This window comes from Haloimpatiens lingqiaonensis, assembly GCF_901447495.1.
Lineage (GTDB): Bacteria > Bacillota > Clostridia > Clostridiales > Clostridiaceae > Haloimpatiens > Haloimpatiens lingqiaonensis.
In genome coordinates this window covers 57,672-115,342 of the sequence record NZ_CABDWS010000001.1, presented here as the reverse complement: position 1 = coordinate 115,342, position 57,671 = coordinate 57,672, and the positions used below count along the sequence as shown (strand labels likewise).

The 57,671-nt window shown below is 30.9% G+C and carries 54 protein-coding genes (2 of these 54 cut by a window edge); 47 read left to right on the top strand and 7 right to left on the bottom strand.

The window, feature by feature from the left end:
• From FGK85_RS00530 to FGK85_RS00470, 13 genes are all read left to right on the top strand, one after another.
• Window positions 1–852, top strand: partial view of a type II secretion system F family protein gene (locus FGK85_RS00530; RefSeq protein WP_138202772.1) — the 3' portion only. Its footprint begins 360 nt before the window's first position; the window shows 852 of its 1,212 coding nt (coding positions 361–1,212); the start codon falls outside the window, past its left edge; it ends in the stop codon at window positions 850–852.
• Window positions 853–996: 144 nt separating this feature from the next.
• Entirely contained in the window at window positions 997–1,413 is a 417-nt protein-coding gene (locus FGK85_RS15680; protein WP_138202770.1) for a prepilin-type N-terminal cleavage/methylation domain-containing protein, read from the top strand.
• Window positions 1,414–1,837: 424 nt separating this feature from the next.
• Window positions 1,838–2,902 carry an O-antigen ligase family protein gene (locus FGK85_RS00520; RefSeq protein ID WP_171011285.1) on the top strand — a complete coding sequence of 355 codons (1,065 nt, stop codon included), beginning with the start codon at window positions 1,838–1,840 and terminating at the stop codon, window positions 2,900–2,902.
• 17 nt (window positions 2,903–2,919) lie between these two features.
• A complete protein-coding gene (gene pilM, locus FGK85_RS00515; protein ID WP_138202766.1) occupies window positions 2,920–3,984 on the top strand; it encodes a type IV pilus assembly protein PilM in 1,065 nt (354 codons plus the stop codon).
• A 13-nt stretch (window positions 3,985–3,997) separates the two neighbouring features.
• A complete protein-coding gene (locus FGK85_RS00510) occupies window positions 3,998–4,564 on the top strand; it encodes a PilN domain-containing protein (protein WP_171011284.1) in 567 nt (188 codons plus the stop codon).
• The gene (locus FGK85_RS00505; protein WP_138202762.1) at window positions 4,551–5,762 is read left to right on the top strand and encodes a hypothetical protein; all 1,212 of its coding nucleotides are present in this window, start codon (window positions 4,551–4,553) and stop codon (window positions 5,760–5,762) included. The genes FGK85_RS00510 and FGK85_RS00505 overlap by 14 nt, the downstream gene beginning before the upstream one ends.
• Before the next feature lie 32 nt (window positions 5,763–5,794).
• The gene (locus FGK85_RS00500; RefSeq protein WP_138202760.1) at window positions 5,795–6,640 is read left to right on the top strand and encodes a type IV pilus modification PilV family protein; all 846 of its coding nucleotides are present in this window, start codon (window positions 5,795–5,797) and stop codon (window positions 6,638–6,640) included.
• 13 nt (window positions 6,641–6,653) lie between these two features.
• Window positions 6,654–8,762, top strand: coding sequence for a DUF2572 family protein (locus FGK85_RS00495; RefSeq protein WP_138202758.1), 2,109 nt, complete (start codon window positions 6,654–6,656; stop codon window positions 8,760–8,762).
• Window positions 8,763–8,777: 15 nt separating this feature from the next.
• Entirely contained in the window at window positions 8,778–9,326 is a 549-nt protein-coding gene (locus FGK85_RS00490; protein WP_138202756.1) for a PilW family protein, read from the top strand.
• A gap of 25 nt (window positions 9,327–9,351) precedes the next feature.
• The gene (locus FGK85_RS00485) at window positions 9,352–11,973 is read left to right on the top strand and encodes a vWA domain-containing protein (RefSeq protein ID WP_138202754.1); all 2,622 of its coding nucleotides are present in this window, start codon (window positions 9,352–9,354) and stop codon (window positions 11,971–11,973) included.
• A gap of 342 nt (window positions 11,974–12,315) precedes the next feature.
• Complete coding sequence (locus tag FGK85_RS00480) at window positions 12,316–13,083, top strand: prepilin peptidase (protein ID WP_138202752.1); 768 nt, start codon at window positions 12,316–12,318, stop codon at window positions 13,081–13,083.
• 184 nt (window positions 13,084–13,267) lie between these two features.
• The gene (locus FGK85_RS00475; protein ID WP_138202750.1) at window positions 13,268–13,690 is read left to right on the top strand and encodes a YbjN domain-containing protein; all 423 of its coding nucleotides are present in this window, start codon (window positions 13,268–13,270) and stop codon (window positions 13,688–13,690) included.
• 202 nt (window positions 13,691–13,892) lie between these two features.
• A complete protein-coding gene (locus tag FGK85_RS00470) occupies window positions 13,893–14,513 on the top strand; it encodes a DUF2284 domain-containing protein (protein ID WP_138202748.1) in 621 nt (206 codons plus the stop codon).
• A 409-nt stretch (window positions 14,514–14,922) separates the two neighbouring features.
• Here FGK85_RS00470 and FGK85_RS00465 read toward each other — a convergent pair whose 3' ends face one another.
• The 3 genes from FGK85_RS00465 to FGK85_RS00455 form a co-directional block, all read right to left on the bottom strand.
• On the bottom strand, window positions 14,923–16,947 hold the full coding sequence (locus FGK85_RS00465; RefSeq protein ID WP_138202746.1) for a urocanate hydratase: 2,025 nt from the start codon (window positions 16,945–16,947) through the stop codon (window positions 14,923–14,925).
• A gap of 300 nt (window positions 16,948–17,247) precedes the next feature.
• Window positions 17,248–18,084: a YjjW family glycine radical enzyme activase gene (locus FGK85_RS00460; protein WP_138202744.1), complete on the bottom strand. Its 837-nt coding sequence runs from the start codon at window positions 18,082–18,084 to the stop codon at window positions 17,248–17,250.
• Window positions 18,077–19,570, bottom strand: coding sequence for a YjjI family glycine radical enzyme (locus tag FGK85_RS00455; protein WP_138202742.1), 1,494 nt, complete (start codon window positions 19,568–19,570; stop codon window positions 18,077–18,079). The genes FGK85_RS00460 and FGK85_RS00455 overlap by 8 nt, the downstream gene beginning before the upstream one ends.
• Before the next feature lie 809 nt (window positions 19,571–20,379).
• Between FGK85_RS00455 and FGK85_RS00450 the strand changes: the two genes are divergently transcribed.
• A complete protein-coding gene (locus FGK85_RS00450; protein WP_138202740.1) occupies window positions 20,380–20,964 on the top strand; it encodes a GerMN domain-containing protein in 585 nt (194 codons plus the stop codon).
• A gap of 130 nt (window positions 20,965–21,094) precedes the next feature.
• Here FGK85_RS00450 and FGK85_RS00445 read toward each other — a convergent pair whose 3' ends face one another.
• A complete protein-coding gene (locus FGK85_RS00445) occupies window positions 21,095–22,429 on the bottom strand; it encodes an aminotransferase class V-fold PLP-dependent enzyme (RefSeq protein WP_138202738.1) in 1,335 nt (444 codons plus the stop codon).
• Between the two features lie 352 nt (window positions 22,430–22,781).
• Between FGK85_RS00445 and FGK85_RS15675 the strand changes: the two genes are divergently transcribed.
• Window positions 22,782–22,904, top strand: coding sequence for a hypothetical protein (locus tag FGK85_RS15675; protein ID WP_279232893.1), 123 nt, complete (start codon window positions 22,782–22,784; stop codon window positions 22,902–22,904).
• A 205-nt stretch (window positions 22,905–23,109) separates the two neighbouring features.
• Here the strand turns inward: FGK85_RS15675 and FGK85_RS00440 are convergent, their stop codons facing one another.
• Window positions 23,110–23,925: a TIM barrel protein gene (locus tag FGK85_RS00440; protein ID WP_138202736.1), complete on the bottom strand. Its 816-nt coding sequence runs from the start codon at window positions 23,923–23,925 to the stop codon at window positions 23,110–23,112.
• Between the two features lie 791 nt (window positions 23,926–24,716).
• Between FGK85_RS00440 and recJ the strand changes: the two genes are divergently transcribed.
• The gene (gene recJ / locus FGK85_RS00435) at window positions 24,717–26,477 is read left to right on the top strand and encodes a single-stranded-DNA-specific exonuclease RecJ (protein WP_138202734.1); all 1,761 of its coding nucleotides are present in this window, start codon (window positions 24,717–24,719) and stop codon (window positions 26,475–26,477) included.
• A 98-nt stretch (window positions 26,478–26,575) separates the two neighbouring features.
• Here the strand turns inward: recJ and FGK85_RS00430 are convergent, their stop codons facing one another.
• Window positions 26,576–26,752, bottom strand: a complete 177-nt coding sequence (locus FGK85_RS00430) for an alpha/beta-type small acid-soluble spore protein (RefSeq protein ID WP_035289760.1) — start codon at window positions 26,750–26,752, stop codon at window positions 26,576–26,578.
• A gap of 389 nt (window positions 26,753–27,141) precedes the next feature.
• Between FGK85_RS00430 and FGK85_RS00425 the strand changes: the two genes are divergently transcribed.
• The 21 genes from FGK85_RS00425 to flgK all read left to right on the top strand — a co-directional run bounded on the left by FGK85_RS00425 (window position 27,142) and on the right by flgK (window position 50,171).
• Complete coding sequence (locus FGK85_RS00425) at window positions 27,142–28,215, top strand: undecaprenyldiphospho-muramoylpentapeptide beta-N-acetylglucosaminyltransferase (protein ID WP_138202732.1); 1,074 nt, start codon at window positions 27,142–27,144, stop codon at window positions 28,213–28,215.
• Window positions 28,216–28,235: 20 nt separating this feature from the next.
• Entirely contained in the window at window positions 28,236–29,756 is a 1,521-nt protein-coding gene (locus FGK85_RS00420; RefSeq protein ID WP_138202730.1) for an MBL fold metallo-hydrolase RNA specificity domain-containing protein, read from the top strand.
• Between the two features lie 190 nt (window positions 29,757–29,946).
• A complete protein-coding gene (locus FGK85_RS00415) occupies window positions 29,947–30,375 on the top strand; it encodes a flavodoxin (RefSeq protein WP_138202728.1) in 429 nt (142 codons plus the stop codon).
• Between the two features lie 79 nt (window positions 30,376–30,454).
• Complete coding sequence (nifJ, locus tag FGK85_RS00410) at window positions 30,455–33,982, top strand: pyruvate:ferredoxin (flavodoxin) oxidoreductase (RefSeq protein ID WP_138202726.1); 3,528 nt, start codon at window positions 30,455–30,457, stop codon at window positions 33,980–33,982.
• Window positions 33,983–34,714: 732 nt separating this feature from the next.
• On the top strand, window positions 34,715–35,086 hold the full coding sequence (locus FGK85_RS00405) for a DUF1292 domain-containing protein (protein ID WP_138202724.1): 372 nt from the start codon (window positions 34,715–34,717) through the stop codon (window positions 35,084–35,086).
• 125 nt (window positions 35,087–35,211) lie between these two features.
• Window positions 35,212–35,853 (top strand): HAD-IB family hydrolase, encoded by a 642-nt coding sequence (locus FGK85_RS00400; RefSeq protein WP_138202722.1) that lies wholly within the window; start codon window positions 35,212–35,214, stop codon window positions 35,851–35,853.
• Between the two features lie 24 nt (window positions 35,854–35,877).
• The gene (locus FGK85_RS00395; protein WP_138202720.1) at window positions 35,878–36,699 is read left to right on the top strand and encodes an aminotransferase class IV; all 822 of its coding nucleotides are present in this window, start codon (window positions 35,878–35,880) and stop codon (window positions 36,697–36,699) included.
• Window positions 36,700–36,796: 97 nt separating this feature from the next.
• Entirely contained in the window at window positions 36,797–38,749 is a 1,953-nt protein-coding gene (locus FGK85_RS00390; RefSeq protein WP_171011283.1) for a flagellar assembly protein A, read from the top strand.
• 26 nt (window positions 38,750–38,775) lie between these two features.
• The gene (locus FGK85_RS00385; protein ID WP_396276650.1) at window positions 38,776–39,213 is read left to right on the top strand and encodes a chemotaxis protein CheW; all 438 of its coding nucleotides are present in this window, start codon (window positions 38,776–38,778) and stop codon (window positions 39,211–39,213) included.
• A gap of 26 nt (window positions 39,214–39,239) precedes the next feature.
• The gene (locus tag FGK85_RS00380; RefSeq protein WP_138202714.1) at window positions 39,240–39,728 is read left to right on the top strand and encodes a chemotaxis protein CheD; all 489 of its coding nucleotides are present in this window, start codon (window positions 39,240–39,242) and stop codon (window positions 39,726–39,728) included.
• A 17-nt stretch (window positions 39,729–39,745) separates the two neighbouring features.
• Complete coding sequence (locus tag FGK85_RS00375; protein ID WP_138202713.1) at window positions 39,746–40,807, top strand: protein-glutamate methylesterase/protein-glutamine glutaminase; 1,062 nt, start codon at window positions 39,746–39,748, stop codon at window positions 40,805–40,807.
• A gap of 2 nt (window positions 40,808–40,809) precedes the next feature.
• Window positions 40,810–41,577 carry a CheR family methyltransferase gene (locus tag FGK85_RS00370; protein WP_138202711.1) on the top strand — a complete coding sequence of 256 codons (768 nt, stop codon included), beginning with the start codon at window positions 40,810–40,812 and terminating at the stop codon, window positions 41,575–41,577.
• 12 nt (window positions 41,578–41,589) lie between these two features.
• A complete protein-coding gene (locus FGK85_RS00365; RefSeq protein WP_138202709.1) occupies window positions 41,590–43,599 on the top strand; it encodes a chemotaxis protein CheA in 2,010 nt (669 codons plus the stop codon).
• A gap of 12 nt (window positions 43,600–43,611) precedes the next feature.
• Entirely contained in the window at window positions 43,612–44,211 is a 600-nt protein-coding gene (locus tag FGK85_RS00360) for a chemotaxis protein CheC (RefSeq protein WP_138202707.1), read from the top strand.
• 14 nt (window positions 44,212–44,225) lie between these two features.
• On the top strand, window positions 44,226–44,588 hold the full coding sequence (locus FGK85_RS00355; protein WP_138202705.1) for a response regulator: 363 nt from the start codon (window positions 44,226–44,228) through the stop codon (window positions 44,586–44,588).
• Window positions 44,589–44,599: 11 nt separating this feature from the next.
• Window positions 44,600–45,001, top strand: a complete 402-nt coding sequence (locus tag FGK85_RS00350; protein WP_138202703.1) for a chemotaxis protein CheW — start codon at window positions 44,600–44,602, stop codon at window positions 44,999–45,001.
• 19 nt (window positions 45,002–45,020) lie between these two features.
• Window positions 45,021–46,016: a flagellar motor switch protein FliM gene (gene fliM, locus FGK85_RS00345; protein ID WP_138202701.1), complete on the top strand. Its 996-nt coding sequence runs from the start codon at window positions 45,021–45,023 to the stop codon at window positions 46,014–46,016.
• Complete coding sequence (fliY, locus tag FGK85_RS00340; RefSeq protein WP_138202699.1) at window positions 46,009–47,175, top strand: flagellar motor switch phosphatase FliY; 1,167 nt, start codon at window positions 46,009–46,011, stop codon at window positions 47,173–47,175. The genes fliM and fliY overlap by 8 nt, the downstream gene beginning before the upstream one ends.
• Window positions 47,176–47,434: 259 nt before the next feature.
• Window positions 47,435–47,713 (top strand): flagellar biosynthesis anti-sigma factor FlgM, encoded by a 279-nt coding sequence (locus tag FGK85_RS00335; protein ID WP_138202697.1) that lies wholly within the window; start codon window positions 47,435–47,437, stop codon window positions 47,711–47,713.
• A 1-nt stretch (window position 47,714) separates the two neighbouring features.
• Window positions 47,715–48,128 carry a flagellar protein FlgN gene (locus FGK85_RS00330; RefSeq protein WP_138202695.1) on the top strand — a complete coding sequence of 138 codons (414 nt, stop codon included), beginning with the start codon at window positions 47,715–47,717 and terminating at the stop codon, window positions 48,126–48,128.
• Window positions 48,129–48,362: 234 nt separating this feature from the next.
• Entirely contained in the window at window positions 48,363–50,171 is a 1,809-nt protein-coding gene (gene flgK / locus FGK85_RS00325) for a flagellar hook-associated protein FlgK (protein WP_138202693.1), read from the top strand.
• A 36-nt stretch (window positions 50,172–50,207) separates the two neighbouring features.
• Here the strand turns inward: flgK and FGK85_RS00320 are convergent, their stop codons facing one another.
• Window positions 50,208–50,594, bottom strand: coding sequence for a four helix bundle protein (locus tag FGK85_RS00320; protein WP_138202692.1), 387 nt, complete (start codon window positions 50,592–50,594; stop codon window positions 50,208–50,210).
• Window positions 50,595–50,774: 180 nt separating this feature from the next.
• Here FGK85_RS00320 and flgL point away from each other — a divergent pair, with 180 nt between their 5' ends.
• The 10 genes from flgL to FGK85_RS00270 form a co-directional block, all read left to right on the top strand.
• Window positions 50,775–51,767 carry a flagellar hook-associated protein FlgL gene (gene flgL, locus FGK85_RS00315; RefSeq protein ID WP_138202690.1) on the top strand — a complete coding sequence of 331 codons (993 nt, stop codon included), beginning with the start codon at window positions 50,775–50,777 and terminating at the stop codon, window positions 51,765–51,767.
• Between the two features lie 46 nt (window positions 51,768–51,813).
• Window positions 51,814–52,251 carry a flagellar assembly protein FliW gene (gene fliW, locus FGK85_RS00310; RefSeq protein WP_138202688.1) on the top strand — a complete coding sequence of 146 codons (438 nt, stop codon included), beginning with the start codon at window positions 51,814–51,816 and terminating at the stop codon, window positions 52,249–52,251.
• Window positions 52,245–52,460 (top strand): carbon storage regulator CsrA, encoded by a 216-nt coding sequence (gene csrA / locus FGK85_RS00305; protein ID WP_138202686.1) that lies wholly within the window; start codon window positions 52,245–52,247, stop codon window positions 52,458–52,460. The genes fliW and csrA overlap by 7 nt, the downstream gene beginning before the upstream one ends.
• Before the next feature lie 86 nt (window positions 52,461–52,546).
• A complete protein-coding gene (gene flaG / locus FGK85_RS00300) occupies window positions 52,547–52,924 on the top strand; it encodes a flagellar protein FlaG (protein ID WP_207670506.1) in 378 nt (125 codons plus the stop codon).
• Between the two features lie 85 nt (window positions 52,925–53,009).
• A complete protein-coding gene (locus tag FGK85_RS00295; protein WP_138202684.1) occupies window positions 53,010–53,297 on the top strand; it encodes a hypothetical protein in 288 nt (95 codons plus the stop codon).
• An 11-nt stretch (window positions 53,298–53,308) separates the two neighbouring features.
• Entirely contained in the window at window positions 53,309–53,701 is a 393-nt protein-coding gene (gene fliS, locus FGK85_RS00290) for a flagellar export chaperone FliS (protein ID WP_138202682.1), read from the top strand.
• Window positions 53,702–53,832: 131 nt separating this feature from the next.
• Window positions 53,833–54,186, top strand: coding sequence for a flagellar protein FliT (gene fliT, locus FGK85_RS00285; RefSeq protein ID WP_138202680.1), 354 nt, complete (start codon window positions 53,833–53,835; stop codon window positions 54,184–54,186).
• A 13-nt stretch (window positions 54,187–54,199) separates the two neighbouring features.
• Entirely contained in the window at window positions 54,200–55,783 is a 1,584-nt protein-coding gene (gene fliD / locus FGK85_RS00280; RefSeq protein ID WP_138202678.1) for a flagellar filament capping protein FliD, read from the top strand.
• Between the two features lie 211 nt (window positions 55,784–55,994).
• Window positions 55,995–56,357, top strand: a complete 363-nt coding sequence (locus tag FGK85_RS00275) for a four helix bundle protein (protein ID WP_138202676.1) — start codon at window positions 55,995–55,997, stop codon at window positions 56,355–56,357.
• Window positions 56,358–56,576: 219 nt separating this feature from the next.
• Window positions 56,577–57,671, top strand: the 5' portion of a protein-coding gene (locus FGK85_RS00270) for a flagellin N-terminal helical domain-containing protein (protein WP_138202674.1). The gene runs 393 nt beyond the window's last position; the window shows 1,095 of its 1,488 coding nt (coding positions 1–1,095); it begins with the start codon at window positions 56,577–56,579; its stop codon lies beyond the right edge, outside the window.

Below are 57,671 nucleotides of genomic sequence, written 5' to 3'. Positions count from 1 at the left end.
AAAAAGGAAGATATATTTCCTGAGCTTTTGATAAATATGGTGGAAACAGGGGAGGCCAGTGGTAAGTTAGATCTAATAATGGAAAGAATGGCAGCTCATTATGAGAGAGAAAACAAAATAAATAATAAAATTAAAAATGCCATGATATATCCTATAATATTATGCGTTTTATCCATAGGCATAGTAACTTTTTTAGTAACTTTTATAATGCCCATATTTATAGACATGTTTCAGGGGAGTGGAGTGCCACTGCCTCTCCCAACTAGAATTTCTTTAGCCATAAGTTCAGGTATAAGAAAAAATTGGTATATAATAATAGCGGTAATTGCTATGATAGTTTTCATAGTAAAGACTTATTCAAAAAGTGAAAATGGAAAGTTGTTTTTTCATAATTTAAAATTAAAGAACTTTCTAACTAAGGACATGAATACCAAGATAATAACTGCTAGATTTACAAGAACATTGTCCACATTGCTATACAGTGGTATACCTTTAATTCAATCAATAGAAATCACTGCTAAAGTTTTAGGAAATAAAGTGGTGGAAAATAGGATGGAAGAGGTTAAAAACAGAGTTGTAAAAGGGGAAAACTTATCCGATTCCTTAAAGGAAGTTAAACTATTTCCCCCAATGCTTATGTCCATGATAAAAATAGGTGAAGAGTCTGGAGCATTAGATGATATATTGGATAAAACCGCCAACTTTTATGATGAGGAACTAGATGCAGCTCTAAAGAGAATGACAGCTATGATGGAACCTTTAATGATTTTAATAATGGGCGTAATAATTGGATTTATAGTTATATCCATGATGATGCCAATGTTCGATGTATTTAACACTATACCAACTTAAAAAGTAGTAAAGTTAATAAAAAGAGTTATCTCTTGTCTAATAGCTAAAACTCATATCTCTTATAGGGTTAGGGGGAAGAGCAGTAAGACTTTGGATAATTTCTTATAAGAATAATAAAAATAATAAATTAAGGAGGTATCTCATATGGAGATAACAACAAATTTAAAAAAATCAAAAAAGAAAGGTTTTACATTAATTGAACTTATAATAGTAATTGCTATTATAGGAATAATAGCTTTAATTGCTATACCTAAGTTTGGAAATGCTCAAAAGGATGCAAAAATAAAGGCGGATATAGCTAGTGCTAAAACTATAGCAGATGTTACATCTGTATTAGTTACAAAAGGAGATATTACAGTACCTACTACTACAGATTTAGAAATCAGTAAAACAGCTACTGATGATGCAGAGAAAATAGTAAAAGAACTTCAAAGTGTACCAGAACTTAAAGTCGCTAAAGACAAAAAATTTAAAGTGAAAATAGATAAAGATGGAAACGTAACTGTATTTGCAGATACTGTAGAATTGTATCCAAATCCTGCTACAAGTTATGGTAAATAATCCATAAACATTTTAACCATGCAATTTTGATTTAAGCTTTTACTTAAATCAAAATTGCACTTTTTAAAAATATTATGAGACTTTAGGAGAAAAAATGAAAGAAAAATATAAATGGCTAAGAGATGAGATTTTAATAATCAATTTTTTGATGCCATTACTAATTATTGAAACCAGGCTGAAGTACATAAATATACTGTTTGTATTTATATATTTGGTAAGCCTCATTCTTTTATTTAAACTAAATTACTGTTATATAAAATTACAAAACTATATATTGTTGAATATTGTATGTTTTATGCCATTTATTATAGTTTATATCAATTATGATGTTTTTTCACAGGGTAAATTTGAATACATGTTGTTTATGATATTTTCTTTATTACTCATATACTTTTTTAGGCTAAAAAAAGTTAAACCTAAAAGGGTGGAAAAATTAATTTTTGTTTTTGCAATAATAATAGTATTATCCACTATATTTTCTGTATCACCAAGCAGAGCTATAACTGGACATCACAGAAGATTTGAAGGAATGATATCACTAATTAGTTATTTAATATTATTTTATTTTTCTTTTAATTATGGAGAATTTAAAGATCATTATATTAAGTTATTTGCTCTAAGCTCCAGCATTATGGGTTTGTATGGCATATTTCAATATTTTAACTTAAAAGAATTAATCCTTCATGGAGTTTTTCAGTGGGGGTATGGAGCTTATGCAACCATTGGCAATAGAAACTTTTTAGGCAGTTACATAACTTTATTTTTACCCATAAATATATTTTTGTATATTAAATACCAAAAAAAGATGTACTTAGCTTGGAGTTGCATTTTATTTTTATGTATGCTTTGTACTTTTACTAGAAGCGCATGGTTAGCTTTTGTTGTATATTCTATAGTACTTATAAAGTTTATAAAAAACAATAAAAAGCATTTAAAAAAGTGTATTAAAATTTATGTAGTTTTTATAATTATAAGTTTAAGTTTTAATGGAATTACCCAAGGGGCATTATTTAATAGGCAATTATCCATAATTAAGGATGCCAACAATGTAATAATGGAAGAAAATGCTGATAGATCAGGTTCAGGAAGAATATTTATATGGAAGAGGGCTGTGAAGCTAATACCAGATAGACCTTTACTTGGTAGTGGACCTGATACTTTTGATTTAGTTTTTATGAAGAGATTTGGTAAAGAGTGCGGAATGAATCATCATTATGATAAAGCCCATAATGAATACTTACAGATAGCTGTAACGGAAGGGATTCCAGCTTTGGTATTATATTTAATAATAGTTATAAGTATAGTTAAGGGGGCTTATAGCAGAGCAAAAATAGAAGAAGAAATGATTCCTATAGTGCTTTCACTTATTGGATATCTAACACAAGCTTTTTTCAATATAAGTGTTGTAGCAGTAGCACCAATTTATTGGATATTATTGGGATATGCGGCAGGAATAATATTTAAAAACAAAAAAATTATATATGACTAAATATCGGAGGTGATACCTTGCTTAAAGATATGTTCACAAGCAATATTTTATCCATAGATGTAGGAGCAAAAAATATAAAAATATTGGATTTGAAAATAAATAAAAAAAATATTTGTGTAAGTAATGCTTTTTCTATAAACACACCAGAAAATTCTTATAATGATGGTGAAATAACTGATATCGGAAGAGTTAAAGAGGTATTAGAAAAGAATTTGGAACTTAGAAATATTAAAACTAAAAAGGCAGTATTTACATCAAAAGGTACTTCCATTATAACAAGAGAAATTTTGGTGCCTGCTGCCAATGAAAAGGATATGGAAGCTATTATAAAGTTCCAGATAGAAAGATATCTTCCTATAATGTCGGAAGATTATATTATTCAACATAAATTAATAAGTAGTTTTAAGGAAAATGATGTGGAAAAATCCAGGGTAAATGTGGTGGCATATCCTAAAAGTATTGTGCAGGGATATTTAGCTTTATGCAAGGAGTTAAAACTTACACCTTTGGCTTTAGACATAAATAGTAATAGTATATGCAAACTTTTTTATTCAACATGTAATATTAATGAAAAACAATATGAAAAAGAAAAATCCATTGCATTTATAGATATAGGCAGCGAATACTCAGAAATAAATGTACTTAAAAATAATAATGTAGAATTTTCAAGGCTTATATCCATGGGCAGTTCATATATAGATATAAATATATCAAAGAATTTATTTTTATCAGAGGAAGAAGGAGAAGAAAAAAAGTTAAGTATTTTAGATTTAGGAGAAGAAAAGGAAAAGGGATCTCTTGAAGAATCCATAAACAAAATAGGTAAGCTATGGGCAGATAATCTTACATTAGAAATAGATAAAATAATACAGTATTATAGAAAGAAAAATTCTGGGGATACCATAGAAGAAATATTTATATATGGTGGAGGAGCAAAGCTAAAAGGAATAGAAGAGTATATGAGTAAAAGTTTGGGTATTGAGGTTAATTTAATAAGAAGTATGGCTAATTTGAATGTGGACAAACATCAAGAAAATATAATGGAATATCTAAATGCTGCTGGTGCAGCTATTAGACTTTAAATGGGGGGTTAAAATGAAAGATTTTAACTTTTTTCAAGTAGAATCCTATGATGAAAAGGAAAAAAGCAATAAGAAAAATTATATATTAGCTACAGCTGGAATTTTAGTTTTTTTTATGGTTTTGACATCTGGATATAAATTAATTAGGACTTTTAAATTAAATAAAGAAATAAAAGCTATGGAAAGTTATATAAATTCCAAAGAAAACATTGAAAAACTAAAGGAAGCTGAAAGACAACAGGATAAATTAAAGATTTTAGAACAATATAAGCAAAAAGTTTCCCCTATTGCTGATTTTATTGAAAGTTCTGGAAATATAAATAGCTATTTAATAAATAATATTTATATTTCAATACCAAAGGATGTGTATTTTAAAAGCATAAATATGGATAATAACAATATTCAAATACAAGGTCAGGGAAGTAGAAGAGAGGATATTGCTGAGTTTCAATATAATTTAAAAGATACAAATTTATTTAAAAATATATTTGTGTCAAATATAAGCCAATCAGAAGGCGGAAAGTATATTTTCAATTTAAAATGCACATTAAAGGATGTGGGTATTGATGAAAATAAGTAAAAGAGAACAATTGCTTTTGAGTATTTTAGTGATTTTGCTTGTGGCATTTGCATATTATAAATTGGTTCTTGTAAAACAAAACGAAAAAATTAATTCTCTTGTGAGCCAAAGAAATAATTGTGAAGAAAAAATGTATAAAATAAAAAATAAGATAGCTACTCAGCCAAAGATTAAAAGCGATATTAAAAAGACAAATTCTAAAATAATGGAAGACTTGAGAAATATTTTCCCTGAAATAGAACAGGAAAGAATAATAATAGCTATAAATAAGCTTTTAAGTGATTCTAGCTTAACAGGAAATGTAATAAATTTTACTGAGCCTAAACTAACTAAACTATCAGGAGAAGACAATGAAGGGAAAAAAGAAGATAAAGTATCAACTTCCGATGAATTATCAAATTTAGTGGAAAAATATAAGGATATTAATGATGAAGAAAATAAGAAGGTAGAAAATAAAAATATAGTTAGGGAAAATAAGAAAATTCCAAATGGCGAAGCACAAAAAATGAGCATTAACATAAGCTTTAAAGGAAATCATCCAGCTTTAATAAATTTTATAAAATCAGTTGAAGGTTTTAATAAGAAAATAGTAATATCTAAAATAAACATAAATACTTCAGATGGAAATAATTTATCTGGAACTTTAACATTGGATATTTACGGAATACCTCAATTTAATAAAGAGGAATATGTTCCATATGATTTCGATGTACCTCATGGTAAGAATGATCCTTTTGCAGGAGGAATAATTGCTAAAGATACTGTAAGTGAGCCTAAAAAAGAAACATATGATTTCTTAATGAGTGTGAGGGCAGAAACCTCAGATTTGCCAACGGTTATATTAGGAGAAGCAAAAGATCAGAATGAAAAAACCTATGTGTATGGGGATAAAAATGATGTAGAGCAGGTATCCATGGAGCTTTGGGAAAAAGCTGGACAGTATTACTATAGGTATAAAACCTCAAGGGATAAGTATCCAATGAATTATGAGGCTGGTTCAAAATTAGAACCTCAGGGGAATGAAATAAATATAAAAGTATATTCAAATCCTAGAAAATCTAATGGAGACATGGCCGGAGTTAATTTTAAGATTAATAATAAAACAAATTTAAATTTAAATATAGTGGTGGAAAATGACGATAAAGTTGCCCCAAGAGTTAATGTTATAAAAGAAGGTGGCAATATCAATATAAGATAAATAAAGTTACTAGTTTTACTTGGAGTTTTTTAATGGCAAAAGGAATAGATAGATTGGGGGAATTATACATGAAAATGGCAATGAAAAAGAAAAGTGGACTTACATTAATTGAAGTAATTATAAGCTTAGCCATACTAGGCATAATAATTACCCCTTTTTTGTCTATGGGATTATCTACTGTAAATTTAGGTGAAAAATCTAAAGAAAAACAGCAAGCGCTTGTTATAGCACAAGAGTATATGGAAAAGATAAAATCTCCAGAATTTAAAATTAGTGAACTGGATGCTAAAGAAGCCTCAGAGGGTATTTCACAGAAGATAAGGAGAAACGGTAAAGAATATTTAGTTAAATATAAAATAGAAACTTTAAAACAAGAGAAAAAGATAGAAAATATTAATTTTCAATATATATTGGAAGTAGGAGAGAACGTAAAAGTTTATAAAAAAAATGGAGAAGAAAAAACTTTATTGAATGAAATAGGGAGTTTATATGATGAAGCTGATAAACTAGTTATACAGAAAAAAAATAATGAAATTGTTTTTGTAATAGATACAAATGATGGTAGAGATGATACAATTAAGGTGGAAGATAATATAAATGATTTAGAAACTTTAAATATATGGATACATAACATTAGTGATAATAAAATTAATTTGGATATAAAAAATTACCAAGGTGAACTGAATTTATATATGGATTCACAGGAATTTTATAATATAAATAGCAGCTTAGGAAAGATAAATTATATTTTTAATTACAGTGAAAATGGTGAAGAAGCTTATGGAAATTTATTTAAGGTAAATATTACTGTAAGTAAAAATAATTTTAAAGGCAATGAGGAGATTCTTCAAACCCTAGAAGGATATAAGAGGTATTGATGGAGGTGGACATATGTTAAAAAAGAAAAAGGGATCTACCCTGTACATGGTGCTAATAATAATGTCCATACTTTTTGTATTTGGTACTGCCATGTTTACATTAGCCTTATCCACTAATAATACCAGGTATTTAAAAAGTGATATTAAGGGAAATCTTTATGGAGCAGAATCAGGACTGGACATAGCTTATAGTATAGTAAATGAACATGTAAATATGGCTACAAAAGAAGCAAATGAAGAAGTAGAAAAATATATGCAGGATTTTATTGAAAAGGAACTGATTAAAGCAAGAGAGGAAGGTTCAAGCCCCTATATAAATAAGGATTTTAGCTTAAATACAGGAGAATTATTTAAAGAGCAAGATAGGGTATTTAAAGAAAAATATAAAATAGCCCTATTAAGAGAAAAGGTTTCAGAAGATAAAAAGGGAAAAATATCTCTATTGGAAGATTTAGAGGATTTAGACCAGTATAAAGCTATTATAGGAAAAACAAAAAAAGAACAGGAGATACCTGTGGTTACAGTAGAAAATAAAGATGAAATAGAAACACATATAGATGATTTTTTAAAGGATAGTTCCAAAAATATTTTGGATTTAAGCCTTAAATCAGATTTTAATCATAAGGGAATTACGAAAGCTGTTAGTTGTAATTTTGCCATAGGTATACCTAAGTATAGTGGAAGTAAAATAGGTTCTAACACCGTTAAAATTCAAAATAATGCTGCATGGTCAAAGGCAATAAATGTGGGCGGAAATATGCATGTTAAAGATGAAACTACAATAGATGGTGATATTTATGTAGGAAAGAATTTGGAAATACAGGACAACGGGAATTTAAATGCACAAGGTAAAATAAGTATCTTTGAGGATTTTATTATAAATAGTTCTTCTAAAAATAATGTAGTAGGCAATATATATGGCAGAAATGTGATATTGAGCAAGAATGTTTATGGAGCAGAGCTGAATGTTACTAAAAATGAAAAATTTAATGGCAGTTTATATACAAAGGATGACTTGGAGATTAATGGAGAAAGTTGCAAGGTATTTATAGAAGGAGATTATTACGGACTAGAAGATAGGCAAGATGCTGGAAAACCAGATTATTACGGACTAGAAAATGGGCAAGATGCTGGTAAACCAGATAAGTCTAGCTGTATTATAATAAATTCAGAGGATATAAGAGATGAGAAAGAAAATGATGTGAGACTTAACATAGGGGGAACAGCATATATTTTAGGAACTTCTTATATTAAAACCTCTCCCCTATATCAAACAGGTGAGTCTCTATCTATAAAGGGAAATTATTTAGCATACACATATCCTCTTACGGATGCATACACATCCAATGAAAATAGAAACTTAAAAGATGTACAGTTTAAGTACTATAGTCCATTGGCATTGGCAGATACTTTTAGGAATGGAATGAAATTAACTTCTAGGGATAAAAGTGAGTATTTTCAGCAATATCATAATCAGTATAAAGACAAAGAAGAATATAAAGAAAATCAATCTATTCTTAGCAAGGTTAAGCTTGGAGGATATTTCACTGCAGGGGCAGTGGTTTCTAATGGGAAGGTTGGAGCAGGAAGTTATAATGTTTCTGGGGAAGAAAAGATTATAGAAGCTAAAAAGGAATATATAACTGAAGTGCTCAATATGGGGGATAAGCTAAAGGACTATGACCATGAAGTAACTATTCAGAGTGATAAACTAAAAAGCTTAGATGATTATAAGAATAATTTTAAGTCAATGGACAGGCAATATAAGGATGGTAGTAGAATATTAGTAGTTCAAGGGGATTATTCTTTGTCTAAAGATAAGGACTTTAAAAAAGGAATACTTATTGTTAAAGGAGACCTAAATATTGACCAAGACGTAGATTTTACTGGAACAATAATAGTTACCGGAAACTTAAATTTATCAAAGAATTGTAAGATAACTTATAATGAGGCTTTAGTAAAAAAGCTTATAGCGGACAATTATAGTGAGTTTAAAGATATTTTTCCTGAAGAGGAAAATGGCCAATATTCTTATGTGAATATAAATCCTACATGGAATAAGGGCAATGCATTTATTAGAGAAAAGATAATAAAGGTTTCAAAGTGGAAGATACTTAAATAGAAATTAGGTGTTTATATGAATAAAAAAGGGTTTACTCTAGTAGAAACTTTAATAACCACTGCTATATTTTTAATAGTCCTTTCAATTTTGTATACTTTCTTCAATGCAAATTATAAAAATTACAGTAGCACAGAAGCAGAAATAAATTTGCAAGAAGAAGGAGATAGGGCTATAGAAAAAATAACTGAAAAGGCTATGCAATGCAGTAAGATATTGCAGGTAGTAGATGAAAATGATGTAACTGTATATGATCATAATGATGGAATTGGTGAGATAGAAAAAAAGGATATTATTTCAATTAAAAGCATAAAAATAGATAATGTATTTGAAGAAAGTAAATATTATAAATTTTATCTAAAGGAAAATAAATTATATATGAGTACTGACGATACACATACGGGAATTTTAATAGCAGAAGGGATAGAAAAACTTCTAATAAAACCAGCAGGAAATGAGGGCTATTTTCAAGGAAATAAAGGTATGTATGTTAAATTACAGCTATCTACAGGAAGAAAGAACGGTTTAAAAAAGGTAGTGGAAACAGAAATATATTTTAGAAACTAAAATTAAAAGGAAGGGAGTGAAAGTTTTGAAAAAAAGATTATTTGCTCTATTTACTTTAATATTATTTACTTTGAGTTTGTTTTTGCCTTCTCATAAGGCTTTTTCAGAAGATAATATCAAAGATTCATATAAGGAAAAATTGACTAATAAATTAATTTATGAGAAAAAAGCAGAAGTTTTGCAAAAAACCAATCCACAAGAATTTAAGATAACTATTACATTGAATTTAAAAAAAGGTAGTAATGAAACTAATTTTCAAAATTATATATTTGAAGATAAAATAAATTATGATTATTTTCAAATAGTTCCAGGAACTTTAGCCATTGAATATCCTAATGATTCATCTAAGGGGAAAATAAGTTTTGACTATGAGACCAATACGATAATAGGTGATTTTAGAAAACTTCAAAATAACTTTCAAAAGATAATAATTATTTATAATATAAGATTAAAGGATGGTTTGATTATAAAGGAAGATCAAGAAGTGCCTGTAAGTAAAGATACGAAGTTAACTTGTGATGTCAAAAATGAAGAAAAAATAACTATAGATTTAGATTGTTCACTAAAAATACAAATAAAAGATAACACACTTAAGGATTTATTAACATTAACGCAAAAAAGTGAAAAGAAAGAGTATAAATTAAATGAGGAATTTAATTTGAATTATTCTATAACCCCAAGAGAAATAAAGAGCAGTGAAGTAAGTGGTTTGATTTCAAAACCTAAAGATGTGGTTTTGATGGTGGATACTTCTGGAAGTATGGCTTGGGATTTATATGGAAATGAATTTTATAATTACAGTAATAAAGATAAAATTACTAACATAAGAAGTATAGGAATTTTTAAAGAGTTTTTAGAAAAAAATAAATACAATAGTGAGGATGTAAATAAGATTTTATCAGATATTATATATTTAGAAAGTAATAAATACCTGTGGTATGATGAAGAATATAGTAAGTGGGTAGGTGTGCTAAATTTTGACTTATTATATGATGAGCCAAGTCAGCATTCATGGAGATATTATTCTAAATATTATAGAGAGTGGTATGAAATAGGATATGATATTAATACAATAAGTAGAGTTAAAAGAATTCAAGATTACTATAAAAAATTTAATTTTGATAAATCTAGATTGGATATAGTTAAAGAAGCATTATATAAATTTCTAGATAGTTTTAAGGATAAGTCTTATGGTGAAGAAGTAAATATAGTACTAAACACTTTTTCTTCGGATATTAATGAAAAATATCTAACTATAAAACTAGGTTCAGATGAAACTAAAAATATTAAGGCTATCGAGAAAGCTAAGAAATGGATAAGTGGTTTAAATCCACAGGAAGGTACTAATATAGGTGCTGCTTTAGAGGAAGGACAACGTATATTAAAAAGTTATCAAAAGGATGATTCGAAAACCTACGAACAATATTTAGTTATGCTTACAGATGGAGTACCGGAAGAAGATATTAGGCAACAAGGGTATTATGAGCCTATAAAAGGTTTTTCAATTGGTAAAAACCATGCTATCACTGCGGCTAATAATATAGCCAAGAATTCGCCAAATATCAATAATTATTTATTAGGTTTTTCAAAGGATTCACCGTTAGAACAACTACAAAGTATAGCATCTGAGTATAATGATTATAACTTATCTAATATAATAAAAAAAGTAACTGGTAATAATAGAGAATCAATTTTAAAATCAGTAAATAAAGAATTTGCAAAATATAAAAAGGAAAATGGTGAGTTGCCTAATTTTAATATAAAACAGGCTTTAAAGGCAGAGGATATAAAGGAGGTTTATGCTAAGATAGCAGAAGATATAAATGCAGATTTAACTCTTAAAAATTTAAAGTTTGAGTTTCAATTACCAACTGGATTGGAGGCGGTAGAATTGCCTAATGGATTCCAGTACAGTGACGGCAAAATAATAGGAAGCTTAGATAATGTAAAGTACACTTTAAAAAATGGACAATATGTGGCGGAAAAAATGGATTTTAATATTAAAGTAAAGGGAATAAATCCAGGAAAAATAGATTTAGAAAATAAAGCAAAATTAATTTATAAAGATATATATGATAGGAATAAAGAAGAATTTTTTAAGGGCTTAAATAGTGTTGAAATAAAATCTTATAGCAGTGTAATTTCCATAATAAATCATGGTTTATTTTTAGAAAATACAGATATATTTTTAGAAAATACAGATATAGAAAAAAAACCAAATGTATCCATAGCCAATAAAATAAAATCTAATTTTGGAGTTAAAATAGAATCTAATGTATATGAAGCCTTTTCTATGGATATAGTTGTAAATAGTGATGTAAGTAATTTGAGCAGTCAGGAACAAATATTAGTAGATAAAAAAGATATAGCTATTTACAGAATAGAAAATGGAGTTTTAAAGGGAATGCCGCTAGAAAATATTGCAGGTCTAGAAGTTAAAAAAATTGGAGAAAAAACCAAAATAACTTTTACAAACTTTAAACTTCAGCCAGGAGAATACATTATATCTTATAAGGTATATCCTAGGTTAAAAGATTCATCTAATAATGTATCTATAGTCAATGATGCTATTTGTAATGTAGATAATAATAAAAAGATAAATCAGATACTAAATATAATTATACAACCATTACCAGACTTAGATTAATTTTAGAATATCGTATGGGATGCTGTCCTATACGATATTCTATATTATAATAAGTATAAAATTTATCCGATGACTACCTGCCGTAACACTCCCACTTCTAACAAAGTGGGAGATAACGGCAGCTACGTCCCTGGATAACAATCTCTAACCTTCAGTTGGAGTAAAAACTCCATCTGAAGCTAAGAGCTCTGTTTATAATTTATTTGGTAAAATTTTTTACCCTTGTGGTGGAGGATGTAAGGGTTTTACGTTATACCTTGACTATAATTTGTAATATTTTAATCCTATTTATGTGTGGTGTAGTAGCTGATAAGTTTATGGATAAGTATTGGAGGGAAGACTATGAACTACATTTTAATTTTCATTTTAGGCTTATTGTTTGGAAGCTTTTTTAATGTTTGTATATACAGAATTCCTAGAGAGGAGTCCATTGTATTTCCACCTTCTCACTGCACTAATTGTGGTAATAAACTTAAGCCATTAGATTTAATTCCAGTGATAAGTTATTTGTTTTTGAAGGGGAGATGCCGATATTGTGGGGAAAAAATATCTATAAGGTATCCTATGATTGAATTATTTACCGCATTAATATGGCTTAGTATATATGTGGTTTATGGGAACTCTATTTTCACCATTAAATATATTTTTTTATTTAACTGTATTTTAATTATAGGTATGATAGATTATGACACTCAGGAAGTTTATTTTTCTACTTCTTTAGTAGGCATAATAGGCGGAATTATATTTATTATTATAGAGATTTTTATGTATAAAACCATAGCCATGCCCTATGGATATATATTAAAGGATTATATTTTGGGAGGGTTAATTCCAGCTTCAATAATTGCAATAATAGCTTTTTTAACTAAGGGTATGGGCTGGGGTGATGTGGAGATAATGTTTATGTGCGGCTTATTTTTAGGCATAAAGAAAGCTTTATTATTAATGGTTCTTTCCTTTATAATAGGTGGTTCCATAGGTGCTATATTGCTAATTACTAAAAAGAAGGGGAGAAAGGATCCTGTGGCTTTTGTACCATTTATAGCAGTGGCAGCAGTGATAGTCATGCTTTGGGGAGAGAAGCTTATAAACTGGTACTTTTTAGCGTAGTAGAGATGCCATGGGTAAGAACAGGGTAATTTACATAATAATGAAAATAATACTAGAAAGAATTAAATAATAAATGAAAATTAATACTAGAAGGAACTAAGTAATAAAGTAAAAATAATACTAGAAGGAATTGAGTAATATATGTAGAATAAATAAGTAATGCAAAATTTGAGGAGGTACAGAAATGAATAATACGGCTACAAGATTTAGCAATTTACTAGAGAAAAATGGATTTCCTATGCCTATAATAAAAGTACAGGAAGATGGTAATGAAACTATATTTGCTTTTGGTCAAATAATAAAAAATCACAGCGTTAATATAGTAATAGATTTTGATGAAGATAATACTTGTGTAGATTTTAATATATTTGATTTAATTCAATTATCTGATGAAAGCAATACAGCGGGAATTTACAATTTAATAAATAGAATCAATGGATCTTATAGATTCCCTAAATTCTACATAAATGAAGAGGGCTCAGTAGCAGCTCAAATAACAGTGCCTTATGAAAATTCCGTAAGTGAAGAAATGTTATTTGATATGCTTCGTTCTATGATGACTTTCTGCAACAATGTAATGGATGATTTAGAAAAGGCTTCTAAATAGCAATAATAGTGTGGTAGGATGATATGAAAAATCTGACTTTAAATCCGTAAAAAATTATAATTAGGTACTGGGATTGTTAAAATAAGTTTATAGACAGTATCAAATTCTAATTATTTTACTTTATTAAAGCCAGATTTTTTCATTTAACTAGCAAACTAGCCAACTGGAAAACTAGCCAACTAAAAAAAGGGGTGTAACAAAAGTGCTTGTAGAAAATTTATTTAAAAGAGTGGACATGAGTTATTTAATGGAGTATTTTAATAATCAGTACATAGAAATGTTTTGTAAGGAGTGTCCAAATTACGGAAAGGTGTGGACATGTCCTCCCCATAGCTTTGATTTAGAAAAAACTTTAAGAAAGTATAAGACAGCGTATTTAGTAGGGACTTTGATTTATTCGGAAGAGCTTCCAGAGCATATACAGAAGTTAGTAAATAAAAATCCTTATGATATAGAAAAAGCTACAGAAATAATGATGGCGGAAGTCAGAAAAAAACTAGATAGAGAGCTTTTAAAGGTAGAAGGGGAAATACCAAAAAGTAGGGCAGTGTTTTCAGGTAAATGCTTATTTTGCCCAAAGTGCACTAGAGAAGAAAATAAAGAATGCAAAAATCCTAGTATAATGAGAGTATCTCTAGAATCCTTTGGCTTTGACATATGCAGAATATGTAATGAAATTTTAGGAGTAGAGATTGTTTGGGGATTGTATGATTTGCCAACTTATGTAATACTAGTTAGTGTTATATTAAGTGAAGATGAAGATAAGGACTATTCAGATATAGTAGAAAAGCATGTTAATGCTATAGACTTTTCTAGTCGCTAGTTACCAATTATTTAAAGTTTGGTGACAGTTTTTGCTTATTAGTTAGGTACTAGGAAGGGAAGGATGATTTTCTTCCAATATGTTGCGGAAAATTTTTAATTAAATAAAAGAGATAACAAAAAAGCTATAACTGTTTCATTGAATGGAGCAGTTATAGCCTTTTTTAGAGCTTTAAAAATCTTTTATTGGTGATAGCCAGCGAAAAAATAGAAATATCAAAGATTAAATATCAATTAATGTTGAAATTCCTATGGAATTTTTTAAATTTATATTTTTATAAAACTACCTAAGAAGTTTTATCCCTCCCTCTTAATTCAGCCCCAAAACCTAGTACCTAGCACCTAGTACCTAGCACCCAGTACCTAGCACCTAGTCCCCAGCACCTATCATAAATACTAGTAATAAGGTTCTATTTTAAATTCTCAGAAATTACTTTGTCCACAAGTTTTTCATCGGCTACATAAGGTATAGTAATGTGATTTTCACCCTTTGTCTTTAAGTTGTATTCAATACTTGTTTCTACGGCATTTTCATTTCTAGCCCAAGAACGTCTAGCAACACCGCTCATAACGTCCCATGCCATAGCAGATTTAATTATATTATCAATTCTTTGGCTTCCATCTAGAACTAAACCGAAACCGCCGTTTACAGATTTACCTATGCCAACTCCTCCACCATTGTGAAGAGCAACTAGGCTCATACCTCTTGATGCATTTCCAGCAAAGCATTGTACAGCCATATCAGCAGTTATGTTGCTGCCGTCTTTAATATTAGAAGTTTCTCTAAATGGTGAATCAGTACCACTTACGTCATGGTGGTCTCTTCCTATCATAACAGGTCCTATTTCACCATTTCTAACCATTTCATTAAATTTAAGTGCTATTTTCATTCTTCCTTCAGCATCTTGATAAAGAATTCTAGCTTCTGTACCAACAACTAAGCCATTCTTTTCTGCATCCCTTATCCAGATGTAGTTATCTCTGTCTTGTCCACGTCTATTAGGGTCTATACATTCCATAGCAGCATGGTCTGTTTTTACTAAGTCTTCATGGTCATGGCTTAAGCAAACCCATCTAAATGGTCCATATCCATAATCAAATAGCATAGGTCCCATGATATCTTCAACATAAGATGGGAATATAAATCCGTCTTTTTCATCTACACCATTTTTAGATATTTCTTTTGCTCCTGCATCATAAACAGCCTTCATGAAAGAGTTACCATAGTCAAAGAAGTAAGTGCCTCTTTCCACTAGTATTTTTATAAGTCTGAAATGTTCTACTAAAGTTTTGTCTACTAAATCTTTAAATTTATTTCTGTCATTCTTTAAAAGTTCAGTTCTTTCTTCAAAAGAAATACCTTGAGGACAATATCCTCCGTCATAAGCTGCATGACAAGAAGTTTGGTCAGATAATAAATGAATTTTTACATTGTTTTTAACCACATAATCTAGTAAATCAACTATGTTTCCATGATATGCTATAGAAAGAGATTTTTTAGCTTCCATAGCTTCATGAGCCCAATTAAATACTTCAGCTAAATTAGAAGAAGCTTTGTTAACCCAACCTTGGTCAAGTCTTGTTTGAATTCTTGAATAGTCAACTTCAGCAATGATACCAACACCATTAGCTATTTCTACAGCCTTTGGCTGAGCACCACTCATTCCGCCAAGACCAGAGGAAACAAATAAATAACCTTTTAAGTCTCCATCATGAGGAATGCCGAATTTTAGTCTGCCAGCATTTAATAGAGTGTTGAAGGTACCATGAACAATACCTTGAGGTCCTATATACATCCAGCCTCCAGCAGTCATTTGACCATAGTTAGAAACTCCTAGCTGCATAGCAGTGTGCCAATTTTCTTGGTCGTTAAACATGCCTATTAAAAGACCATTAGTTAATATAACTCTTGGTGCTTCTGGTTTTGATTTAAATAGTCCTAGAGGATGACCTGATTCTATAACAAGAGTTTGATCTTCTGTTAATTCCTCTAAGTATTTTTTTATTAATCTGTATTGCATCCAGTTTTGGCATACCTGACCAGTTTCTCCATAGGTAACAAGTTCATAAGGATAAAGAGCAACTTCGAAATCCAAGTTGTTATCTATCATTACCTGGAATGCTTTACCTTCAATACATTTTCCCTTGTAGTCATTTATGGATTTTCCATGAATTCTTCCTTCAGGGCGGAATCTGTATCCGTAAATTCTTCCTCTAGTTAGTAGTTCATTCATGAACTCAGGAGCTAACTTCTCATGATATTTTTCTGGAATATAGCGAAGAGCATTTTTTAGAGCCAATTTCGCTTGGTCCTTTGTAAGAGTAAAGCCTCTATCTGGTGCACGTCTTATGCCTTCAACAAATTGAGGCATTTCTGGAAGTTCTTCCTCAAGCTTAATAGTCATAGCTTTTGAAATATCTAAGTTTGTAATCATTAAAACTCACCCCATACTAATTAATTTTTAACTTAACAATATATATATTCACTAAAAAAGTTCATATTCCTTTTTAAAAATTCAAAATTTTATAGAATTTTAAAAGTTTTCTTTCATATCATTATAAATTTTGCAACAAATTATTGTGTTAAAGTGAAAAAGTGGTATAAAAAAGAGAAAAAAAGAGATGATTTTGTCATCATCTCTTTTAATAAAAGGTGAACTATTACCACTTACTTCGTTGAAGTGGTAGCTTCATTTAAACCTTCCTAACCACAAGGAGAATTTCGCACAATTAAGTTAAACTATAACTACATTTTTACAACCATTATTTATTGCTATTTGGTATAGTTCCTCCATGCATTCCTTAGAAGGAGTGTAGCTATTTATCATTTCTTCTCTAACACCTAATGGTCTGTATTTTATTATTTTATATATTATATTAGGATTTAAAGATGCTATTAAACTGCTGATCATGTGCACATTATGCTTGTTATCTAATAATTCTGGCACCACTACAGTTCTTATTTCATATAGCTTATCTAATTTACTAAGTTCAGTTATATTTTTTAGTACAATATTATTTTCCATAGAAGTGAGCATTTTATGCTCTTCTAATGGGTAAGACTTCAAATCTATCATAGCTTTATCCATAACCTGCAGAAGATTTTTATCCTCATATAAAGGTATGGAACCATTAGTGTCTACAAAACAAGTTAAGCCCAGTTTTTTAACTTCCTTAAATAGAGGAACTAAAAAATCCTTTTGAAGAGTACATTCACCGCCGGAAACCGTTATTCCCTCTATGAAAGGTCTTACTTTTTTAATTTGTAAAAGGATATTTTCTACAGACATCTCTTTTACCTTAGGTGAGGCATTATGAGTACAAGCTTTTAAGCATGCATCACATTTTATGCAAATTTCATCTCTCCAATGTACTTTGTTATCTTTATAATAAAGAGCCCCTTGGGGACAAACATCTATACATTTTCCACAATGGATACATTTATTTATGGTTTCAGGGTTATGGCAATAAAGGCAATTGAAGTTACAACCTTGAAGAAATATAGAGGTTCTATTGCCAGGACCATCCACTGCACTAAAGGGTATTATCCTATTTACTAGGGCTTTATTCATATTTTGTTACCCTTCTTTCAAGAACTCTTTGGTTTTTAACAGCGCCTAATCCTAAAACAACAGTGTCCTGAAGAGCTTGTTCTCCTTTTTCTAACTTTTCTATATCAGATTTTTTAACTAAATATCCAGTGATTCTAATAACATCAGAATCAGAGGAATAAAGGGAGAAGTATCTCATGTTTAAACTAAAAGCGCCTTTTATAATATCTAATATAAACTTAGGATTTCTTTTGGCAGTTTCCTCAAATGGGAATATATCTCCAATACCTGATGGAAAATATTTGTGGAAAGGTGCAGATTGAACTATGTGCTCATGAAGTTCTGGTTCTTCTCCTATAGGTATTCTGCAGCCAGGGGTTATATTTTTATCACTATCTATACCAACTTGAGCGTGAAGTAAATATTTATTTTTGGATTTTTCGCAGTAAGGAGCATTATGCTTAGAAACTTCCTCATTTAATCTTTCTATTATATCTAAGCCTAATTTATTAGCTTCTTCTCCATGACCAAATCTATCTTCTTTTTTATTAGAGGAGATGAAGTTATTTACACACTCTGCAAGACCGAACATTCCAAACATACCAGAGAAGTTTTCTCTAGATATTAAGCCTTCTTTTACAAGGAAGCTACTTTTAAAGAAACCGCTTTCCTCCACAAGAAATTTAACTCTCTTATCCATGTATCTAGTCATTCTGTCCACAGCGTTAGGAAGAATATTATTTAAAAAATCCTCTATACTTGATGCTTTTTTAGCTAGAAAAGCTAAGTTAAGTCTGCACAAAGTATAACTTCCGCCGCCAGTGTAAAGTCCGTTGTAACAGCTTACCACATTGTAATTTTCACCTAGTTCACTAGAAAACATTTCATCATTGGCAAAACTAGGTTTAGCAGTTAAAAGAGCTGTGTTTATACAGTCTATAGCAAAATCCTCTGGAGTGTTTTTATTATATTTAACAGTAATATTAGGAATAGCTGCCTGAAGTTCCCTTTGAACCTTTAATATTATTCTGCCTGCTTTTGAATCTCTTGGGCCAATATTGGCATGACAGAAGGAGTCAGTGATAGTTCTGTCAATGTGAAGTAAGAACATTTTTATAGCTTTATAAGCCTCTTGCTCATCCTTTACATAAGGATCTAATAAATAATCTATATTTCCTAAAGATACAGGAAAGGATGTAATAGATGGCACGTGTTTGTATAGAATAAGTAAATTGTTAACAGCATCCCATATATCATTAGCAGGGGTAAGACCTAAAAATTCACTGCCATTTTTCATGAACTTTTCATAGTCAGGTACAATGTATCTAGGTCTATAAGGTGCATGACCTTCGCCTAAATCACATATAATTCCCTTATCTAAATATTCTTTAGAGTCTTCATCTATGTTTAAAACATTTAAAGAATTTTCTGCAGCCCTTGCTAGGCTTAAAACCTTTTGTTCATAGGTTAAAGTGGTATCCTTTATAATATTTAATATGTTTTCCATAATTTAAATCACCTTTCCTTAGTATATTTATAGTATAAAAATATAAAATTGAGAATAAAGCTCTTTTATAAATCAACCAAAATCTGTAAAATAGAATAGGTAAAAGGTAAAAGGTAAAAGGTAAAAGGTAAAAGGTAAAAGGTAAAAGGTAAAAAGTAAGAAGTAATAGTTAAGGATAAAACTCAAGGAGTTTTTTATAATTAATTTGTGAATAAGTAACAAGAGATAGTAAGAAGTAATAGTTGTGGTGAAAATTCAGCTTTAATGAATTTTTTCAAGTCAATTTAGTTGAATAATTATAGTTTTTTTTACTATGACATTTATTCAATTAAAAATTTTCCGTAATGCAATTAAGGAAAATCTTCCTTACCTCTTACTTTTTACCTCTTACTTCTTACTTACTTCTTATCTACCTTACAAATTTATATTTTAAATTAAGAACATTTATTCATCTAATGTAGAGCTTAAAATTTATGTGTAACTGTTTACACATTTAAGTATAATAACTCATATATAATAATTTATATTAATTACATTTTACAATTTTTAAAGAAAAATATCAATTATAATGTGATAAATTTATACAAAATTCGTCATAAATACTATAGGAATAGCTGAAATAAATATATTAACATATATTGAACACTCATCGGTGAAAATGGTTTTATGTAAAATAATGTGGTATAATTTTAACCAAGAAGACCACACTTTACCGTGAGCAATTGAAGAAAATTTGCTATGGTTCGGATAAGACAAGGAGAAATTTTATTACCAAATTTAATATTTTACCAAATATAAGGAGGAAAATTATGAAAAAAATTATGTGCTTTATATTATGTTCTTTACTTACTATAAGTTTTGCAGGGTGCGGAAAAATTAACGCAAATTCTACTGAAACAGATCAAAAGGAAAAGCCAGCAGTGGCGTCAGAAAAAAAAGATGCTGATAAGGAAGCAGGACAAAAGCAGGAGGATGAAAAAAAACAAACTGCTACAAAGGTTTCTCTATATTTTGTAGATGATCAGGCTATGTATTTGAATAAAGAAGAAGTTGAATTAGATGAAGTTACTCCAGAAACTTTAATCCAAAAGCTAAAGGAAGGTCCAAAGGAAAAAAATCATTATGCTGCAGTGCCAAAGGACCTAGACATAAAGATAAATGTAAAAGAAAAGGTAGCTTATGTGGATTTGGAAAAGGATGTAGCTAAAAAGCTAAATGGTGGATCTACTGGAGAGAGTATGTTTATTTACTCCATAGTTAACACATTAACTTTAAACAAGGATTTAGGAATAAGTGAAGTTAAATTTTTGATAGAAGGAAAAGATACAGAAAGTATTAATGGACATATGGATACTAGTGGTAAATTTAAGGCTAATGAAAGTATAATTAAATAAAATAACAAAATTAAATCGGTTGCTAAATAACTTTTATATTAAATTCTAATAATGAAGATATGGTTATTTAGTAATAAAAACAACCTTTCTAGTAAATTCAATTCATTAGAAAGGTTGTTTTTATTACTATTTATTCACTAATAGTTTTAAATTTTTCTTTATTTTTAACAATATATTTAATGGCATTTATAAAAATATCTATTTCTTTAAAGCTGTTGTATAAGCCAAAGCTTATTCTTACTATGCCGTTCTTTGGATTATCAGGATGACGCATCATGTGTTCTATCTCATTTTGGGGAACATTTAAAAGTTTTTCTACATATGGATGTGCACAAAAACAGCCGCTTCTAACGCCAATGCCCCAGTAATTTGAAAGGGCTTTGGCCACATCTTCATGGTATAGACCCTTTATATTAAAAGGAATTATAGAAACTGTGTTTTCGTAATCATCTTTTTTACAGTATATTTGTACATCTTCTATATTTAAAAGTTTAGAAAGTGCATATTTTTTCAAAGTATCTTCATGTTTGTAAATTGTATCCATGCCAACAGAAGTTAAAACGTCTATTGAAGCACATAATGCAAGAGCACCCATTAAGTTTGGAGTACCTGCCTCCTGATTATCTGGAGAGTCTGCCCAGGCTATTTCCTCTGGAGTAACTATTTTGATAGTTCCGCCACCTACTTGCTCAGAAATATTGTTACTAAAAAAATCTTTAGGCCCAATTAAAGCACCACATCCAAAAGGAGCATACATTTTATGAGCAGAAAAGGCTAAAAAATCAATGTGACTGGAAGAATGGTGTGGTTTCATTGTAAAGGGTACGTGTGGTATAAGCTGAGCACCGTCCACTAAAATTTTTGCACCATTTTCATGAGCTAAGGAAGCTATTCTATGAAAGGGATTTATATAACCAGTTACATTTGATGCACCAGAAACAGCAACTAATTTAATTCTTCCCTTATATTTTTTTAGCTTATCCTCTAGGTCATCCATAGAAAGTTTGCCGTATTCATCCACTTCTATATAAACTACATTAAATTTATTTCTCCAAGGCAGATCATTAGAGTGATGCTCCATAAAAGTACATAATACCGTATCTCTGGCCTCACTACTTTTATCTTCTTTTAATAAATAGGAAAGTTTGTTAATACCCTCAGTGGTGTTTTTAACAAATAATACTTCATCCTTATTTAAATCAGCTTTAACGAAATTTGCAACCATAGTTCTACATAAATTATACATATCAGTAGAGAGTTTCGATTTATACCCAGTGCCTCTATGGATAGAGGAATACCAGGGAGCAAATTTATTTAATTTGTCCATAACAGCTAAAAATGGAGGTGTGGTAGCAGCGTTATCAAAATTTATATAGTAGGTAGAGGTACCATTAATTAAAGGAACAATACAGTTAGCTCCAACTACCAAACTCTTTAAATTTTTATTGTTTAAATTATTATTCATTTATATTACACCTCAATTGTGGGCAGTTTTTTAGTTCCCATTATTATTATATTAAGTTTAAAATTTTTAGTGATACAAAAGGGATAGAATAATTTATTGTATTCAGGAAAAAATAGAGATATAAATTAAGAAGGGAGTGAAAGATATGGCTAAGAAAGGTATGAAAAGACCTTCAATGGAAGAAAGCGCAAGACCTCAAAATAAAGGTAAGAAAAATAAAAAAGAAATAAATACCCCAGAGGAAAAATAAAGAGTATTAATAGCTAATACAATTATTTAGATACCAGTAGGGGATAATTGATTTTTTAGAAAAATAATATGTTATAGTTCACAATGATTAGGAGTGGAAAAAATGCATAGTCAGGGAAAAAAGGCTAAAAGAAAATCCAACCATCAAGCGGCAAAACCAGAAGTTATAGAAGATAAAGAATTTCAAAAGAACCCTAAAAAGGGTGCTATAGAAGGAACCCGCTAATATTTAAATCTAGCACCTAGTATCTATCATCACTAGTGACTAGGCACTAGGAACTGGAGACTGGGGAGTGGTGACTAATATAACTCCCCAATCCCCAGTCTCTAATCTCCAAAACATTAAAACAATAAAACAATAAAACAATAATATACAATCTAGCACCTAGCACCTAGCACCTAGCACCTAACATCTAGTCCCTATAAAGTGCCTATCCCCAAAAAGTTTCCTTAAGTAAAATAGCGTCCTTTTCTAAAATAGGGCTTTCACAAATAAGGCATCCTTTTACATTAAAATTCTTTAAAGCTTTTAGGCAAGCTTCATAATTAAAATCACTTTCTAATAGAGGAAGATGATTTTTTTCTCCTTTAGGGCCGTAATTTATTCCGGATAAATGCATATGTAAATCCTCTAAAGCATCTTTTCCTAAATTATTCTCTATGTATTTAAGAATATTTGCAAAATCATCATAATTTTTTAAAGCTCCATTATACCTGGCATGTAAATGAGAAAAATCTATACAAAGCTTACAGTGGGGCAAATCTTTGCATAGGGATACTAACTCTTCTAGAGAACCAAATTGTGTGCCTTTGCCAGTGGTTTCAAGTCTATAGTCTACTCCGAAATAAGGAAGTTTACTTAAATTTTCTTTAATTTTATTGAGAGTTTCTTCCTTACTCTTTTTCAAATAAAATCCAGGGTGAAATATAAGGCTTCTTCCACCTACCTTTTGTAGTGCTTCAGCCCCCTTTATTATTCTTTCTAAAGATTTTTCTTGCTTCTCTTCTTCTTCAGCATTTAAATTTATAAAATAAGAGCCATGGGCAGATAAATAAAAGTCATTTTCTTCCCTTGCTTTCAATATACCGTCTTTGTTTTTATCTGTTACATTTACAGATCTTACAAAGGGAAGTTCCATAGCATCCAATCCATAGTTTTTAAGATATTCAATTCCCGTTTTATATGTAAATTTTTTTTCATCTTCACCTAAAGGAAGTCCTGAAATACCAAATAATAATTTATCCATTTTACACAACCCTTTCACAGTAATTTAAAGAATTAAAAAATTCTATTAGTTTTAAAATAAATTAAAGATTTTATAAATGAAATTAAGAAAAGTCACATTAATTGATATTTATATTTTCAATTATTAACCAATATAAATTTTAAAAATCATTTGGCAAAGTTCAGTTGATTTATAATAAGTATGATTATTATAACATAAAGTAAACTATAATTTACGGCATTTTTAAATTTAACATAGTGCTTAAAATTTATGATAGAATAAAGTATATAATTATATTTTAGTATTAAGGATATTATTAGAACTAAATATAATATTAGAGTTAAATATAGAATTGGAATTAAGGATATTATTTATGTTATATATGTAAATTAACATAAACAGAGCTCTTAACTTCAGATGGAGTTTTTACTTCAACTGAAGGTTAGAGATCGTTATCCAGGGACGTAGCTGCCGTTATCTGCCACTTTGTCAGAAGTGGGAGTGTTACGGCAGGTAGTCATCGGATAAACAGAGCTCTTAACTTCAGATGGAGTTTTTACTTCAACTGAAGGTTAGAGATCGTTATCCAGGGACGTAGCTGCCGTTATCTGCCACTTTGTCAGAAGTGGGAGTGTTACGGCAGGTAGTCATCGGATAAACAGAGCTCTTAACTTCAGATGGAGTTTTTACTTCAACTGAAGGTTAGAGATCGTTATCCAGGGACGTAGCTGCCGTTATCTGCCACTTTGTCAGAAGTGGGAGTGTTACGGCAGGTAGTCATCGGATAAAACTTATAGAAAAAGGAGTAAAAAATGAAATCTAAATGGCTGCTTAGAAATACTAAAATTGATATTGAAAGAATATCAAGAGAAACAAATTTAAGTCCTACAGTGGTGAAAATTTTGATCCATAGAGGAATTATGGAAAGCGAAGATATAAAAAAATTTATAGAACCTTCAGTTAAAGATTTGCATAATCCTTTTTTAATGCAGGACATGGATAAAGGAACAGAAATAATAAAAGATGCTATAGAAAAGGCTGAAAAAATATGTATATATGGAGACTATGATGCGGATGGAGTAACTAGTACTGCTATATTATACAAGGCCTTAAAAGCTTGTGGAGCAGATGTTAAATACCATGTACCAGATAGGGAATCAGAAGGTTATGGTATGAACTGTGAAAGAATAAAGAAACTTAATGAAGAGGGAATAAATGTAATATTGACCTGTGACAATGGTATATCCTGTACTGAAGAAGTTAAATTAGCTAAGGAATTAGGTATGACTGTGGTTATAACAGATCACCACGAGCTTCCTTTCATAGAGGAAAATGGGAACAGGAAATATGTTTTACCAGAAGCAAATGCGGTTATCAATCCTAAGAGAAAAGACTGCAACTATCCTTTTAAGCTTTTGTGTGGGGCAGGCATTGCATTTAAATTTGCTGAAGTTTTATTTCAAAAGTTAGATGTTAACTATAATATAGATGAGTATATAGAACTAGCAGGCATTGGCACCATATGCGATATAGTGGATTTAATAGATGAAAATAGAATAATAGCCAAAAAAGCTTTAGAACAATTAAATAAAACTTCTAATTTAGGGTTAAAATGTTTAATAGAGCATATAGGGTGTAAGAGTATAAATTCCTATACCATCGGCTTCCAAATAGGACCATGCATAAATGCTACAGGCAGGTTGGAAAATGCATCTTTATCAGTGGAACTTTTGTTATGTAATGAAGAAAAGAGAGCTAAAGAGTTAGCTGAGATTTTATACGAATTAAATAAAAAAAGACAGGATATAACCAATGAAAATGTAGAAGAGATTATTGAAAGTATAGAAAAATCTTCTATGAAGGATCAAAAGGTATTTTTGATTTATAAAGAAAATGTACACGAAAGTATTGCAGGCATTGTGGCTGGAAAAATAAAAGAAAAGTATAATGTTCCAACTATCGTATTAACTAAGGGAAAAGAAATGCCAAAAGGTTCAGGTAGGTCAATAGAAGAGTATAATTTATTTGAAGAGCTTATAAAATGTAAAGAATATATATATAAATTTGGTGGACACCCTATGGCTGCAGGGCTTTCCATAGAACAAGAAAATATACCTAAATTAAGAGAAGCATTACTAAAAAATTGTAGCCTTACAGATGAGGATATAATACCCAAAATAAGAATAGACAAGAGATTGCCTTTGAGAGAGATTAATTTTGATATTATAAATCAAATAAAAATGTTAGAACCCTTTGGAAAAGGAAATCCAGCTCCTGTTTTAGCAGAAAAAAATATACCGGTAAAATCTATATCTATTTTAGGTAAGGATAAAAATACATTAAAGTTAAGGTGCATTTCTACAAGAGAAGGTAATTTTATGGATGCTCTTGGATTTGGTAAAGTGGAAGAGTTTATGGAATTATTAAGGGAAGAATACGGAGATGAATATTTAAGAGTATTAGAGAATCCACAAGGACTTAAGGTGGATCTTATATTTTCACCTTTCAAAAATAGTTATATGGACAGGGATTATCTTCAATTAAAAATAAACGATATTAGATTATCAAACTAAATTATAATGGTTAAGGGATATGGCGTTTTGCCATATCCCTCATATAGTTAATAAGCATTGAAACCATGTTTTGCGAAATGAGTATTATAGAGCTAATTTTATAAAGTTCTTTCGTATTGCTCTACCATTCGTTTAACCATTTCACCACCAACAGAACCACATTGTCTAGAAGTTAAATTACCATTGTAATCTGTAAATGGTACGCCTAGTTCATTAGCTACCTCCATTTTAAATCTGTTTAATCCATTTCTAGCTTCTGGTACTAAGTTTCTCATTTTAACAACCTCCTTTTTTATTGGTGTATTATTATTATTGCACATTTTCTATTAATTATATTGGTAGATTGAAGGATACACATGAAATACGTACAAGGTATAGAAAACAAATGTTCAATTGGAAGTTTTTTTGCTGAATTTTTATTTCATTGTACGGACAATGTGGTATATAATATGAATTAAGAATTAAGAATTAATAATTAAGAATTAATAATTAATAATTAACAATTAACAATTGACAATTGACAATTGAAAATATAAATTAAAGAAATTCCTAGGGAATTTCAAACTTCATTTTATATTTAAAACTAATAAATTTAAATTTAAAATTTTAGTAATTTCAATTACCAATGAAAGGTATAATAAAATTATAGTTAGAAGTAGGAAGGATGAAAAAGATGAAGATAATAATGACTGGTGGAGGTTCAGCGGGACATGTGACTCCTAACCTAGCGTTAATACCAAAGCTAAGAGAATTAGGATATGAAATAGAATATATAGGTAGTGAGCAGGGAATTGAAAGAAAAATAATAGAAGAGCAGGGAATAAAATATTATTCCATATCTACAGGAAAGTTTAGAAGATACTTTGATTTGAAAAATATATCCGATCCATTTAAGGTAATAAAGGGAGTATTTGAGGCAGCCTCTATAATTAAAAGAGAAAAACCTAAAGTGGTATTTTCAAAGGGTGGATTTGTTTCTGTACCAGTAGTTATAGGAGCTAGATTAAATAAAGTTCCAGTAGTTTCTCACGAATCAGACATGACACCGGGACTAGCAAATAAAATAGCCCTACCATACTGCAGTAAGATATGCGTTACTTTCCCTGAAACTTTAAAACATATAAAAAGTGGAAAGGGAATTGTAAGTGGAACTCCTATAAGAGAGGAGCTATTTGAAGGAAGTAAAATTAAGGCTTTACAAATATGTGGATTTACAGGAGAAAAGCCTGTTTTATTAGTAATAGGAGGAAGTTTAGGCTCCAAGTTTATAAATGATTTAATTAGGAATAATATAGATGAACTTCTTAATAAGTATGATATTATTCATATTTGTGGTAAAAATAATTTAGATACTTATTTAGAAGATAAAAAAGGATATAAACAGTACGAGTACGTAGGAGAAGAATTAAAACATTTTATGAATGCAGCGGATGTGGCAGTATCTAGAGCAGGAGCTAATGTGATATATGAATTATTAGCTTTAAATAAACCTAATTTATTAATACCACTATCTGCTAAAGTCAGCAGAGGAGATCAGATATTAAATGCTGATTCATTTAAAAGAAGTGGTTTCAGCAAAGTTCTTCAAGAAGAAGAAACTAGTGATGAAGTGTTTTTGCAAAATTTAGATGAGCTTTATAAAGAAAAGCATCTGTACATTAAAAAAATGCGTGAAAGCGGCATTAAAAATGGAACAGACATTATTATTGATACTATTGAGAAGATAGTTAAAAGGTAAAAAAAGGGGGAGTGTTGAGTATGGATTTAGAGTTTTATGGTGCAGCAGGGTGTGTAACTGGTTCTTGTCATGTTCTTAGATATGGTGGGAAAAAAATACTTTTAGATTGTGGTTTGTATCAAGGAAAAGATGAAAGGGAAAGGGGAAATAATATATTTCCCTTTAATCCAAAGGAAATAGACTATGTGATATTGTCTCATGCCCATATTGATCATAGTGGAAGAATTCCTCTTTTGTATAAAATGGGTTTTAAAGGGGAAGTTATTTGTACAGAAGCTACTATGGATTTATGCAGTGCAATGCTAAGAGATAGTGGTTTTATACAAGAGATGGAAGTAGAATGGAAAAACAGAAAGAGAATTAGACAGGGATTAGATACTATAGAACCTCTTTATACAGCTAAAATAGCAGAATTAAGTATGTATTTATTTAGAGGATATAAATATGATAAATTTATAGAATTATTTCCGGGTTTTAAAATTAGATTTAAAGATTCAGGGCATCTTTTAGGTGCAGCTATAGTTGAAATATTTATGCAAGAGGAACAGGAAGAAGTAAAACTAGTTTATAGTGGTGACTTAGGAAATATAAATGTTCCCATATTAAAAGATCCTACTATTATAGATTACGCTGATTATGTTATATTAGAAACAACATACGGTAATAGATATCACGGTAATATCACAAATCAGTTAGAGAAATTAGCTACTATAATAAAAAATACTATATCTAGGGGTGGAAATGTTATAATACCATCCTTTGCAGTGGGAAGAACTCAAGAAGTTCTATATTGTTTAAATAAATATGTGGAAAGTAATTTCTTTAAAAATGTTAAGTTTTTTGTAGACAGTCCTTTGGCCAATGAAACTACTAAGATATTTGAAAGACATACAGAAGAATATGATGAAGAAGCTAAAAAATTAATAAGAAAAGGGGATGACCCTTTAAATTTCAGTGGGCTTACTTTCGTGGACTCAGTAGAAAAATCTATACAGGTAAACAAAATACAAAGGGGCGCAGTGGTTATATCTGCTAGCGGCATGTGTGAAGCAGGAAGAATAAGACATCACTTAAAACACAACTTATGGAGAAAAGAAAGTTCTATAGTATTTGTAGGATATCAAGCAGAAGGAACTTTAGGATATAAAATATTAAATGGAGAAAAGAAGATTAAAATTTTTGGCGAAGAAATAGCAGTTAATGCAGAAATTCATAGGTTAGATGGACTTTCTGGTCATGCTGATAGGCAAGGACTCTTAAACTGGGTGGATGGGTTTAAAAATAAACCTAAGTGCATACTACTAGTTCACGGAGAAAAGGAAGTTCAAGAAAGCTTTAAAGAAGCTTTAGAAAGTAAAGGATATAATTCAAAAATAATGCAGTTAGGTGATTTATTTAATGGAAAGAATATTTTTAATGAAGATAAAATTTCAATTAAAGATAAAATAATTAAAAGAATAGATTCCTACGAAAAAATTCATAAGGACAATATAGATGAATTAATTAGAGAAATTAGAACAATAATAGAAAAAAGCGAATAATATAATATTTAATGGTAAATATACCATTGTATCAATGAAAAATATTTAAATAAAGGTAACAATATTTATTTAAATACTATATATATGAAACAATTGTTGAAATATTTTTTATATGGTATATAATAATATGTGGGTATTGAATATAAAATAGGATATTTTTTCTAAAACAAAGTGTTGAGAGGTGAGTTTTGTGAAAAAGATGTCAATTATTTACTGGAGCAATGGAGGGAATGTGGAAGTTTTAGCAAATAAGATAAAAGAAGGCGCTGAAAGTTCTAATGCAAAGGTAAACATTAAATTGGTTTCAGAAGCAAAGGTTCAAGAAGTTATAGACAGTGATGTAGTAGCCTTTGGAAGTCCTTCTATGGACAATAATAAAATTGAACAATTGGAAATGGAACCTTTTATTAATGAATTTAAAATGCTTCCTGTAAACGGTAAGAAGGTTGTGTTATTTGGATCTTACGGTTGGGACAATGGGCAATTCATGGAAGAATGGAAGGAAAAAATGATAGACTACGGATTCCATGTAGTGGATACTTTGGTAGTAAGAGAATCACCTAATGAAGAGCAGATGAATAGAGCTTACGAATTAGGGAAAAGTTTAGCTAATATATAGGCTGTGTAATTTAGCAGTCCTTACATATAAATAAAAATTGGCACTTAAAATTGCATATTTAAAGAAAGGAATGATTTAAATGAGTCCAATCCAAAGAAAATGGAAGACAATGGATGGTAATACTGCAGCAGCACACGTTGCTTATGCATTTACTGACGTTGCAGCAATTTACCCAATAACACCATCATCACCTATGGCAGAGCACGTAGATGAATGGGCAACTCAAGGAAGAAAGAATATATTTGGACAAACTGTAAGAGTAATGGAAATGCAATCCGAAGCTGGAGCAGCTGGTGCTGTTCACGGTTCATTACAAGCAGGTGCATTAACTTCAACATTCACAGCTTCTCAAGGATTATTATTAATGATCCCTAATATGTATAAAATTGCTGGAGAGCTTCTACCAGGAGTATTCCATGTAAGTGCTAGAGCTTTAGCTACACATGCTTTATCAATATTTGGAGACCATGGTGACGTAATGGCAGCAAGACAAACTGGTTTTGCACTATTAGCATCTGGCGGAGTTCAAGAAGTTATGGACCTTTCTCCAGTTGCACACCTTGCATCTATAGAAGGAAAAGTACCATTTGTAAACTTCTTCGATGGATTCAGAACTTCTCACGAAGTACAAAAGATACAAATGTGGGATTATGATGAACTTGCAAAAATGATAGATATGGATAAAGTTGAAGAATTTAGACAAAAAGCTTTAAATCCAGAGCATCCAGTAACTAGAGGTACTGCTCAAAACCCAGATATATACTTCCAAGGAAGAGAAGCTTCTAACAAATACTATGAAGCACTTCCAGAAATCGTAGAAAAATACATGGGTAAAATCAATGAATCTATAGGAACTAACTACCACCTATTCAACTACTATGGAGCAGAAGATGCTGAAAGAATGATAGTAGCTATGGGATCAGTTTGCGATACTATAGAAGAAACTGTTGATTACTTAATGAGCAAGGGAGAAAAAGTAGGTGTACTTAACGTTCACTTATATAGACCATTCTCATTAGAACATTTCTTTAAATATATACCAAAAACTGTTAAGAAAATAGCTGTTCTTGATAGAACTAAAGAACCAGGCTCAGAAGGAGAACCACTATACTTAGATGTAAGAAATGCATTCTTTGAAAAAGATAAAAATGTATTAATCGTTGGTGGAAGATATGGATTAGGTTCAAAAGATACAACTCCTTCACATATAGCAGCTGTTTATGAAAACTTAAATGCTGCAACACCAAAGAATGGATTTACTATAGGAATAGTTGATGATGTAACTAATACATCTCTAGAAATAAAAGAAACAGTTGTAACAGTTCCAGAAGGAACTTCTGAATGTAAATTCTGGGGTCTTGGATCAGACGGTACTGTTGGAGCTAATAAGAGTGCTATAAAGATCATAGGAGACCATACAGACATGTATGCTCAAGGATACTTTGCATATGACTCTAAAAAATCTGGTGGAGTTACAATATCTCACTTAAGATTTGGTAAAAAACCAATTAAATCTACTTATTTAATAAGTGCAGCTAACTATGTTGCTTGTCATAACCAAGCATATGTTTACAAATATGACGTATTAGCTGGAATTAAAGATGGTGGTATATTCCTATTAAACACTATATGGAATGAAGAAGAATTAGATAAAAACTTACCAGCAGCAATGAAAAAATATATTGCAGAACATAACATTAACTTCTACACAATAGATGCAGTTAAAATAGCTCAAAGCATCGGTCTTGGTGGAAGAATAAACATGATAATGCAATCTGCTTTCTTCAAACTAGCTAACATAATACCTGTAGAAGAAGCTGCTAAATATTTAAAAGATGCAGTTGTTCAAATGTACGGCAAAAAAGGTGAAAAAGTTGTTAACATGAACCATGCTGCTATAGATGCAGGTGCTGAAGGCGTAGTTAAAATAGAAGTTCCAGCAAGCTGGAAAGATTCTAAAGAAGAAGAATGCTGCTGCTGCGGAGGAGAAAGACCAGAATTCGTTAAAGAAGTAGCAGATGTTATGAATAGACAAGAAGGAGATAAGCTTCCTGTAAGCAAATTCATGGATTATGTAGATGGTACTATACCAGCTGGAACTGCAGCATACGAAAAGAGAGGTATAGCTGTAAATGTACCAGAATGGCAAATAGATAAATGTATACAATGTAACCAATGTTCATATGTATGTCCACATGCTGTTATAAGACCAGCTTTATTGACAGATGAAGAAGTTAAAAATGCACCAGAAGGATTTAAAGTAACTAAAGCAAATGGTGGAAAGAACTTCGAAGGATTAAACTTTGCTATGACTATAAGTGTTATGGACTGTACAGGATGCGGAAGCTGTGCTGAAGTATGTCCTGCTAAGGAAAAAGCACTTATCATGAAACCACTTGGAGAGCAATACAATGAACAAGCAGGTTTTGATTATGCAGCTAAACTTCCTAAGAGAAATCCAATGGGATCAGCTAGTGTAAAAGGAAGCCAATTTGAGCAACCACTTCTAGAGTTCAGCGGAGCTTGTGGTGGATGTGGAGAAACTCCATATGCTAAACTTGTAACTCAATTATTTGGAGACAGAATGATGGTAGCAAATGCTACAGGATGTTCTTCAATTTGGGGAGGATCATCACCAGCATCTCCATATACTGTAAACCAAAATGGTCATGGACCAGCTTGGGCTAACTCATTATTCGAAGACAATGCTGAATTTGGTCTTGGAATGTACCTAGGAGTTAAAGCTATAAGAGAAACTCTTGCTGAAACAGTTAAGGAAGCTATAGAAGGAAATCATGTAAGTGATGACTTAAAAGCTGCTTTAAATGAATGGCTATCAGTTGTGAATAAAGGTGATGAATCAAAAGCTGCAGCAGCTAAGATATTACCATTATTAGAAGCTGAAAAAGATAAAAATGATTTCACTAAGAAAATGCACGCTAGAAAAGAATACTTCACTAAGAAATCTCAATGGATATTTGGTGGAGACGGTTGGGCTTACGATATAGGATACGGCGGATTAGACCACGTTCTAGCAACTGGAGAAGACGTAAATGTTCTTGTATTTGATACAGAAGTTTACTCTAATACAGGCGGACAATCTTCTAAAGCTACTCCAACAGCAGCTATAGCTAAATTTGCAGCTGGTGGAAAGAGAACTAAGAAGAAAGACCTTGGAATGATGGCTATGAGCTATGGCTATGTTTATGTTGCTCAAATAGCTATGGGAGCTGACAAAAACCAAACTCTTAAAGCTATAAAAGAAGCAGAAGCTTATGAAGGACCATCATTAATAATTGCTTATGCTCCATGTATAAACCACGGATTAAAATCAGGCATGGGCAAGAGCCAATTAGAAGAAAAGAAAGCAGTAGATTGCGGATACTGGGCATTATATAGATATAACCCTGCAGTGGCTGAAGATGGTAAGAACCCATTCTCACTAGATTCTAAAGAGCCAACAGGTGACTTCAAGGAATTCTTATTAGGTGAAGTTAGATATGCATCACTTCAAAAAGTGTTCCCAGATCAAGCAGATTCACTATTTGACTTAAACGAAAAACAAGCTAAAGACAGAATAGCAAACTACAAAAGACTTGCTGAATAATTAGCTTAAAAAATTATACAACTAAAAATAAAAAAGGATTATTTTCCACTTGTGGGGAATAGTCCTTTTTTATTTTTAGTTATTGAATTTTTGGAGTTATAAAATAAACAGAGCTCTTAACTTCAGATGGAGTTTTTACTCCAACTGAAGGTTAGGGATCGTTATCCAGGGACGTAGCTGCCGTTATCTCCCACTTTGTTAGAAGTGGGAGTGTTACGGCAGGTAGTCATCGGATAAAAATATAAAATTTACAGGTAAGTAATGGGATTAGTTAAGAAGTAAGAAGTAAAAAGTAAGGTGAAGGATAAAACTCAAGGAGTTTTTTATAATTAATTTGTGATAGTAAGAAATATTACTTAAAGAACTGGTAAGCCAGCAGACCAATAGGTGGCAAAATGGCTACACTTTACACTACACGATTAATCATATCCAATAAATCATATATGATTAACCTACCGAATTTGGCAAAAGATTTATAGTTTAAATTAAACTAATCAGTACAAAATATTAATAGAAAGGAGATGATATTATTATGGATAGAATGATGAGAAGGATGAGAATGAGAAGGTCAATAAATGATATGGGAAGAACTATGAAAAGGATGATAAGAAGGGCAAAAAGAATGTTTTAGACTGAAAAAAATATATTTTATGAAATAATTTTAAAAAAGACTTTTAAAATTATCAAATTAAGGGTAAAATTATACCATAACCTATAAGGGGAGGTATAACTATGAATAATGAAGAAATAAAAAAATGTTGCTGCAATGAAGAAGAAAATCATAGCTGTTGTGGAGAGCATGGTGAAGATCATGGATGCTGTGGTGGACATGAGCATGATCATGAATGTGGATGTGGTTGTGGCGAACATGAAGCTTTAATGGTAGACTTAGAAGATGAAAATGGAAACGTAGTAAAATGCGAAGTAGTAGATGGATTTTCATATAAAGAAAATGAATATGCTATTGTTCAAAACCCAGAAGATGGATCAGTATATCTATTCAAAGTAATAGGTGATGGAGAAGAAATAGCAGAACTTGCTATACCAGATGATGAGGAATTTGATGAAGTTAAAGAATACTATGAAAGCTTATTAGAAGATTAATAAAGTAAAGAGTCGCTGCTTATGCATCGGCTCTTTATTTTAAATTAATATATTAAATTAAAATTAGTGTTAATATAGAATTAGAGATAATTGGTATAAGGTAAATATATGTTTGGAGGATTGTTATGGAAAAATTAGCTATATTTGATGTGGATTATACTTTAACTAAAAGAGAAACCGCTATGGAATTTATGTTTTTTATGATGAAAAAAAATCCCAAATTTATAATTCACTTTCCAAAGAGTGCTATATCAGCATTTTTTTATGCTATAAAGGTATATGATGCAGGTAAAGCAAAGGAAAAATTTTTAGGATTTATAAAAGGTATTGAAGAAAAACATATGCAGGATACAGTAAAAGAATTTTATAGAGAAAAGTTAAGTAAAATACTTTACAAAGATGCCATAGATACCATGAAAAAACTAAAATCAGAGGGATACAGAATAATTCTAATATCCGCTTCAGCAGAATTTTATTTAAATCAATTATATAACATAAAAGAAGTGGATAAAATTATGGGAACTAGATTTGAAGTGGTGGATGGAATACACGGAAGCAAGATAATAGGAAAAAACTGCAAGGGTGAAGAAAAGGTAAAAAGATTAAAAGAATATATTAAAAAAGAAGGAATAGAAGTAGATTTCAAGAATTCTTATATGTTTTCTGATTCCATGGCGGATTTACCACTGTTTAAATTAGTTGGTAAACCTTATTTAATTAATGCAAGGAAAAAGAAAGATAATATAGAAGTATTATATTGGAAGTAATTTTATGAAAGGGATGTTGTAGTTATGTCTGAGTGCATAAAAGATTTTTATATATTAAATGGTGAAATTAAAAATACTAATTGTTTCCATGAAAAATATTTAAAGGAAGGAAGAGCTCTTTATGAAGTAATAAGAATAATAGATGGAGTGCCATTGTATTTAGAAAATCATTTAGAGAGGCTTCAAAATACTGCTAAATTAACAGGTGATAAATTGTGGCTTACTGTAGAAGAAATAAAAAATAATATGCAGAAGCTTGTAAAAATAAATGATGTTAAAATAGGAAACATTAAGATGGTATTTAATTTTAATGAGAATAAGGATTTTTTAGTTTATTTTGTAAAACATAGTTATCCAACAGAACAGATGTATAAAGAAGGAGTAAAAACTATACTTTACCATGGCGAGAGAACTAATCCAAAGGCTAAAGTTATAGATATGGAATTTAGAAGCAAAGTCACAGAAGAAATAAATAAAAATCAGGCTTTTGAAGCTATACTAGTGGATAGAGAAGGATATATAACTGAAGGAAGTAAATCAAATATATTTATGATACAAGGCAGTGAAGTTATAACATCACCGTGTGATAAAGTGCTTCCAGGGGTTACAAGGGCTATGATTATCCATATATGCAACAATATAGGTGTAAATGTCAGGGAAGAAAGATTCCATTTTAAAAATATAGATAAGCTAGATGCCCTATTTATATCAGGCACTTCTCCAAAGGTATTGCCTATAAAACAAGTGGGAGAATTTAAATTTAATTCTTCTAACAATGCAGTTTTAAACAATATAAGAATTGAATATGATAAAAATATTGAAAATTACATAAAAGAAAAACTATAAATTATGGATTATTAAATAAAGATTAGGCATAAGTTGACGATAAAATAAGAAATGAGTATTTTTAAGATAAAAAATGTTGTAAATGTGGGGGAAAGTTATGCAGATATTAAGTTTTACGTGTAAAACCTTGAAGGATTGTATAGTAGAGGCTTGTAAAAAGCTTAATATATCTGAAGATAAACTACAATATACAATTATAGAAAGTAAAAAGGGGTTATTTATTAGTAAGGTTACTATAGAAGTTAAAGTGGATGAAAGTGGAAATGATCTTAGTGAAGAAAATGAAGATAATTATGAAGTTAACTATGAAGAGAAAAATGGTACTGCAAGGGTTGAAAATGGAAAAGTAATTATTAAAGCTGCTAAAGAAGGGGGCAGGAATCCACAAATTTTACCACCTAAGAATTTAAGTGTATTTGTAGATGGTAGGGAAATTAAAGAATTAACAGTGGTAAATGAAAATAGCATAATCCAAATTTGCAATGAAGATGAACCACCTAAAAGATTTTTACATATCCAAATGGATAATAATAAGATGCATGCTTTTGTGACAATAAATTATGTTCCTCAATGCGTATATAAATTTAAGGATGCTAAAGAAACAAATATTTTAATATTAGAGAAAGAGATTTTAGAAGAGAAGTATCCTCCAACATATAAAGAAGCTGAAATAATGGAAGCCTTAAGGGAGAGAAATATAACTTATGGAATAATTAGGGAAAATTTATGTAAATGCTTAGATGAAAATGGAGTGGAGGATATTCTAGTAGCAAAGGGCATTCCTTTTATAGAAGATCAGCATGACATAATAGATATAAAATTTAATGATGAAGCTTTAACTGAAGAAATGCTAGATGAAATGCAAAAGGTAGATTTTAAAAATTTACATTCCATAAAAGAGGTAAAAAAAGGTGATACAATAGCAGTAAGGCATTCTGGAAAAGAAGGTAAGGATGGTATAAATATATTTGGAAAGCTTGTAAAAAGGCCTAAGGCTAAGAAAAAACTTTTAAAAGTAGGACAAGGTGCCTTGATTAAGGGAAATACAGTTATTGCAGGCTTAGAAGGAAAACCTGTTTATAAAAATGGAACTTTTTACGTTTTCCCAGTGCATGAAGTTATGGGAGATGTGGACATTGCTAATGGCAATATAGATTTTATAGGAGAGGTAATTATACATGGAAGTGTAAAAGAGGGTATGGAGGTCAAGGCCCATGGTAAAATTGCTATAGATAATAATGTTGCTGGGGCGAAAGTCTTTAGTAAAAGTGATATAAATATACAAAAAAATATCATATCTTCTGAGATTGCCGCCGGGGGAGAAGATGTAGAAATTTTAAATAGAATAGACTGCCTAGATAAAATGAAGGATAGCATAAGGGAATTAATAAAAGCTGCAGATGAAATAAAAGCATTAACAAATAATGTGAATAAAGATGGAGAAATAGTTAAACTTCTTATAGAAAATAAATATAAGAATATACCTAAGATTTTTTTTAAAATGTTAAAATACAAATGTTCTGATGGAGAAGAAAAAAATGAAATTATAGATATAATAAAAAATAAGTTAATAGGGCTAGGACCTATAGAAATACAAAGTGTAAATGAATTGTACAAAATAGTAGAAATGATAGAAGATAAATTAAAGGAATTAAATAAAAACATAGCGTTGCCGGTAGATGTGAATATATCCTACTGTCAAGATAGTGTAATTAAAAGTTCTGGAAGTATATATGTAAATGGAAAAGGAGAATATGTTTCAGATATTTTAGCCAAGTACGAAGTTATATTTACTAACGAAAATGCAGTGGCTAGAGGGGGCTTAATTAAAGCAGATAATAAAATACAATGTGCTGAAGTAGGCAGCGAAGGTGGCGTAGTTACAAAACTTCAAGTTGCAAAAAAAGGTCATATATTTGCAAAAAAAGCTTACCAGAATACTGTTTTTATTGTAGGAAGTAGAGAATTCGTATTAGATACTTATAGCAGAGATGTGCATGTGTATTTAGATACTCATGGAGATATAAGTGTAGATAGATTAAACGGATAGGAGGTTTTATTGTGAACCAAGAGGATATGAAGGTATTGATATTTAATATTAACAAGGAATATTATGCAGCGGACATAATGGAGGTTGAAAGAATACTGGGATATACAGAACCAACAAAATTACCGGATAGTCCCGAATTTGTTGAAGGCGTTATAAATTATGAAGATGGGGTATTGCCAGTAATATCTTTGGGTAAAAAATTCAATTTACCTGTGGAAAATATTTCAGAGGATAGTAAGATAATTGTTGCAAAAAATGCTGATGAAAGAATAGGCATAATCGTAGATGTGGTATCAGAAGTTAAGGATATAAAAGCTCATAACATAGAAAAAACTCCGGATGTAGCTGCAGCTATATCAAAGAGATATATAAAGGGACTTATAAAATTAGATGGGGAAATAATAATATTTTTAAATTTGTTATCAATACTAAGTGATGAGGAAAAGAAAGAAATAGTAAGTTAAATAATATTTCACAGAGGAGATAGGTTATGGAGTTGCAAGACATAAGAATTGGGATAGCAGACTTAAATGTGGCAAGTTCTCCTAATAGGCTTATAACTATAGGGTTGGGTTCTTGCATAGGAATAGCTTTATACGATAATATAAGCAAAATAGGGGGACTTGCCCATATTATGCTGCCAAATAGTAAGCAGTTTTCCAATGTAACTAATCCAGCTAAATTTGCAGATTTAGCTATTCCAATGTTAGTAAATAGCATGAAGAGTAAGGGAGCTAGGGAGAAAAATTTAAGAGCCAAAATAGCTGGTGGAGCTTCAATGTTTAATTTTTCAGATAAAAGCATGATAATGGATATAGGCAATAGGAATAGTCAGCAGGTAATTGAAACTTTAAACCAAATGTCAATACCTATTATTTCTCAAGATATAGGTGGAAATAAAGGAAGAACCATGATACTGTATACTGAAAACGGAAAGGTAGAAATTAAAACCGTTGGTATGGGTGTAAAAGAAATATAAAAAATGGAGTGATTGTCTTGAGTAAAATAAAAGTTATGGTAGTTGATGATTCAGCTCTTATGAGAAAGATTATTTCTGATATGATAAATCAGCAGGAAGACATGGAAGTAGTTGCTACAGGAAGAAATGGTGAAGAACTTTTAGATAAGTTATACATAATTAATCCAGATGTAATAACTTTGGATTTGGAAATGCCTAAAATAGATGGTATGAAAGCTCTAAGTCATCTGAAAAATAAAAATGTTCAAATTCCTATTATAATATTGAGCAGTGTGTCTAATAGAGGAGCAGATATGACTATGGAGTGTTTAGAAAAAGGAGCTTTTGACTTTTTAGAAAAACCTTCTGGTAATATATCTCTAGACATTGAAAAAGTTAAGGATGAGCTAATAGAAAAGATAAGAGCAGCTTATTCATCAAATGAAAAAAGTGTAAAAAGAATCCATGTGCAAAATAATAAAACAATAAATAGCAATGGTTTAAAAAAGTCTAATACATCATGTTTTAAGATAAAGGCTGTAGCCATAGGAGCTTCTACCGGTGGACCTAAAGCACTATATGAGGTGATTACTAATTTGCCAGAGAATATAAATGTACCAATTTTTGTAGTACAGCATATGCCAGTGGGATTCACAAAAGCTTTTGCCGAAAGATTAAATAAAAATAGTAAGTTAAAAGTGGTAGAGGCAACGGAAGGTGAAAACATAGAAAATAATACTGTATATATAGCACCAGGTGGATTCCACATGGTGGTAGGAGCTGATAGAAAGATTCATTTAAACAAAGAGCCAAGTATCTGGGGAGTTAGGCCAGCGGTGGATAAGTTATTTTTTTCAGCGGGAGACCTATACGGATGCAACCTTTTAAGTGTTATACTTACAGGCATGGGTAGAGACGGAGCAGATGGCACAGCTTATATAAAAGAAAAGGGCGGTATTACCATATCGCAGGATGAGGCTACCTGTACCATATATGGTATGCCTAAAGCTGCCTATGAAACGGGCAAAGTAGACATGGTTTTACCTTTGCATGAGATAGCTGATGAAATAATTAAGATGCTGATTAATAAGGGGAGATAATGGTGAATTTATTTGAATTTGAAAAATGGGTGCTTAGGGAATTCAACATAGACTTGTCTGCATATAAATCAAACCAGTTGCACAGAAGAATTGAAAGTCTTATGTCCAGAGTAGGAATAAACTCTGTAGATGAATACACTAGAGTTTTAAAAACAGACTCTAAGCAAAGAGAAAAATTTTTGGATTTCATAACTATAAATGTAACAGAATTTTTTAGAAATCCTGAAATATTTGGGGAGCTATCAAAGGTATTGAGGGAAGAGCTTTTGCCCCTTAAAAGGCCACTTAAAATATGGAGTGCTGCTTGTTCTACTGGTGCAGAACCATATTCCTTGGCCATGCTCCTAAATTCAATAGATCCTTATGTTAAACATAAAATTTTAGCTACAGATATAGATAAAAATATATTAGAAAAGGCTAAAAGAGGAGAATATGGAGAGGCAGAAATAAAAAATGTAAAAAAAGATTATCTAGATAAATTTTTTAAGAAAACAAACGATAAATATATTATAAATGATAGCATTAAAAGCATGGTTAATTTTAAAAAGCATGATTTAATATTAGATAGCTATGAAAATAATTTTGATCTTATAGTTTGTAGAAATGTGGTTATATATTTTAAACCGGAAACTAAGAATATGATATATGAAAAATTTGCAAAGGCTATGAATAAAGGGGGACTTTTATTTGTAGGGGCTACGGAGAGCATATATAATTATAGAGATTTCGGCTTTGAAAAATCTTCTACATTCATTTATAAGAAAGATTAGGAGGGAATATAAATGGATACTTCTCAGTATATGTCTATGTTTTTAGAAGAATCTATGGATAATCTTCAAGTTCTAAACGATTCTTTATTGCAGCTAGAACAGGATCCGGAAGACATTGATAAGTTAAATGAAATCTTTAGAATAGCGCATACCCTAAAGGGCATGTCTGCAACTATGGGATTTAATAATATTGCAGATTTAACCCATAAAATGGAGGATGTACTTGCAGAGTTCAGGGAAGGAAGTATAAAGGCTGACCAAAAGGTGGTAACTATACTTTTTAAATGCCTAGATACTTTGGAAAGAATGATAAGTAATATATCAGAGGGTGTAGATGAGGATGTTCCAATAGAACATATAATAGAGCAGCTGCATAGTTTAACTGAGCATAGTGAAATAACTGATAAAGATGAAAAAAAAGACTTGGATGAAGAGAGTTTTGACGAAGAGGTTGATGAAGAGGTAGAATTAGAATTAGATGAATACGAGCTGAGCGTGATAAAACAGGCAAAAGATAGAGCTTATAAAGCTTATAAAATTCATATATTTTTAAATGAAAATACTCTTTTGAAATCAGCTAGGGCATTTTTAATATTTAAGGATTTAGAGGATTATGGAGAAATTATAAAATCAGTACCTTGCACGGAGGACATAGAAAGTGAAGACTTTGATTTATCCATGGCTCTTGTATATTTAACTAAAAGAGATAAAGAAGAAGTGCATAATTCTATAATGAACATATCTGAAGTGGAAAAAGTAACTGTAATGGAAATAGATAATAGTGTAAAGCACTGTGAAAAAAGTCAGACACCAAAAGCAATAGAAAAAAATATTAAAAATGAGGGAAAGGCACAGAAGAATAAAGCTTCAAATGATAGCCAAAACCATCAAAGAAAAAATCACCAATCTGTAAGAGTTGATTTAGAAAGATTGGATAAATTTATGAATATGGTTTCTGAACTAGTAATACATAGAACAAAATTAGAGCAAATTGGTGAAGAAGTTAAAATGCCAGAGTTAAATGAAACCTTAGAGCAAGTGGCAAGAACTACTTCGGATTTGCAGGATTTAGTTATGAAAATAAGAATGTTGCCATTAGAAGTAGTTTTTAGCAGATTTCCAAGAATGATAAGAGATCTTTCAGTAGAGCTAAATAAGGAAATGGAGCTTATAATTGAAGGACAAGAAACTGAACTGGATAGGACTGTCATAGATGAAATTGGAGAGCCCCTTATACACCTTTTAAGAAATGCTGCAGATCATGGAATTGAAGATAAGGAAGAAAGAATTAAAAAAGGTAAGGAGCCTGTAGGAAAGATAAAACTTGTGGCGTATCAAGAGGGAACTAAGGCTGTTATAAAAGTTAGCGATGATGGAAAAGGTCTAGACCCAGAAAAAATAAGGGAAAAAGCCGAAAAATTAGGTATAAAAACAGAGGGCATGACTGATTCAGATATTAATAATTTGATATTTATGCAGGGCTTTAGTACTAATGAAGAGGTTACAGATATATCTGGAAGAGGAGTGGGGATGGATGTGGTAAAAACAAAAATATCCTCATTAGGCGGTACTTTGGATTTGGTTAGTGAAATTGACAAAGGAACCACTTTTATTATAACATTACCTTTGACATTACAAATAATACAAGCTCTTCTTGTAAAAATAGGCGAAGAAACTATGGCCATATCCCTTGGATACATAGATAGGGTTATAGATTATAAAGAGGAAAAAATTAAGAAAAGCAATAACAAAGAAGTTATAGTGTATAGTGATAAGGTGATTCCTCTAATAAGAGTAAATGAAAAATTAGGAATACCATATAAAAAAGAAGGCAAAAAGTATATAATAATAGTAAAAGTAGGAGAAAAAACTGCAGGACTTTTAGTGGATTCACTTCTTGGACAGCAGGAAATAGTTATAAAACCTCTAGGAAAAACTTTACAATCATTAAAGGAATATATTGGAGCCACAATTTTAGGAGGAACAGTTACTTTAATATTGGATGTTTCATCTCTAGTGTAAAGGGAGGATAGAATGAGTTACTTAGATTTAAATGATTTGCAGTTAGATGCCTTAAAAGAAATAGTGAACATTGGAACTGGCAATGCAGCTACAGCATTAGCTCAACTTTTAAGTATAAAAGTCAATATGTCAGTACCCAACATAAATGTGATTCCCTTTGATGAAATTTTTAATAACATTGGAGGAGAGGAAGTTGTAATAGGTGTTTTAGTTAGGGTGTTAGGTGATGCTCCAGGAAACATATTGTTTGTAATGCAAAAGGACGTGGCTATGAAAATTATAAACAAGCTATTAGGAACAGATGAAAAAGAAATAAGTGAAATGGGAAACTCAGTTTTGTGTGAAATAGGAAATATAATGTGTAGTGCCTATATGAATGCTATAGCTAAGTTTACCAATATGGTTATAATGCCATCAGTGCCAGCAGTAACCTATGACATGCTTGGGGCAATACTTTCTACAACATTTATTGAATCTGGCCAATTTAATGAGTATGTTTTGGATATAGAAACTTTATTTAGTCAAGATGATGAAATGATAAATGGACATTTTTATTACATACCGATGCCTGGTTCATTGGAAAAAATATTAAATTCAATAGGAATAAAATAGTGGAGGTAATATAAATGAGTGCAAAAGTTTTAATAGTTGATGATGCTGCTTTTATGAGAATGATGATTAAAGATATATTAGAGAAAAATGGCTATGAAGTAGTGGGTGAAGCAAATAATGGAATAAAGGCTGTAGAACTGTATAAGTCTGAAAAACCAGATGTGGTAACCATGGATATAACTATGCCAGATATGGATGGAATTGAAGCAGTAAAAGCTATAAAGAATATAGATCCAGCTGCGAAAATAATAATGTGTAGTGCTATGGGACAACAAACTATGGTAATGGATGCTATAAAGGCAGGAGCAAAAGATTTTATTGTAAAGCCATTTCAAGCAGATAGAGTACTTGAAGCTATCAAAAAAGTACTTGGATAGGGGGAAGTATTATGCAGGTTGTAATATTTAAGCTCCAGGATGAGGAATTTGCAGTGGAAACTGCAAAGATACAGAGTATAACAGATACTATGGAAATTACTAGGGTGCCTAAGGCACCCAATTATATAAAGGGATTAATAAATTTGAGGGGTAATATAATTCCTCTTTTAAATTTAAAAATGCTTTTGGATATAGAAATTAATGATATTGAACAAGAAAATATAATAATAGTGTCTATAAATGAAGAGTCCATAGGGATAATTGTAGATATGGTAGAAGAAGTTTTAGAAATAGAGGAAAACATTATAGAGAATTTAAATGAAAAAGATAAAAAGGAATACATAAAAGGGATTATTAATTTTAAGGATAGAATAGTTACTTTAATTGATATAGATAAACTAGTTCTAAATTAGATAGAAATGAGGTATTAGTATGGCAGAGGTTTTAAGTCAAGGTGAGATAGATGCTTTATTGTCTGCCTTATCTTCTGGTGAGTTAGAGCCAGAACAGCTTGCCAAACAGGAAGAGCATAAAGTTAAAAAGTATGATTTTAGAAGTCCTCAGAAATTTTCTAAAGACCATATAAGAACATTAGAGCTGGTTCATGATAATTATTCTAGAATAATTTCAAGTTATTTATCTGCTCACTTAAGAACAAATGTTAAGGTTAAGATAATGTCCGTTCAACAAATAACCTATGAAGAGTTTATTCATTCAATACCAAATCCAACTATACTTACTACATTTAAGATGAGCCCTTTAAGTGGTTCCATACTTTTTGAAGCTAATCCTGAATTTGTGTTTAAAGTTTTAGATATACTATTAGGTGGTAGTGGAATTAAGGATTTTAAAATGAAGGAATTTACTGATATAGATAAAAATATAATAAGAAATGTAAATAAAGGCTTAATATCAAATCTAAAATTAGCATGGGAAGATATATTGGATGTGACGGAGCCAGAAATAGAGAATTTGGAAACTAATCCAGCTCTAAATCAAACTCTTGCACCTAATGAACCAGTAGCGCTTATAACATTTTCAGTGGACATTGTAAATAGCAATTCATTTATAAACATTTGCATACCTTATTTAAGCATTGAAAAAATATTAGATAAACTAGTCGTTCAATATTGGTTTAAAGAAAGTGACGATACTTTTGCAGAAGATTCACGAGAAAAAATTAAAGATAGATTAAACATTGTGGACGTGGAAGTAAAAGCTTTACTTGGAAAATGTTCTTTAACTGTAGAGGATTTCTTAAGGCTTAATAGTGGAGATATAATAACCTTAGAGAAAAGGATAAATGAACCTATTGAGGTTTTAGTAGGGGAACAGTCTCATTATTATGGAAAAGCTGGAACCATAGGTAAAAATAAAGGCATACAAATATTAGATATTAGAGATAAGGATGTGGAAAATTATGGCTAATAGTTTTCTTTCACAAGAAGAAATAGATTCTCTTTTAAATGGTGGATCTGTAGATTCAAATGATGATGAAAATAAAGCTGATGAAGAGTATTTAAGCGAAATAGAAAAAGATCTCTTAGGTGAGATAGGCAATATTTCAATGGGATCTGCTTCTACTGCTCTTTCTACTATATTAAATCAACCAGTTAATATTACAACTCCACAAGTAACAACAACTACTTTAAGAAAATTAAAGGAAACTTTTGAGGTACCTAATATATGTCTTGAGGTGGAGTTTATAAGCGGAATCACTGGTGAAAACCTTCTTGTAATGAAAGTATCAGATGCGGCAGTTATAGCTAGCTTAATGATGGGTGGAGATGGAAACATTCCAGAGGGTATAGAAAATTTATCTGAAATAGAGGAGAGTGCTGTATCAGAGGCTATGAATCAAATGATTGGTTCAGCAGCTACATCTATGGCTACTATGTTTTCAAGAGAAGTAAATATATCACCACCAAAGTCAAGAATATGGAATGATAGTACAACAGCACTTACTGATGGAATGAAAGATGATGAGGAAATAATAAAGGTAGCATTTAAACTGACTGTAGGGGATTTAGTGGACAGTGAAATAATGCAAATACTTCCTTTAAACACAGGTAAGAAGATAGTAGGTATAATGACTGGCGAAGAAAATAGTATAGAAGATATTCCTAAGGAAACACCTATAGAATTACCGGAGGAAAACTTTAAATTAGATAAGCAAAAGGATTATAATCAAGAAATTCCTAGTCATAAAGATAGTATTAACTTAACTGAGAAAAGAAATATAGAGGAAGTTAGAAGTGAGCCAAAAGTTGAAGTTAAAAAGGCAGCTTTTCAGCCGCTTGAGCCGTCCCAAACGGCAGCTATGCCTAGTAATATAGATTTAATACTAGATGTACCTTTAGAAATATCAGTAGTTTTGGGAAAAACAAAGAAGAGCATAAAGGAAATATTAAACTTGAGCACAGGCTCTTTAGTGGAATTGGATAAATTAGCAGAAGAGCCAGTAGAAATATTGGTAAATGGAAAGATGGTAGCCCAAGGAGAAGTAGTTGTGGTAGACGAGAACTTTGGTGTTAGAATAACAAGCATAATGAGTAATGCAGAGAGAGTAAAAAGTTTAGGTAAATAAATTATAAAATTAGGGGCTAATGAGTTCCTAATTTTTACTTTTATCCGATGACTACCTGCCGTAACACTCCCACTTCTAACAAAGTGGGAGATAACGGCAGCTACGTCCCTGGATAACGATCTCTAACCTTCAGATGGAGTAAAAACTCCATCTGAAGCTAAGAGCTCTGTTTATAAATAAAATGTTTTAACTATGTGCTAAACTTTTGATGCTCCCCTTCGATAAATATTTTAAGAAAGTAATTTGAGGAGTGTATATTATGAAAATCAATGGAATAAGTCCTAATAAAGTAATAAGCATGTATGGAGTAAAAAATAGTAGATCCTTAGAGCGAAAAAACAACCTAGAACTATCTGATAAACTAGAAATTTCAGATATAGGAAAAAGCTTAAGTGCTTACTCTATGCGTAATGACGTAATTCCAAATGATAAGAAAATTATGGATATAAAAAATAGAATTGCTTCTGGAAAGTATAAGATAGACCCAGAGGATTTGGCTAAAAGTTTGATGGAAGCTTTTGAAAGAAAGGAAATTTAATATGGAACAAGAGCTTAAGAGAATAATAAATGAAGAAATAGAAGCATTGAATAATTTGCTGAAATTATTAGAAGATCAGCATGATTATATATCTAATGAGGATATTTTTAAAATGGATGAAATAATTCCTAGTATAAAAGAAGCTAGCGTTAGGATAGCTAAAATAGAAATGGATAGAAGAAATTTAGTTAAAGATATAGATGTAAGCCAAATAGTATTGGAAAGTAATGATTTGGAATTAGAAGAAGCTTATAGAGAAATAAGAAAGGTGTTGCATTCAGTAACACTTCAAAAGGAAACTAATGAACTTTTAATAAAACAGGGACTTAGCTATACAAATAAAATGTTAGAAATAATAAACCCATCAAGACCAGTGTCCAGGACTTATGGAGCCACGGGGAAGATTAGAAAATAGTCACCAATCATATATATTAGGCAGTATATATTAGGTACTAGGCAGTATATATTAGGTACTAGGTACTAGGTGCTAGGTACTAAAACATAAAACCTAGTACCTAGAACCTAGTACCTAGAACCTAGAACCTAGAACCTAGAACCTAGAACCTAGAACCTAGCACCTAGAACCTAGTACCTAGATATTAGGGGCGATTAAAATTTGTGAAGCAGTATTAAAAAAGGGGGAAATAAAGTGTCAGGATTATTTGCTACGTTTAATGTGGCTAAAAGAGGACTTTTTGCTCAGCAAAAGGCTATAGATGTAACAACTCATAATATTGCTAATGCCAATACAGAGGGGTACTCAAGGCAAAGAGCTATGATGGAAACCACAACACCTTTTTCCATGCCTTCTGTAAATAATGCTATAGGACCAGGACAACTAGGTACTGGAGTTCAAATATCAATAATCCAAAGGGTTAGAGATGAGTTTTTGGACTATCAATTTAGAAATGAAAGCAGTACCATGGGAATGTATGAGGCTAGGGATAGATTTTTAAGTGAGATAGAAAGTGTATTTAATGAGCCTTCCGATAAGGGACTTTCTACAGTTATAGGTAAGTTTTTCGACTCTTGGCAGGAGTTATCAAAGCAAGCGGAAACATCTAATGCTAGAACTGTGGTAGCTCAGCAGGCCAATGCACTGGCTAATGAGTTAAATCATACTTACAATCAGCTTCAGAAGATAAGAAGCAACACTCAAATGGTAATAAAGGATACTGTATTTCAAGTAAATAACTATTTAGATCAAATAGATTCTTTAAATCAGCAGATAATGAATGTTAAGATTTCAGGTCAAGAACCTAATGACTTAATGGACAAAAGAGATTTACTTGTGGACAAACTAAGTAGTGAATTTAACATAGATATAAAAAAGAAGAATTTTTATACTGTAGATTTAAATCCTACAGATGTAGAAACCATTCCAGAGGGTGGAGAAAAACTTCTAGTGAGAAAAGAGCCTAATTATGCAGTAAGCAGGTTTTCTTATATAAATGGTATAGAAGAAATTAAAAATGATGAAGGTAAAATAACTGCTTTAAAAGTAAGCTACTTAAAAGAGGGCGATAGCAATAAGCCAGGCAAGGAAATATTAATAAATTTTAATACTCCAATTGAACAGGGTAAAGCTAAAGAAATAAAGAGACATATAGATGAGTGCAGGGTAATGTGGGCGGAGGAAGATGGCACTGCTTATGCTAATAAATCTATAGAAATAACTAATGTAAATGATTTATCTTTATTAGACAAGAAGCTAGGATTATTTAATCCTTCCAGCGGAAGTCTTCAAGGATATATGTCTGTACAAAAGGATGTAGATAATTATGAAGATCAAATAAATAAACTAGCTAAAGCTGTAGCTTTTTCTGTGAATATAGTTCATAGCGGAGAAAGTGATGCAGCAAAGGATAATATGCCTTTTTTCGTAAACAAAGATAAATTTAAACTAAATCCAGATGGCACCATTGAAAGCCTTGGAGAAGATGAAATAGACGCTAGCAATATAGGGGTAAATTCTGCAATACTTGATAATGTAATGAACATAAAAGCTGGAGCTGGGGATAATCCAGGAGAAAATGATGGTAAAAGAGCTTTGGCTATAGCTAAACTTAGAAATACATTGTTTAAAATACAAAATATAAATTTATCACAAATTGATAGAGAGAGATTTATAGAGGACTTAACCGGTGGGTTAGTGGAAAATAAGGATTTAGGAGTTTACACTTTAGAAAGTAATTTAAATGGAATGACCATAGACAATTATTTTAAAGATACAGTAGATACCTTGGGAATACAAGAAAATGAAGCCAGAAGAATAATTGGAAACCAAGAAAAACTTTTAAGTAATTTTGAAGAGAGAAGAACATCTATTTCAGGTGTATCCATGGATGAGGAAATGGCAAACCTAATTCAATTTCAACACGCTTATGGAGCAAATGCTAAAATAATTTCTACAGTGGACGAACTTCTTGATGTAGTTGTTAATGGATTAAAACGCTAAAGCGTTTTAATCCGTTGAGGTTCTAGGTACTAAGTACTAGGTACTAGAAATGGTGGAGGATACAAGTTTTTTCTTATTTATTTTGATTATAGAACTTAAAATCTTTATTATTTCATTTAAATCATGAAATAATGTTTGTGAGTCAGATTCTTTTAACATATTTGATGCGAATAATAGTTTTAACCAATACTCTGTTTCACCAGCTTCTTTAAGTGCTATGTATAATTTATTTATATTATCTTTGGGACTTTGAGAATGAAAGCTTTCGCTTATATTGGCACCTATACTAGTGCCAGAACGTAATAGTTGCTTTGAAATGACGAATTCTTTCTTATTAAAGTTTAAATCTTTATAAATATTTATAACATTTAAAGAAAAATCAAAAGCTTTTTTATACAGAATACTATTATCCTCAAAACTCATAATATATCAACTCCTAATAAAATAATATTTTATTAGTGAGTATACACATAAATCCCAAAAACTAAACCCCCTATCAAAAATTATCCCCAGCACCTAGAACCTAGAACCTAGAACCTAAAATTTAGTGCCTATAACCTAGAATTTAGTATAGCATTTCAAAAATAAGGAGTGATACAAAAAGTGCGTATAACAAATAAAATGCTCTCAAATAACTTTTTAAGGGACATGAGAACTAATCTGACAAATTTAAAGACATTGCAGGAACAGATGACTTCTGGTAAAGCAGTTAGAAGACCTTCAGATAACCCATTTAAAGTGGCAAGGGCTATGCAGCTTCACACAGAAATTAACTTAAATAAACAATATAACGAAAATATAAAAGATACATTAAATTGGCTAGATACTACAGACACAGCGCTAGGACAGGCAGGAGATATTTTTCATAGAATAAGGGAACTTTTAATATCTTCAGGTAATGGAGCCTATAGCGAGGGTGAAAGAAAAGCTATAAAAGATGAAATAAATGAAAAAATATCTGAGTTTTCTCAAGTAATGAACACAAACTTTGATGGTAAATATATATTTGGTGGTACAAGGGGTACAACTAAGCCTATGGATACTGCAGCTGGAATAAATGACAATACTAGATTATTTTATTACAAAAAAGGTGGCGGGGAATTACTAAATGGCGCCGAATACCAACAAATAGGGGAAAAGTTAAAGGTAGAAATATCCCAAGGAGTTGATTTTACTTATAATGTATCGGCAAAAGATATAATAGAGTTTAAAAATGCAACTGGACAAGCTAAGGATTTAAGGGATATATTTAAAAATATAGTCAATCACTTAGATGGTAAAAATGAAGATGGAACGGATTTAGATGCAGATTCAGTTAAAAAGCTTGTAAATGAAGATCTTAAGGATATAAGTGATACTATGAATAATATATTAAAACTTCGTTCAGAAGTGGGAGCAAAACAAAACAGTATGGAAAGTGCCAGTGAAAAAAATAAGGATCAAAATTTTAATATGACAGAGATACTTTCAAAAACTGAGGATATAGACATTACTGAAACTACAATGCAATTTGCTACAGCCCAAACAGTCTATATAGCTTCACTTCAAACCAGTGCTAGAGTTCTTCAACCAACTCTAATAGACTACATTAGATAAGCACCTAGCACCTAGAACCTAGTACCTAAAAAAAGGGGTGTTTTACATGCAACTAAAAACAAAATATCACGGAGTTCGTGAATATAAAGAAGACGATATAATAAGTTTTAATAAAGGAATATGCGGCTTTGGGAAATTAAATAAATTTATAATCTTTCCAGTGGAGGAAAATGAAATTTTTAGTGTACTTCATTCTATAGAAGATGGAGAAATAGGACTTGTGGTAATTTCACCCTTTGCTGTGGAGGAAAACTATGAATTTAAACTACCAGAAGAAACAATAAAAAGATTAAAAATAAATTCTCCAGAAGAGGTATTAGTTTTAACTACAGTTACACTACATTCAGATGTTACTAATATAACTACTAACTTAAGAGCCCCTATTGTAATTAATATAAAATCAAAATTAGGGGAACAAATAATATTAAATAATGAAAAATATTTGATAAAGCAGCCTATTTTTAAGGAGGCAGATAAATGTTAGTGGTTAAAAGAAAAAAAGGAGAATCCATAGTTCTAGGAGACAATATAGAAATAAGTATAGTAGACATAGAAAGCGGCTCTGTAAAAATAGCTATAAATGCACCTAAAGAGGTTGCCATATTGCGAAAAGAACTTTTAAAAGAAGTAGAAGAAGAAAATAAAAGCGCATTAAATTTTGACATAGATATGCTTAAAAATCTAAAAAAATAGGAGCTAGCGGTGCTAAGCGCTAGGGGTTTTTCACTAGCCCCCTAGCCCTCCAGCCCCCTAGCCCCCTAACAAACGGGGTGTTTGATATGGAAATCAACTCAATAAGTCAAGGAAGACAGAGTATTTTAAATGTAAATCCAGTAACTGATGTATTGCCACAATCACAAAAGAATGTAGTTATGGAAGGTTTATCAAATAATGCGTCTAAAGGAACCTATGCTCAAAAGGAAATAAAGGTAGACGGACAAGAAGTGAAAAACATGGTGGATGGATTGAACAAATTAATAAAAAATGCAGATACTCATTTAGAATACGAAAAACACGAGAAACTCAATGAATACGTAATAAGAATAGTAGACAATGAAACAAAGGAAGTAGTAAAGGAAATACCACCAAAGAAAATACTTGACATGGTTGCTAAAATGTGCGAGATGATAGGAATCATCGTGGATAAAAAAGCTTAGGATTTTTATCCACCAAATTACGATACTAATGTTTACTAGTACCTAGTACCTAGCACCTAGTACCTAAAATAAGGATGGTGTTTTTATGGAATTTCGCTTAAATAAAATAGACACAGAACTTAGACAAAGAGTGAAAGACACTACAAAGTCAGGAGTTGTGCATAGAAAAGACGAAATAAAAATAAACCATGAAAAGAATCAGGATACTCCTAAGGATAGAAGCTTTGCATATAAACTTAAGAAGTTTAAAAAAGGTGAAGGAAAAATAGAAGTGGAGGCATATAAATCAGAAGATGTTGGTGTAGATGCCTACAAGGACGAAGTGGAATATTGTAGTGAAAATAGAGGAATGTTTATTGATACAAGAAAATAGGAGGAATGAGAATGTACGGTGGAAATGCAAATGCATATAATGCCTACAAAAGTAACAGTGTAAATTTTGCTTCAAAAGAGCAGCTTTTATTGATGCTGGTAGATGGAGCGGTTAAGTTTTCAAAAATAGCTAGACAAGCTATAGTGGATAAAGATATAAAAAAAGCACACGAAAATATAGTAAAGACTCAAAATATATTTTATGAATTAATAGTAACTCTAGATGTGAACAGAGGCGGAGAATGGGCCAAGAATTTAGTATCAGTATATCAATTTATAGTAGATAGATTGGTACAGGCTAATATAAAAAAAGATGTAGATATAATGAATGAAGTGATACCGCTTATTGAGGATGTAAAGGATATGTGGGATCAGGCCTATAAGGTTTCTAAGGGAGCTAAGTAATAAATAATAAAGAATAAATATCAAATAACAAAGAATAAATAGCAGAGAATAAATATCAATTTTTGTTATTTGTACTTTAATCTTTAGTATTTGATATTTGATATTTGTACTTTGATCTTTGAAAAAGGGTGGTGTTTAAATTTAACACGCAGTTACAAGAAAAGCTTTTACTATATAAGCAGTTAACCCAAAAGTTAATAGATTGCTTAGAAAAAGAACAATTAGAAAATATGGATGATTATGTAGCAGGAAGACAAAAGGTTATATTATCTATAGAGGATTTATCATTTACACAAGAGGAATTTAGAGAGATATGTAAAGATATAGATTTAGTTAAATATGAGGAAACCTTAACAAAACTCATGGTGTATAAGAGAAATGAAGCAAAACAAGAAATGGACAAAATGAAAATAAAAAATAATGCTAATAAAAATTATAGCAAAAACTCCATGATTAATAGGGGATTTTTTAACACTAAAATATAATGGAGGTGATCCTGTGCAAGTAGGTGGAGTAAATAATAGTAGTGGTTCGGATTATAGCAGAATTACAGGTTTAGCCACTGGTATGGATACTGACGGCATGGTTAATAAGATGATTGCTGGAGACAATGCTAGACTAGATCAGATGAAGCAAAATAGACAAATTATACAGTGGCAACAAGAGGCTTATATAGATGTAATAAAAGACTTAAAGGAATTTTATAATGGATACTTAGATATATTAGCACCTGCAGAAACTAATTTAATGGCTAGTATATCTTATTCAGGCTTAAAGGCTGAAAGCAGTGACAGTAGTAAGATTAACGCTATTGCCTTTGGTGGAGCAGTAAGAGGAAACTATGCGGTAAAAGTAAACAAGTTAGCCTCAAGTGCTAAAAAACAAAATGATGTGGCGTTAAATGCAGAAACTAATTTAAGCACTAAGTTAGCAGATATTAAAGACCAAGATGGAAATAATCTTAATATTGCTAATGGAACAATGGAGTTTAAGGTTAATGGCAAAACTTTTACTGTAAATGTAGATAGCACTAAATCTATAAGTGATTTTTTAAACGACATTAGAAATACTAAACTTAGTAGCGATAGTAAAGAAACTTTAGGCAACTATATAAATGCTAGTTTTAGTGAATTAACTAGAAAATTTACATTTGAAACGAAGGATACTGGTAGTTCTCAAACTTTAAGTATATCAGGAACAGCAGCAGAAAACCTTAAAATAAATGGTGATTTTACAGGGGAAAATGCCCAGGCATCTATAAAACCCCCAGGAGAAGAAACTTATTTTGAATCTAAGGAATTTGAAAAAAACACTTTTACTATAGATAATGTTCAATATGATATAAGTGGTGCTAAAGTTGGCGATGAAGTTAACATAAATATAAAGCCAGATGCTACAGATAAAGTAGAAAAGTTCAAAAAATTCATCGATAAATACAATTCCTTAATTGAAAAAATTAAAACTAAAGTAGATGAGAAAAAAGAATACAAGTTTAAACCACTTACAGAAGCTCAAAAGAAAGATATGAGTGAAGATGAAATAAAGAATTGGGAAGAAAAAGCTAAAAAAGGCATGCTTTCTAGAGAAAGTAATCTTTCCAGCTTGCTTGCGAACTTAAGGCAAACCTTCTATAGTGCAGTAGAAGGAGCAGGATTAAGTGCTCAAGAAATAGGTATAGAAACCACTAGTAACTGGAGAGATGGAGGAAAACTTAAGCTTGATGAAGATAAGTTTAAACAAGCTCTAGAGACAAAAGGTGATCAAGTGCAAAAATTATTTACCCAAAGCAGCACCAACCAAGATGAAAAGGGTATACTCCAAAGATTTAAGGATACCTTTGACAATTATATAGGCTCAGAGGGCGTTTTAGTCAAAAAAGCTGGCTACAAAGACACCAGATGGTTAGGAAGCAATGATTTATCAAAGAAAATAGAGGAAAGAAATAAATCCATAAAAGAAATGGAAAATAAAATCTATCAAAAACAAGAAAGATATTATAAGATGTTTGCTATGCTGGAGAGGAATATGAATAATTTGAATTCGCAGAGTAATTGGTTGTATTCGCAGCTTGGAACGGCGTAGGGGCAATTAAGAATTAAGAATTAATAATTAAAAATTGAAAAAATATTTAAAAAAGGGGTAAAGGAAAAATTGGGGGGGACGATAATTAAATTAAGAATTAAGAATTAAGAATTAAGAATTAAGAATTAAGAATTAGCATATTAACTGATTATTATTCTAAAAGATAGTTAAGAATTAGTAATAACTATTAATAGATAAGAAGGTTGATATGATGAAGGAAAATTTGGTTTACCAAAAGGCATTTAAGTTTTCTATAAAGATAGTTAATTTGTATAAGTATTTGTGTAAATATAAGAAAGAATATGTTCTTTCAAAACAAGTTTTACGTTCTGGTACAAGTATAGGTGCCAATATAAAAGAAGGAATATTTGCGCAAAGCAAAAAAGACTTTTTGTCAAAGATGAATATTGCATTGAAAGAATGTTCTGAAACAGCTTATTGGTTAGAATTGTTAACTGCAACAAACTACATGGATGCTAACGCATCAAAATCTATACTAGGTGAATGTACAGAATTGAATAAAATTTTAGTTTCAATAGTTAAAACAACAAAGGAAAAATTAACTATTAATTAAAAAGGCAGCCTAACGGCATGCGTGTTCCACGCTAGTTAGGGGGTTTAAAAAAATTATAATACAGATTTTCTGAAGCGAAGCGGAAGAAAATCCTCCATAATTATTAATTCTTCATTATTAATTATTAATTAACCAAGCTTTAAGAGTCATCACTGACTTTTAAATAAATAAAAATAATGGCAAGGATGCCAAAAAACAAAACTCAAGGAGGAATTTATTATGATAATTAACCACAATATGAATGCTATGAACGCTCACAGAATGATGAGCGGTAACACAGTAGCTGCAGGAAAGTCAATGGAAAAATTAAGCTCAGGTTTAAGAATAAACAGAGCTGGAGATGATGCTGCAGGACTAGCTATATCTGAAAAAATGAGAGGACAAATTAGAGGACTTGACCAAGCTTCAAGAAATGCTCAAGACGGTATTTCATTGTTACAAACAGCTGAGGGAGCACTTAACGAAACTCATTCAATTCTTCAAAGAATGAGAGAGTTATCAGTTCAATCATCAACAGATACAAATACAGCGGATGATAGAGCAAAGATTCAATCAGAAGTAGATGAATTGGCTAAAGAAATAACAAGAATATCAAATACAACTGAATTTAATACTCAAAACCTTATGGCTGGTGGATTGAAGGATACATTCCATATCGGAGCTAATAAAAATCAAAACATTACAATTTCAATTAATGCAATGGATGCAAAAGCTCTAAGTGTGTCAGGAGATATGGAAGTATACAGTGTTGATGCTACAAACGCCGCAGGAATTGGAAGTGTAGAAAATCCATCTGATAATTTAGATGGTTATAAAATTACTACTGTGGCAAAATCTGCTGCAACAGCAGGTACAGCAATAACTGGTGCTGCTGTATCACAAAGTAATGCACTTGGGGGAGCACTTGCAGGTACAGCTGGTGACTACAATGGTTCACAAGATGCTACAATAATGGTACGTATTGATAGTACTGCAACAGTAGGCGGAAAAGAACAAGTTGCTGGTGCATCAATTTCTCTTGATGGTGGTAAATCATACCAAAGTGTAACTGTTACTCAAGGAGCTAATAGTACATTCCAATATGCTGGCATGACTTTAGGAATTGCCGAAGACGCTGAAAATGCAAATGGAAATACTTATACTTTCCAAGTTGCGGCAGAGTACAAGCAAGTGAAGCTTCAAGATAGCGCATCAGCAGATGTTGGAGCAACTGCAAAGATTTATAACAATCAAACAAGTGCAGTAATTGGTTCTACAGATAAGAATATAAAAATTAACTTTGATTATGCAACTCTTGATGGAACTGGGACTAAA

Bases quoted from the DNA above. Each gene is read 5' to 3' on its own strand.
- FGK85_RS00510 (WP_171011284.1), top strand. From the start codon at position 3,998: ATGAAAGATTTTAACTTTTTTCAAGTAGAATCCTATGATGAAAAGGAA.
- FGK85_RS00455 (WP_138202742.1), bottom strand. From the start codon at position 19,570: ATGGAAAACATATTAAATATTATAAAGGATACCACTTTAACCTATGAA.
- FGK85_RS00390 (WP_171011283.1), top strand. From the start codon at position 36,797: ATGCAGATATTAAGTTTTACGTGTAAAACCTTGAAGGATTGTATAGTA.
- FGK85_RS00430 (WP_035289760.1), bottom strand. From the start codon at position 26,752: ATGAGAAACTTAGTACCAGAAGCTAGAAATGGATTAAACAGATTTAAA.
- FGK85_RS00295 (WP_138202684.1), top strand. From the start codon at position 53,010: ATGGAATTTCGCTTAAATAAAATAGACACAGAACTTAGACAAAGAGTG.
- FGK85_RS00500 (WP_138202760.1), top strand. From the start codon at position 5,795: ATGGCAAAAGGAATAGATAGATTGGGGGAATTATACATGAAAATGGCA.
- FGK85_RS00365 (WP_138202709.1), top strand. From the start codon at position 41,590: ATGGATACTTCTCAGTATATGTCTATGTTTTTAGAAGAATCTATGGAT.
- FGK85_RS00420 (WP_138202730.1), top strand. From the start codon at position 28,236: ATGGATTTAGAGTTTTATGGTGCAGCAGGGTGTGTAACTGGTTCTTGT.
- fliW (WP_138202688.1), top strand. From the start codon at position 51,814: ATGCAACTAAAAACAAAATATCACGGAGTTCGTGAATATAAAGAAGAC.
- FGK85_RS00475 (WP_138202750.1), top strand. From the start codon at position 13,268: ATGAATAATACGGCTACAAGATTTAGCAATTTACTAGAGAAAAATGGA.
- FGK85_RS00330 (WP_138202695.1), top strand. From the start codon at position 47,715: ATGGAACAAGAGCTTAAGAGAATAATAAATGAAGAAATAGAAGCATTG.
- FGK85_RS00425 (WP_138202732.1), top strand. From the start codon at position 27,142: ATGAAAAAGATGAAGATAATAATGACTGGTGGAGGTTCAGCGGGACAT.
- flaG (WP_207670506.1), top strand. From the start codon at position 52,547: ATGGAAATCAACTCAATAAGTCAAGGAAGACAGAGTATTTTAAATGTA.
- FGK85_RS15675 (WP_279232893.1), top strand. From the start codon at position 22,782: ATGCATAGTCAGGGAAAAAAGGCTAAAAGAAAATCCAACCATCAAGCG.
- fliS (WP_138202682.1), top strand. From the start codon at position 53,309: ATGTACGGTGGAAATGCAAATGCATATAATGCCTACAAAAGTAACAGT.
- FGK85_RS00440 (WP_138202736.1), bottom strand. From the start codon at position 23,925: ATGGATAAATTATTATTTGGTATTTCAGGACTTCCTTTAGGTGAAGAT.
- FGK85_RS00400 (WP_138202722.1), top strand. From the start codon at position 35,212: ATGGAAAAATTAGCTATATTTGATGTGGATTATACTTTAACTAAAAGA.
- fliM (WP_138202701.1), top strand. From the start codon at position 45,021: ATGGCAGAGGTTTTAAGTCAAGGTGAGATAGATGCTTTATTGTCTGCC.
- FGK85_RS00505 (WP_138202762.1), top strand. From the start codon at position 4,551: ATGAAAATAAGTAAAAGAGAACAATTGCTTTTGAGTATTTTAGTGATT.
- recJ (WP_138202734.1), top strand. From the start codon at position 24,717: ATGAAATCTAAATGGCTGCTTAGAAATACTAAAATTGATATTGAAAGA.
- FGK85_RS15680 (WP_138202770.1), top strand. From the start codon at position 997: ATGGAGATAACAACAAATTTAAAAAAATCAAAAAAGAAAGGTTTTACA.
- FGK85_RS00275 (WP_138202676.1), top strand. From the start codon at position 55,995: ATGAAGGAAAATTTGGTTTACCAAAAGGCATTTAAGTTTTCTATAAAG.
- FGK85_RS00360 (WP_138202707.1), top strand. From the start codon at position 43,612: ATGAGTTACTTAGATTTAAATGATTTGCAGTTAGATGCCTTAAAAGAA.
- FGK85_RS00465 (WP_138202746.1), bottom strand. From the start codon at position 16,947: ATGATTACAAACTTAGATATTTCAAAAGCTATGACTATTAAGCTTGAG.
- FGK85_RS00490 (WP_138202756.1), top strand. From the start codon at position 8,778: ATGAATAAAAAAGGGTTTACTCTAGTAGAAACTTTAATAACCACTGCT.
- FGK85_RS00320 (WP_138202692.1), bottom strand. From the start codon at position 50,594: ATGAGTTTTGAGGATAATAGTATTCTGTATAAAAAAGCTTTTGATTTT.
- fliY (WP_138202699.1), top strand. From the start codon at position 46,009: ATGGCTAATAGTTTTCTTTCACAAGAAGAAATAGATTCTCTTTTAAAT.
- FGK85_RS00335 (WP_138202697.1), top strand. From the start codon at position 47,435: ATGAAAATCAATGGAATAAGTCCTAATAAAGTAATAAGCATGTATGGA.
- FGK85_RS00495 (WP_138202758.1), top strand. From the start codon at position 6,654: ATGTTAAAAAAGAAAAAGGGATCTACCCTGTACATGGTGCTAATAATA.
- FGK85_RS00460 (WP_138202744.1), bottom strand. From the start codon at position 18,084: ATGAATAAAGCCCTAGTAAATAGGATAATACCCTTTAGTGCAGTGGAT.
- nifJ (WP_138202726.1), top strand. From the start codon at position 30,455: ATGAGTCCAATCCAAAGAAAATGGAAGACAATGGATGGTAATACTGCA.
- FGK85_RS00385 (WP_396276650.1), top strand. From the start codon at position 38,776: ATGAAGGTATTGATATTTAATATTAACAAGGAATATTATGCAGCGGAC.
- FGK85_RS00395 (WP_138202720.1), top strand. From the start codon at position 35,878: ATGTCTGAGTGCATAAAAGATTTTTATATATTAAATGGTGAAATTAAA.
- FGK85_RS00480 (WP_138202752.1), top strand. From the start codon at position 12,316: ATGAACTACATTTTAATTTTCATTTTAGGCTTATTGTTTGGAAGCTTT.
- FGK85_RS00405 (WP_138202724.1), top strand. From the start codon at position 34,715: ATGAATAATGAAGAAATAAAAAAATGTTGCTGCAATGAAGAAGAAAAT.
- FGK85_RS00355 (WP_138202705.1), top strand. From the start codon at position 44,226: ATGAGTGCAAAAGTTTTAATAGTTGATGATGCTGCTTTTATGAGAATG.
- FGK85_RS00445 (WP_138202738.1), bottom strand. From the start codon at position 22,429: ATGAATAATAATTTAAACAATAAAAATTTAAAGAGTTTGGTAGTTGGA.
- FGK85_RS00380 (WP_138202714.1), top strand. From the start codon at position 39,240: ATGGAGTTGCAAGACATAAGAATTGGGATAGCAGACTTAAATGTGGCA.
- FGK85_RS00450 (WP_138202740.1), top strand. From the start codon at position 20,380: ATGAAAAAAATTATGTGCTTTATATTATGTTCTTTACTTACTATAAGT.
- csrA (WP_138202686.1), top strand. From the start codon at position 52,245: ATGTTAGTGGTTAAAAGAAAAAAAGGAGAATCCATAGTTCTAGGAGAC.
- FGK85_RS00350 (WP_138202703.1), top strand. From the start codon at position 44,600: ATGCAGGTTGTAATATTTAAGCTCCAGGATGAGGAATTTGCAGTGGAA.